This is a genomic window from Marinobacter sp. F4206, from assembly GCF_019392195.1.
Classification (GTDB): Bacteria; Pseudomonadota; Gammaproteobacteria; order Pseudomonadales; family Oleiphilaceae; genus Marinobacter.
The window spans coordinates 2,063,581-2,119,946 of the sequence record NZ_JAHXKI010000002.1; the positions used below are offsets into that span (position 1 = coordinate 2,063,581).

Annotated in this window: 53 protein-coding genes (2 of these 53 only partly in view); 20 read left to right on the top strand and 33 right to left on the bottom strand. The window is 59.8% G+C overall.

Annotated features, from left to right (window positions below; genetic code table 11):
- The 8 genes from KZO34_RS11755 to KZO34_RS11790 all read right to left on the bottom strand — a co-directional run.
- A protein-coding gene (locus KZO34_RS11755) for a circularly permuted type 2 ATP-grasp protein (protein WP_219476613.1) crosses the window boundary here: on the bottom strand, positions 1–297 show its 5' end (the start). It extends 1,137 nt beyond the left edge of the window; only the first 297 of its 1,434 coding nucleotides appear in the window; the start codon lies at positions 295–297; the stop codon falls past the left edge of the window.
- 206 nt (positions 298–503) lie between these two features.
- On the bottom strand, positions 504–1,712 hold the full coding sequence (locus KZO34_RS11760; protein ID WP_219476615.1) for an ammonium transporter: 1,209 nt from the start codon (positions 1,710–1,712) through the stop codon (positions 504–506).
- A 219-nt stretch (positions 1,713–1,931) separates the two neighbouring features.
- Positions 1,932–2,879 carry a flagellar motor protein MotB gene (locus KZO34_RS11765; protein ID WP_219476618.1) on the bottom strand — a complete coding sequence of 316 codons (948 nt, stop codon included), beginning with the start codon at positions 2,877–2,879 and terminating at the stop codon, positions 1,932–1,934.
- Between the two features lie 3 nt (positions 2,880–2,882).
- Complete coding sequence (pomA, locus tag KZO34_RS11770) at positions 2,883–3,659, bottom strand: flagellar motor protein PomA (RefSeq protein WP_219476619.1); 777 nt, start codon at positions 3,657–3,659, stop codon at positions 2,883–2,885.
- Positions 3,660–3,726: 67 nt separating this feature from the next.
- Positions 3,727–4,146 carry a YkvA family protein gene (locus KZO34_RS11775; RefSeq protein ID WP_219476621.1) on the bottom strand — a complete coding sequence of 140 codons (420 nt, stop codon included), beginning with the start codon at positions 4,144–4,146 and terminating at the stop codon, positions 3,727–3,729.
- 73 nt (positions 4,147–4,219) lie between these two features.
- Complete coding sequence (locus tag KZO34_RS11780) at positions 4,220–4,858, bottom strand: tRNA-uridine aminocarboxypropyltransferase (RefSeq protein ID WP_308318810.1); 639 nt, start codon at positions 4,856–4,858, stop codon at positions 4,220–4,222.
- Positions 4,837–5,316, bottom strand: coding sequence for a DUF6231 family protein (locus KZO34_RS11785; RefSeq protein WP_219476627.1), 480 nt, complete (start codon positions 5,314–5,316; stop codon positions 4,837–4,839). Before KZO34_RS11785 ends, KZO34_RS11780 begins: the two co-directional genes overlap by 22 nt.
- Positions 5,313–6,638: a DASH family cryptochrome gene (locus tag KZO34_RS11790; RefSeq protein WP_219476629.1), complete on the bottom strand. Its 1,326-nt coding sequence runs from the start codon at positions 6,636–6,638 to the stop codon at positions 5,313–5,315. The genes KZO34_RS11785 and KZO34_RS11790 overlap by 4 nt, the downstream gene beginning before the upstream one ends.
- 178 nt (positions 6,639–6,816) lie before the next feature.
- Between KZO34_RS11790 and KZO34_RS11795 the strand changes: the two genes are divergently transcribed.
- Complete coding sequence (locus KZO34_RS11795; RefSeq protein ID WP_219476631.1) at positions 6,817–7,929, top strand: S-(hydroxymethyl)glutathione dehydrogenase/class III alcohol dehydrogenase; 1,113 nt, start codon at positions 6,817–6,819, stop codon at positions 7,927–7,929.
- Between the two features lie 43 nt (positions 7,930–7,972).
- On the opposite strand, the gene KZO34_RS11800 is transcribed toward KZO34_RS11795, so the two are convergent.
- A complete protein-coding gene (locus KZO34_RS11800) occupies positions 7,973–8,998 on the bottom strand; it encodes a peptidoglycan -binding protein (RefSeq protein ID WP_219476633.1) in 1,026 nt (341 codons plus the stop codon).
- Complete coding sequence (locus KZO34_RS11805; RefSeq protein WP_219476635.1) at positions 8,995–9,723, bottom strand: MotA/TolQ/ExbB proton channel family protein; 729 nt, start codon at positions 9,721–9,723, stop codon at positions 8,995–8,997. The genes KZO34_RS11800 and KZO34_RS11805 overlap by 4 nt, the downstream gene beginning before the upstream one ends.
- Before the next feature lie 93 nt (positions 9,724–9,816).
- Between KZO34_RS11805 and KZO34_RS11810 the strand changes: the two genes are divergently transcribed.
- The gene (locus tag KZO34_RS11810) at positions 9,817–10,278 is read left to right on the top strand and encodes an acyl-CoA thioesterase (protein WP_219476637.1); all 462 of its coding nucleotides are present in this window, start codon (positions 9,817–9,819) and stop codon (positions 10,276–10,278) included.
- Here KZO34_RS11810 and KZO34_RS11815 read toward each other — a convergent pair whose 3' ends face one another.
- Positions 10,279–10,962 (bottom strand): type 1 glutamine amidotransferase domain-containing protein, encoded by a 684-nt coding sequence (locus KZO34_RS11815; protein ID WP_219476639.1) that lies wholly within the window; start codon positions 10,960–10,962, stop codon positions 10,279–10,281. It abuts the gene before it with no gap.
- A 195-nt stretch (positions 10,963–11,157) separates the two neighbouring features.
- Here KZO34_RS11815 and KZO34_RS11820 point away from each other — a divergent pair, with 195 nt between their 5' ends.
- The 3 genes from KZO34_RS11820 (at position 11,158) to KZO34_RS11830 (ending at position 13,814) form a co-directional block, all read left to right on the top strand.
- Complete coding sequence (locus KZO34_RS11820; RefSeq protein WP_219476641.1) at positions 11,158–11,910, top strand: substrate-binding periplasmic protein; 753 nt, start codon at positions 11,158–11,160, stop codon at positions 11,908–11,910.
- Complete coding sequence (locus KZO34_RS11825; protein ID WP_219476643.1) at positions 11,907–13,289, top strand: ribonuclease J; 1,383 nt, start codon at positions 11,907–11,909, stop codon at positions 13,287–13,289. The genes KZO34_RS11820 and KZO34_RS11825 overlap by 4 nt, the downstream gene beginning before the upstream one ends.
- A gap of 93 nt (positions 13,290–13,382) precedes the next feature.
- Positions 13,383–13,814 carry a hotdog fold thioesterase gene (locus tag KZO34_RS11830; RefSeq protein WP_219476644.1) on the top strand — a complete coding sequence of 144 codons (432 nt, stop codon included), beginning with the start codon at positions 13,383–13,385 and terminating at the stop codon, positions 13,812–13,814.
- Here KZO34_RS11830 and KZO34_RS11835 read toward each other — a convergent pair.
- A complete protein-coding gene (locus KZO34_RS11835; RefSeq protein WP_219476646.1) occupies positions 13,811–15,169 on the bottom strand; it encodes an HD-GYP domain-containing protein in 1,359 nt (452 codons plus the stop codon). The genes KZO34_RS11830 and KZO34_RS11835 overlap by 4 nt on opposite strands.
- A 176-nt stretch (positions 15,170–15,345) precedes the next feature.
- Between KZO34_RS11835 and KZO34_RS11840 the strand changes: the two genes are divergently transcribed.
- Positions 15,346–16,023 (top strand): hypothetical protein, encoded by a 678-nt coding sequence (locus tag KZO34_RS11840; protein ID WP_219476648.1) that lies wholly within the window; start codon positions 15,346–15,348, stop codon positions 16,021–16,023.
- A 3-nt stretch (positions 16,024–16,026) separates the two neighbouring features.
- Here KZO34_RS11840 and KZO34_RS11845 read toward each other — a convergent pair whose 3' ends face one another.
- Positions 16,027–16,758 (bottom strand): sulfite exporter TauE/SafE family protein, encoded by a 732-nt coding sequence (locus KZO34_RS11845; protein ID WP_219476650.1) that lies wholly within the window; start codon positions 16,756–16,758, stop codon positions 16,027–16,029.
- A gap of 112 nt (positions 16,759–16,870) precedes the next feature.
- On the opposite strand from KZO34_RS11845, the gene KZO34_RS11850 reads away from it, so the two are divergent.
- From KZO34_RS11850 to KZO34_RS11860, 3 genes are read left to right on the top strand one after another with little or no spacing between them, the layout of a single operon-like run.
- Entirely contained in the window at positions 16,871–17,344 is a 474-nt protein-coding gene (locus KZO34_RS11850; RefSeq protein WP_219476652.1) for a YchJ family protein, read from the top strand.
- Positions 17,345–17,352: 8 nt separating this feature from the next.
- Positions 17,353–17,562, top strand: coding sequence for a DUF3565 domain-containing protein (locus tag KZO34_RS11855; RefSeq protein WP_219476654.1), 210 nt, complete (start codon positions 17,353–17,355; stop codon positions 17,560–17,562).
- Positions 17,563–17,611: 49 nt separating this feature from the next.
- Positions 17,612–18,625 carry a DUF2235 domain-containing protein gene (locus KZO34_RS11860; protein ID WP_219476655.1) on the top strand — a complete coding sequence of 338 codons (1,014 nt, stop codon included), beginning with the start codon at positions 17,612–17,614 and terminating at the stop codon, positions 18,623–18,625.
- On the opposite strand, the gene KZO34_RS11865 is transcribed toward KZO34_RS11860, so the two are convergent.
- Together KZO34_RS11865 and KZO34_RS11870 are read right to left on the bottom strand one after the other, a co-directional pair.
- Complete coding sequence (locus KZO34_RS11865) at positions 18,616–18,999, bottom strand: thiol-disulfide oxidoreductase DCC family protein (protein ID WP_219476658.1); 384 nt, start codon at positions 18,997–18,999, stop codon at positions 18,616–18,618. The genes KZO34_RS11860 and KZO34_RS11865 overlap by 10 nt on opposite strands.
- Positions 18,983–20,335 carry a CHAD domain-containing protein gene (locus KZO34_RS11870; RefSeq protein ID WP_219476661.1) on the bottom strand — a complete coding sequence of 451 codons (1,353 nt, stop codon included), beginning with the start codon at positions 20,333–20,335 and terminating at the stop codon, positions 18,983–18,985. Before KZO34_RS11870 ends, KZO34_RS11865 begins: the two co-directional genes overlap by 17 nt.
- Before the next feature lie 223 nt (positions 20,336–20,558).
- Between KZO34_RS11870 and KZO34_RS11875 the strand changes: the two genes are divergently transcribed.
- From KZO34_RS11875 to KZO34_RS11885, 3 genes are all read left to right on the top strand, one after another.
- A complete protein-coding gene (locus tag KZO34_RS11875; RefSeq protein ID WP_219476662.1) occupies positions 20,559–22,235 on the top strand; it encodes a methyl-accepting chemotaxis protein in 1,677 nt (558 codons plus the stop codon).
- Positions 22,236–22,350: 115 nt separating this feature from the next.
- Positions 22,351–23,415 carry a TRAP transporter substrate-binding protein gene (locus tag KZO34_RS11880; protein ID WP_219477297.1) on the top strand — a complete coding sequence of 355 codons (1,065 nt, stop codon included), beginning with the start codon at positions 22,351–22,353 and terminating at the stop codon, positions 23,413–23,415.
- 378 nt (positions 23,416–23,793) lie between these two features.
- Positions 23,794–26,064, top strand: coding sequence for a GGDEF domain-containing protein (locus KZO34_RS11885; protein ID WP_219476663.1), 2,271 nt, complete (start codon positions 23,794–23,796; stop codon positions 26,062–26,064).
- Positions 26,065–26,066: 2 nt separating this feature from the next.
- Here KZO34_RS11885 and KZO34_RS11890 read toward each other — a convergent pair whose 3' ends face one another.
- The 5 genes from KZO34_RS11890 to KZO34_RS11910 form a co-directional block, all read right to left on the bottom strand.
- Positions 26,067–26,507, bottom strand: coding sequence for a universal stress protein (locus tag KZO34_RS11890; RefSeq protein ID WP_219476665.1), 441 nt, complete (start codon positions 26,505–26,507; stop codon positions 26,067–26,069).
- A gap of 34 nt (positions 26,508–26,541) precedes the next feature.
- A complete protein-coding gene (locus tag KZO34_RS11895; protein WP_219476666.1) occupies positions 26,542–27,828 on the bottom strand; it encodes a TRAP transporter large permease in 1,287 nt (428 codons plus the stop codon).
- Between the two features lie 35 nt (positions 27,829–27,863).
- Positions 27,864–28,457, bottom strand: a complete 594-nt coding sequence (locus tag KZO34_RS11900) for a TRAP transporter small permease (RefSeq protein WP_219476668.1) — start codon at positions 28,455–28,457, stop codon at positions 27,864–27,866.
- Positions 28,458–28,564: 107 nt separating this feature from the next.
- Positions 28,565–29,593 carry a TRAP transporter substrate-binding protein gene (locus tag KZO34_RS11905; RefSeq protein ID WP_219476671.1) on the bottom strand — a complete coding sequence of 343 codons (1,029 nt, stop codon included), beginning with the start codon at positions 29,591–29,593 and terminating at the stop codon, positions 28,565–28,567.
- Between the two features lie 128 nt (positions 29,594–29,721).
- Positions 29,722–30,261: a YqiA/YcfP family alpha/beta fold hydrolase gene (locus KZO34_RS11910; protein WP_219476674.1), complete on the bottom strand. Its 540-nt coding sequence runs from the start codon at positions 30,259–30,261 to the stop codon at positions 29,722–29,724.
- A 157-nt stretch (positions 30,262–30,418) separates the two neighbouring features.
- Between KZO34_RS11910 and KZO34_RS11915 the strand changes: the two genes are divergently transcribed.
- Positions 30,419–30,964 (top strand): glutathione peroxidase, encoded by a 546-nt coding sequence (locus tag KZO34_RS11915; protein ID WP_219476675.1) that lies wholly within the window; start codon positions 30,419–30,421, stop codon positions 30,962–30,964.
- Here the strand turns inward: KZO34_RS11915 and KZO34_RS11920 are convergent.
- Positions 30,961–31,953 carry an LLM class flavin-dependent oxidoreductase gene (locus KZO34_RS11920; protein WP_219476677.1) on the bottom strand — a complete coding sequence of 331 codons (993 nt, stop codon included), beginning with the start codon at positions 31,951–31,953 and terminating at the stop codon, positions 30,961–30,963. The two genes, KZO34_RS11915 and KZO34_RS11920, sit on opposite strands and share 4 nt — an antisense overlap.
- Positions 31,954–31,985: 32 nt before the next feature.
- Positions 31,986–32,615: a metallophosphatase domain-containing protein gene (locus KZO34_RS11925; RefSeq protein ID WP_219476678.1), complete on the bottom strand. Its 630-nt coding sequence runs from the start codon at positions 32,613–32,615 to the stop codon at positions 31,986–31,988.
- Positions 32,616–32,720: 105 nt separating this feature from the next.
- On the opposite strand from KZO34_RS11925, the gene KZO34_RS11930 reads away from it, so the two are divergent.
- A complete protein-coding gene (locus KZO34_RS11930) occupies positions 32,721–33,593 on the top strand; it encodes an Nmad3 family putative nucleotide modification protein (protein ID WP_219476680.1) in 873 nt (290 codons plus the stop codon).
- Here the strand turns inward: KZO34_RS11930 and KZO34_RS11935 are convergent.
- On the bottom strand, positions 33,559–34,335 hold the full coding sequence (locus tag KZO34_RS11935) for a crotonase/enoyl-CoA hydratase family protein (RefSeq protein ID WP_219476682.1): 777 nt from the start codon (positions 34,333–34,335) through the stop codon (positions 33,559–33,561). The two genes, KZO34_RS11930 and KZO34_RS11935, sit on opposite strands and share 35 nt — an antisense overlap.
- A gap of 77 nt (positions 34,336–34,412) precedes the next feature.
- Between KZO34_RS11935 and KZO34_RS11940 the strand changes: the two genes are divergently transcribed.
- Positions 34,413–35,210: a putative 4-mercaptohistidine N1-methyltransferase gene (locus KZO34_RS11940; RefSeq protein ID WP_308318811.1), complete on the top strand. Its 798-nt coding sequence runs from the start codon at positions 34,413–34,415 to the stop codon at positions 35,208–35,210.
- Positions 35,211–35,226: 16 nt separating this feature from the next.
- Here the strand turns inward: KZO34_RS11940 and nfsA are convergent, their stop codons facing one another.
- The gene (gene nfsA / locus KZO34_RS11945; protein ID WP_219476685.1) at positions 35,227–35,964 is read right to left on the bottom strand and encodes an oxygen-insensitive NADPH nitroreductase; all 738 of its coding nucleotides are present in this window, start codon (positions 35,962–35,964) and stop codon (positions 35,227–35,229) included.
- A 224-nt stretch (positions 35,965–36,188) separates the two neighbouring features.
- On the opposite strand from nfsA, the gene KZO34_RS11950 reads away from it, so the two are divergent.
- Together KZO34_RS11950 and eutC are read left to right on the top strand one after the other, a co-directional pair.
- Positions 36,189–37,598, top strand: coding sequence for an ethanolamine ammonia-lyase subunit EutB (locus KZO34_RS11950; RefSeq protein ID WP_219476689.1), 1,410 nt, complete (start codon positions 36,189–36,191; stop codon positions 37,596–37,598).
- On the top strand, positions 37,595–38,419 hold the full coding sequence (gene eutC / locus KZO34_RS11955) for an ethanolamine ammonia-lyase subunit EutC (protein WP_219476692.1): 825 nt from the start codon (positions 37,595–37,597) through the stop codon (positions 38,417–38,419). Before KZO34_RS11950 ends, eutC begins: the two co-directional genes overlap by 4 nt.
- A 22-nt stretch (positions 38,420–38,441) precedes the next feature.
- On the opposite strand, the gene KZO34_RS11960 is transcribed toward eutC, so the two are convergent.
- Positions 38,442–38,759 carry a hypothetical protein gene (locus KZO34_RS11960; RefSeq protein ID WP_219476695.1) on the bottom strand — a complete coding sequence of 106 codons (318 nt, stop codon included), beginning with the start codon at positions 38,757–38,759 and terminating at the stop codon, positions 38,442–38,444.
- 106 nt (positions 38,760–38,865) lie between these two features.
- The gene (locus KZO34_RS11965) at positions 38,866–39,816 is read right to left on the bottom strand and encodes a hypothetical protein (protein WP_219476697.1); all 951 of its coding nucleotides are present in this window, start codon (positions 39,814–39,816) and stop codon (positions 38,866–38,868) included.
- A gap of 349 nt (positions 39,817–40,165) precedes the next feature.
- Here KZO34_RS11965 and katG point away from each other — a divergent pair, with 349 nt between their 5' ends.
- Positions 40,166–42,394: a catalase/peroxidase HPI gene (gene katG, locus KZO34_RS11970; protein ID WP_219476699.1), complete on the top strand. Its 2,229-nt coding sequence runs from the start codon at positions 40,166–40,168 to the stop codon at positions 42,392–42,394.
- Positions 42,395–42,460: 66 nt separating this feature from the next.
- Here katG and KZO34_RS11975 read toward each other — a convergent pair whose 3' ends face one another.
- The 5 genes from KZO34_RS11975 to KZO34_RS11995 all read right to left on the bottom strand — a co-directional run bounded on the left by KZO34_RS11975 (position 42,461) and on the right by KZO34_RS11995 (position 50,227).
- Positions 42,461–43,750: an SO2930 family diheme c-type cytochrome gene (locus KZO34_RS11975; protein WP_219476702.1), complete on the bottom strand. Its 1,290-nt coding sequence runs from the start codon at positions 43,748–43,750 to the stop codon at positions 42,461–42,463.
- A gap of 74 nt (positions 43,751–43,824) precedes the next feature.
- On the bottom strand, positions 43,825–45,393 hold the full coding sequence (locus KZO34_RS11980; RefSeq protein WP_219476704.1) for a parallel beta-helix domain-containing protein: 1,569 nt from the start codon (positions 45,391–45,393) through the stop codon (positions 43,825–43,827).
- A 302-nt stretch (positions 45,394–45,695) separates the two neighbouring features.
- Positions 45,696–47,300 carry an arylsulfatase gene (locus KZO34_RS11985; RefSeq protein ID WP_257900268.1) on the bottom strand — a complete coding sequence of 535 codons (1,605 nt, stop codon included), beginning with the start codon at positions 47,298–47,300 and terminating at the stop codon, positions 45,696–45,698.
- A gap of 155 nt (positions 47,301–47,455) precedes the next feature.
- Complete coding sequence (locus KZO34_RS11990; protein WP_219476707.1) at positions 47,456–49,078, bottom strand: AMP-binding protein; 1,623 nt, start codon at positions 49,076–49,078, stop codon at positions 47,456–47,458.
- 114 nt (positions 49,079–49,192) lie between these two features.
- Positions 49,193–50,227 carry an AraC family transcriptional regulator gene (locus KZO34_RS11995; protein ID WP_219476708.1) on the bottom strand — a complete coding sequence of 345 codons (1,035 nt, stop codon included), beginning with the start codon at positions 50,225–50,227 and terminating at the stop codon, positions 49,193–49,195.
- Positions 50,228–50,378: 151 nt separating this feature from the next.
- Here KZO34_RS11995 and KZO34_RS12000 point away from each other — a divergent pair, with 151 nt between their 5' ends.
- On the top strand, positions 50,379–52,676 hold the full coding sequence (locus KZO34_RS12000) for a tetratricopeptide repeat protein (RefSeq protein WP_219476711.1): 2,298 nt from the start codon (positions 50,379–50,381) through the stop codon (positions 52,674–52,676).
- Positions 52,677–52,771: 95 nt separating this feature from the next.
- Here KZO34_RS12000 and KZO34_RS12005 read toward each other — a convergent pair whose 3' ends face one another.
- A complete protein-coding gene (locus KZO34_RS12005; protein ID WP_219476713.1) occupies positions 52,772–53,761 on the bottom strand; it encodes an NADP-dependent oxidoreductase in 990 nt (329 codons plus the stop codon).
- A gap of 34 nt (positions 53,762–53,795) precedes the next feature.
- The gene (budC, locus tag KZO34_RS12010) at positions 53,796–54,578 is read right to left on the bottom strand and encodes a meso-2,3-butanediol dehydrogenase (protein ID WP_219476716.1); all 783 of its coding nucleotides are present in this window, start codon (positions 54,576–54,578) and stop codon (positions 53,796–53,798) included.
- Positions 54,579–54,862: 284 nt separating this feature from the next.
- Between budC and KZO34_RS12015 the strand changes: the two genes are divergently transcribed.
- Positions 54,863–56,366: the 5' portion of a virginiamycin B lyase family protein gene (locus KZO34_RS12015; RefSeq protein ID WP_219476718.1), read on the top strand. Its footprint extends 197 nt past the window's final position; the window shows 1,504 of its 1,701 coding nt (coding positions 1–1,504); it begins with the start codon at positions 54,863–54,865; its stop codon lies beyond the right edge, outside the window.

Genomic DNA, 56,366 nt, shown 5'->3' on the forward strand with positions numbered 1-56,366 from the left:
GAGGGCATGCACCCGCTGGCGCAGGCCAGTCTGAAGCTTGTGCCAGTCACTGGCGGAGATGACCCGTGGAATGAGGTCGAACGGGATCAGCCGGTCGGCGCCCTGATCTTCGCCGTAGACGTTGAAGGTGATCCCCAGGCGCTGGAACAGCACATCGGCTTCCCGTCGCTTTTCGGTGATCAGGGTTTCGTCGGAATTGATCAACCACTGCTCGAGCATTCGGCAGTGGGGCCTTACCTTGTTGTTCTGATCGAACAGTTCGTCAAACAGGCCTTGCTCGGGTGTCTGAATCAGCATGGGTGCGCTCATCTCCTTCAACGGCGCCGGTGGCGTTGGCGCCTGGTAAGGTAAAAGGCAGCAAAAGGTGGGCCAGTCGTTGTGGTTATTCTTAAGTGCCTGTTTTAAGGAAAGGAGAGGGGGGCGGTTCTGTCAATTCGGGCGATCAAACGCAAGCAGGCGACCGGATGGTCGCCTGCTGCGAAACGCTTCACAAACGGGTCGGGTTATTCGACCGCAGTGGCACCAATGCGGTGGATGCTGACGTCAGCGCCGTTGAACTCTTCTTCCTCGGTCAGGCGCAGGCCGGAGATCGCGTTGATCACGCCGTACACCACCAGGCCGCCAATGAACGCGATGGCAACGCCGGCCACGGATCCGATGATCTGGGACATCAGGCTGACGCCGCCCAGACCACCCAGGCTTTCCTGGCCGAAAATGCCACAGGCGATGGCGCCCCAGACCCCACAGACACCGTGCAGGGGCCAGACACCCAGAACGTCATCCAACCGCTCGATTTTGTCCTGAGCCCATTCGAACAGGTAAACGAAGATGGCGCCGGCAACGCCGCCGGTGATCAGCGCACCAACCGGGTGCATCAGGTCGGAACCTGCACAGACAGCTACCAGGCCGGCCAGTGGCCCGTTGTGGATGAAGCCCGGGTCCTTCCGGCCCAGGAACATGGACACCAGAATGCCGCCGACCATGGCCATCAGGCTGTTGACGGCCACCAGACCGCTGATGCCATCAAGGGTTTGCGCAGACATGACGTTGAAGCCGAACCAGCCCACGGTGAGGATCCAGGCGCCCAGCGCCAGGAAGGGGATATTGGACGGGGCAAACGCCACCACCCGACCGTTGCGGTAGCGACCGTTACGGGCGCCCAGCAGCAGGACCGCGGCCAGGGCAATCCAGCCACCCACGGCGTGCACTACAACGGAACCGGCGAAGTCGTGGAACGATGCACCAAACTGGTTCTCCAGCCAGCCCTGGAAGCCGTAGTTGCCGTTCCAGATCAGGCCCTCGAAGAAGGGGTAGACGAAGGCGACGATCAGCCCCGAAGCGACCAGCATGGGGTAGAACTTGGCCCGTTCGGCGATACCGCCCGAGACGATGGCCGGAATGGCGGCGGCGAAGGTCATCAGGAAGAAAAACTTGACCAGTTCATAGCCATTACCGGCGGTCAGCTCGGCGGCGCCGGTCATGAAGTGGCTGCCGTAGGCAACGTAATAACCGATGAAAAAGTACATGACGGCGGAGACGCCGAAATCGGTCATGATCTTGACCAGGGCGTTGACCTGGTTCTTGTGCCGCACGGTGCCCACTTCAAGAAAGGCAAAGCCGGCGTGCATGGCCAGTACCATGATGGCACCGATGAGAATAAACAGCGTGTTGGCGCTTTCGGTCAGGGTATGTACTGCACTCGTGATGTCCACGGGTTTTCGCTCCTGATTGTGTGTTGTCAGCCTCTGTCGGGCCTTGTATGCATTGACGAGGTGCATTTAAGCAAGAGGTGTTCCAAAACAATGCAAAATCAGTTGCGATAATCGGTTGGGGAGGCTTTGAGCGCGTCACCGCCCTCGCTTAGCGACTAAATAGCACCAATACAGTGCAAAAACGAATAATATGCACCGTATTGGCCGGTTTCGACCGGATTACCAGGTGATGCCGTCGCTGGCGGCTGGCGCGGGCGTGTTGTTGCGGGGCGATCCGGTGGCTGACTCGAAATCAATCACCGAGTCCGAACTGACGGATTCCGATTCAATCAGCTCCCTCAGTTCGATTTCCTGCTCCTGGAGAGGACCGGAGAGATCAATGATGATCTCTACGCGGCGGTTCCTGGCGCGGTTGTCCGTCGACGAGTTCGGAACCCGGGGTTCGGTGTCGGCCAGCCCCTTGACGGCCAGCCGGGTCGGGTCAACCTCTTCGGTCGCCAGCAGCGCATTCGCCACCGCGGCAGCCCTTGCCGCAGACAGATCCCAGTTGCTGTAGAAGCGGGAGGTGCGGATGGGCACGTTGTCGGTGTGGCCCTCCACGGTCAGTTCCCCCGGAATGTCGGCGAGTACGTCTGCCATCTCCAGCAGGAGTCCTTCGAACTCCCAGGTCAGGTCCGCCGAACCGGACGGGAAGGAACCTTTCTCCTCCACCCGGATAACAATTCGACGCTGGTCCTGATCGACGTTGATGCGGCCATCACGGATCGCCGTGTCGAGTACCGACATGATCCGGTCGGTGCTCTCATCCAGCTCTTCCTGCATGGCGGCCTCAATGGCCTGCTCCATGGGGCTGGTCAGGGTCTGCAGTTCCGGTTGTTCATCGGTGGTGGTCTGCCGGACCTCGTTGACCACCGTGGGTTCCGGCGGCGCCGGCGAGAACTTGTCGAAAATCGGGCTGGTGCCCTGGGGGATTTCCAGGGCTGGCACGTCACGCTGGACGCCAAAGGCCTTGGATAGTTCGCCCGCGATCTGCTTGAACTTCTGGGCGTCGATTTCGGAAAACGACAGCAGCAGCACGAAAAAACACATCAGCAGCGACATCAGGTCGGCAAATGTCACGACCCAGGCGGGAATACCCGGCTTTTCCTCTTCCGGTAACTCGTCCATGGCCTACCCGTTCGCGGTTTCCGGTTCGCCGACCTTGCTGCGTTCTTTCGGCGGCAGGTAACTGGACAGCAGTTGTTCGATCACCCGGGGGTTGGTGCCCTCCTGAATGGCGACCAGGGCGTCAATGTACAGGGACTGCATGCGCGCTTCCTCAGTCATTCTCAGGGACAGCTTGTCGGCGATCGGTGAGGCGACCATGGTGGCGAGCATGGCGCCATACAGGGTAGTGAGCAGAGCGACGGCCATGGCCGGGCCGATGGATTTCGGGTCTTCCATGTTGGAAAGCATCTGCACCAGGCCAATGAGCGTGCCGATCATACCCATGGCGGGGCCGACATCCGCCAGCGCGGTAAAGACCTTGGCGCCGGAGCGGTTGTGTTCCAGGGTCATCAGTCGCTCCTTGTTGAGCAACTGTTTGATGGTGTCGCCGTTCTGGCCATCCACCAGCATCTGGATGCCCTGGGCCAGGAAGGGAGAACCCACTTCCCGGTCTTCCAGGCCCAGTACCCCTTCCTTGCGAGCGACCTGTGCCACGTCCACGAGTTCATCAATGGCCGAGCGGGTTTCCGGCAGTTTGAATTTGAAGGCCCGGGCAGCGGCACTGAAGGCGCCCAGGAACTGGGCGAAACTGAACTTGGCCAGTACCACGAGGAAGCTGCCACCCAGAACGATCAACAGCGAAGGGCCGTTGACGAAGACGTCGGGAGAGACGCCAAGAATAACAGCGGAAGCAATCAGTACGATGGCGCCAACGAGGCCAATGAGGGTGGCGAAATCCACGTTTTCTCCAGCGGCAATTACGGGATGGGTGATCGGAGCGAGAGACTACCGTCGGATTGTTTTTTAATCAATTTGATTGTGTAAACTTGGGATCGGTTTCCTGCTGTTCTTTCCACGCCGCATAGCGGTGCAGGTCCGATTCGACCAGTTTCAGGCACAGGGCCACCACGCCCGCGTCATCAAGAAAGCCAAAGCCGAAGATCAGGTCTGGAATCACATCCAGTGGGTTGAGCACGTACAGCAGGGCGCCGGCAACCGCGGCAATGGTCTTCCAGGGTACGCTGCGGTAGTTGCCGTACCAGTAGTCCCGGATCATCGAAAACATCAGTTTGATGTCGGCACTGAAACGCTCGAGCCGGCCACTGCCCTTTACCTTTTCCTCAATCACGCGCTGGCGTTCAAGAACCGTCTCCAGATCGGCACGGTTCACCTTCTCGGATTCGGCATTCAGTTGTTCTTCGGCGTTTTTCTGGCTGAAAAGGGCCATGAACTCTTGTCCTTTGCGCGGGCGATGTGGTCTGGGCGTATGATCGCCCAAGCCCGGGGCTATTTCCAGTGAGTCAGGCACGCCCCGGGGTCGAGTACCGATCTCTCAGGTGCGGCGGAATCTGTGCCAGCTGTTTCTCAACGAACGCGGCCATGGCCTCGTTGATGGGGGCTGTGTCGAGGCCGGGTTCGACAATACCGAGCAGGTGAGCCACTGCTTCGGCGGTTGACAGGTGGTGTTCTCCCGGTGCTTTGCGGACGATGTACCGGGATGGTGGCGGGTTGGCGAAGTGAAACCGTGGCAGTCCGCCGATACCCGGGTTCAGGTGCAGGAGTTTTGCGGCCTTGCGCCAGGTGCCATCCAGCACGATCCAGTGCTCGATGCCGTGCAGGTCGGCCTGCTCCAGAGCCTCGCTACCCGGGCCGGGAAACAGGAGGGCGGTCCCTGGGCGCCATGCGCCGGGGCTGAATCCGGCCTGGCGAAACTGGTTGGGAGTTTCTCCGACGAAAACATGGAGCCGGTCGAGACACCGTTCGAGGATGGGCAGCGTGCCCTTGCTTCGGTCGACCTCCGAGGGATGTTGTAACACGGTTACCGGGGTCCGGTTCGGTACCACGGCGCAGTCGTCACAGACACAGATGTTGCGGTGACGATGGCAGCGACGGCAAAGGGGTCTGGGCCCGGCTTCATTTACCACCAGGCTTTGCCCCACATCTCCGGATTGGCCCAGTTATCCGGGTTGTTCCAGGCCCGTTTGTGGTTGTAGGTGTCGAGGTTGTACGTGTACAGCGTAAAGCTGCCGCCGTCACCCTGCAGTTCGGCATGGCGCCGGAAACCCAGGCCAATGAAATCGGTAAACGCCCAGTCCGGGGTCTCGCCAACCAGCACGGCAATCTGGTGCGTGCCGTAATTGCGCAGCTGGCCGAGGAGCAGGGCGCCCTCATCGTGCGGCAGGTGCTCCAGCGTATCCGAAATCAGAGCCAGATCCTGCACCGTGTCCAGCGGTAACGAAGCATTCGGGTCGGTGGTGTCGAGACTCCGGATGCGGGCCTCGCCCCTATGCTGCTGCCAGATCTGTGCCACGTCGTGAGCGACCGTTCCGCAACACAGGAGTGTTTCCGGTTGGGTCGAGTCGATGATGCGCGCGAGTATTTCCCGGGGTGTCGTCATGAAATGGGCCAGTCTGCTGCGTCCACTGTGTGTAATCCCACGGGCTGGTCGGCGTGGCCACCCCACCGGTCGACAAAGGTGCCCAGGGGGTCGTACTGTTTCGCCTGTTTGTCCAGGTTGAACTGTCTCAGTCCGCGGGGATCGGCGCCCACGCCAGCCAGGTATTGCCAGTTGCCGTAGTTGCTCGCTACATCATAGTCGATCAGCTGCTGCTCGAACCATGCCGCGCCATAGCGCCAGTCCAGTTCCAGTTCGTTGACGAAGCAGCTCGCCACCAGTTGCCGGGCCCGGTTGCTCATATAGCCCGTTTCCCGCAACTGGTTCATGGCGGCATTGACCAGGGGGTATTCGGTATTGCCCTGGCACCAGGCCATGAACCGGTGGCCATAAAACGTGACCGGCCGGCGCTTGCGCTGAACGCCGTCGCGACGGAACAGGTTGGCGCCGTGTTTCAGGGCATACCAGTAGAAATATTCCCGCCAGAGCAGTTCGAACCAGAGCCAGTAGGTGGATTCGTTCCGGGTGTCGCTCTTTTCATAGTCGGCGACGGTTTCCGCCACCTCCCGGACCGACAGCGAGCCATTGGCAAGCCATGGAGAGAACTTGGAGGACGCGTCCCAGGTATCGAGGGCATTGCGGGTCTCCTTGTAGTCGTCAATGGCATGCCGGACGAACAGGAATTGCCGCAGCTGCTCCAGTCCCGCTTCTTCGCCCCCGGTGAAGGACAGCGGGTGTTGTGGCTCGGCGATGGGCGGGCACTCACCCCGGTTATCATCGGGGAACCCGGGAGCGGGCGGCAGGGCTGTCAGGGTCCGTATACGCAAGCGTTCCGAGCAGCGCTCTCCCGTTTTCTCAACCTGTTTTCGGAACTGTGAAAAGGTATCGGGAAGGTCCGCCAGAGCCATGGGCAGGGAACCCTCGGTGAACAGGCTCAGGGTCTCGAATTGCTGGAACAGGGTGTCGGGCAACCGGTCCTTGATCGTCTGCCACTGGCCCGCTTCCTGGGTGCCCGGCTGGCGCGAACGAACCACCCGGGCTATGCGGTGGGCTCTTACCAGTTCCGGAACCACGTCCTCGGGTTGGCCGAAGGCGATGTGCAGGCGTTGGCCCAGGGGTCTCAGGTTGCGCTCCAGCGCCATCAGGCTCTGCCAGAGAAAACGCCAGCGATGATCGCCCATAGCCTGGCTCTGCAGTGGCCCGGGGGCGAACCAGCGCGGATCCACGAGGTAGACGCACAGCAGCATGTCGGATTTTGAGGCCGCGAGCAGAGCGGCGTTGTCGTGCAACCGGAGATCCCGGGTAAACCAGTAGAGAGTGTGCAAGGTCCTGCCTTCCTTTCCTGTCCAGTCGGCGAATACTGAAAGTACGTCTCCTACTCTACATAAGATTATTTCAGTCGGGCACGATAAAAGCCTTCTGGCCAATCAACCCGGCACCTGCTTGAATGGTGTGATAACCCGTGTCGTTCCCGGTCCTGGTTTCTGTCAGAGGAGTTTTCAGGTGATCAAATCCCGCGCTGCGGTGGCCTTTGAGGCCAACAAACCGCTAGAAATCGTTGAAGTCGACGTCGCCCCGCCGCAGGCGGGTGAAGTCCTCGTGCGCATCGTTGCGACGGGCGTCTGCCATACCGACGCCTACACGCTCTCAGGTGCCGATCCAGAGGGCCTGTTTCCGACCATCCTCGGGCATGAGGGCGGTGGAATTGTCGAGGCCGTGGGCGAGGGTGTCACCAGCCTAAACGTGGGGGACCACGTGATCCCGCTGTACACCGCCGAGTGCGGCAAGTGTAAATTCTGCACCTCCGGCAAGACCAATCTGTGTGGTGCGGTACGGGCAACCCAGGGTAAGGGCGTCATGCCGGATGGCACCTCCCGCTTCTCCTACAAGGGTGAGCCGCTGTATCACTACATGGGGTGCTCGACTTTTTCTGAATACACGGTCCTGCCGGAAGTGTCCCTTGCCAAGATCCCCAAGGAGGCTCCGCTGGACAAGGTCTGTCTGCTGGGCTGCGGCGTCACCACCGGCATCGGCGCCGTGCTCAACACCGCGAAGGTGGAGGAAGGGGCAACCGTAGCCATCTTCGGGCTCGGTGGTATTGGCCTGGCCGCCATTATCGGTGCCACCATGGCCAAGGCTGGCCGGATCATTGCCATCGACATTAACCCGGGCAAGTTCGATATCGCCAGACAGCTGGGTGCCACGGACGTGGTGAACCCGAAAGACTACGATAAGCCGATTCAGGAGGTCATCGTGGAGATGACCGACGGCGGTGTGGACTATTCCTTCGAGTGCGTCGGCAATGTCCAGCTCATGCGTTCGGCACTTGAGTGCTGTCACAAGGGCTGGGGTGAATCCATCATCATCGGCGTCGCCGGTGCCGGTGAGGAAATCAGCACCCGCCCGTTCCAGCTGGTGACCGGTCGGGTCTGGAAAGGCTCGGCGTTTGGTGGCGTGAAAGGCCGTACCGAGCTGCCGGGGTACGTGGAGAAAGCCGAGAAGGGCGAGATTCCGCTGGACGTGTTCATCACCCATGAAATGCCGCTGGAAGACATCAACAAGGCCTTTGACCTGATGCACGAAGGCAAGAGCATCCGCTCGGTCATTCATTTCTGACCGGACCCTGGCCGGGGTGGCAAACGTTCCGCCCCGGCCGCGCTTACCGGTCCGTCAGCTTGAGTTCGATGCGCCGGTTTTTCTGGAGCGCTTCCGGCGATGTGCCAGAGGCCACCGGGAAAAACTCCCCGAAGCCGGCAGCGACCATCCGGTCCTCCGGCACGCCCTGATCGGCCAGGTAGCGGACCACAGCCACAGCGCGGGCGGTGGACAGCTCCCAGTTGGATGGAAACTGGGGGGTGTTGATGGGAATCAGGTCGGTGTGACCGTCAATTCGAAGAATCCAGTCGATGTCGTCCGGAATGGAGCCCACCACATCGAGTAGCACCTGGGCAAGCTTGTCGAGTTCCCGCTTACCGTCCTGGCCGAGCTCCGCCGAACCCGAGGCAAACAGCAGTTCAGAGGGCAGCAGGAAGCGATCGCCCACAATACGAATGTTTTCATTGTCGGCCAGAATGTCCCGCAGCCTGGAGAAGAACTCCGACTGATACTGTTCGAGCTGGTTGACGCGTTCGGCCAGCAACGTATTCAGGCGGCGACTGACCTCCTCCAGCTCACCCTCTTTTTCCGCCGTTTCCTGCTCCTGAAGCTTCAGGGCGGCGGTGATCTGCTGAAGTTGGGCCTGCAGTGACGCGATCTGGTTCGACAGCCGCATGATCATGGCCTGCTGGCTGGCCGACAGTTCGTCCTTCTCCGAGACCTCGTCACTCAGGTTTGCCAGTCGCTCGGACTGGGCCTCGGCCGTGGCGGTCTGCTGCATCAACTGGTTACGGGTCATGTCCAGACGTTGCTGCAAGTCTTCGCTGCGTTCCTGGCTCGCGCTGATCTGTTGCTCCAGGGCTTCGGACCTGCTCCGTTCAAGGCCCAGCAGTTGGGAGATTTCGTTCAGGCGCTGGTTCAGCCGGGCCAGTTCGGTGTTGCGGTCGGACAGGGTCTGGGACAGGTACAGCTGACTGACCACATAGATCAGCAGCATGAAGATGACCAGCATCAGCAGGGCCGACAAAGCGTCCACGTAGCCCGGCCACACATTGGTGGTGCTGCGGGCCCGGCGCTTGGATCCGATCATGATTGCAGGTCGTCTTCGTCAGCGATGTCCACCAGGTTGGTGACACCGGTGAGCCACTCCTCCAGACCGTCATAGAACCGGTTCTGGGCGTGGCCGGCCTGAATGTCCAGAAAACCCAGAATCAGGGAGCCGCCCAGACCCAGCAGGGACGAGCTGAAGGCCGTACCCATGCCTTGCAGTGGCGTCAGCAAGCCGGACTGGAGGTCGGCGAAGACCGTGCCGAAATCGCCCTGGCCCATGTCGAGGTTGGCGATGACATCCCCCACCGCGTTAATCGTGCCGAGCAGGCCCCAGAAGGTCCCCAGCAGGCCGAGAAAGACCAGAAGACTGATGAAATAGCGGGTGATTTCCCGCTGTTCGTCCATTCGAGAGTGAATGCCGTCGAGCACCGTGCGCAGGGACAGGGTAGAGAGCTTGAACCGGTCACGTTTGGACTCCTCGCCGAGTTGGCGGGCCAGGGGCTTGAGCAGTCGCGGCTCCTGCAGCACCGACAGCCCGGAGTGCCCGGTCCGGAACTGGGAGATCCAGCGCAGCTCCGGGAACAGTATGAAGACCTGCCGATAGGTCAGCCCGATACCGACGATCAGCACCCCGACTATTAACAGGTTGAAGACCCAGTTCGCCATGAACGCGGTCGCCAGGGGTTTGTGAATCAATGCGCCGACGACCACAACAACGGCCAGAAAAAGCGTCATCCAGAAAAGAGTGTGCTTGGGGTTGCTCATCGAAGTGGCTAGCCTTTTGAGATGTTCCTGAAAACCGTAGCACAGAATATGAGATGCTGTGGCTGACATTGCCGGGTATTAACAGAGGTTTCTATGCACACCGATCCGCCATTCCGCTTCCGTTTTCGCGTCCGTTACGGCGAATGCGACGCTCAGGGCGTTGTCTTCAATGCCCGCTATGCGGATTTCGTGGATATCGCCGTCAACGAATACATTCGCACGTTATTTGGCGATTATCAGCGCCTGCTGGATCAGGATCTGGATATTCAGGTGGTCAGCCTGACGGTAAACTGGAAAGCGCCGGCGACGTTCGATGACGTGCTGGAGGCGCGCATTCGGGCCGGGCGCATTGGCAACACCTCATTCACGTTGCATCTTGAGTTCTATCGTTTCGGCGATGACCGGTTGATTGCCGATGCCGACATCACCTATGTGATGATCCAGCCATCGCAGATGGCCAAGGTGGCGGTACCGCAGAACATCAGAGGGCTGCTTGAGGCAGGAGCCCCCGGCGTGCTGATCAGTCACGCCGGGGAACAGGTTCAGGAGCGCTGATCAGCTTCCCTGCAGGGCCTGGATCACGGCCTTGGCGGTGCCTTCCGAGGAAGGCGGGTTCTGTCCGGTGATCAGTTTCCCGTCCACGACAATGTGGGGCGTGAAATCGTCACCGCAGGAGTAAGTACCGGTCTTTTCCTTGAGCATGTCCTCAAGCAGGAACGGCACCACGTTGGTCAGGCCCACGGTCTCTTCCTCGCTGTTGCTGAAGCCGGTGACATTGCGACCGCCAACCAGGTTCTGGCCGGGCTTTATTTCCACGTCCCGGAACACGGCGGGGGCGTGGCAGACGGCGCCGATGACCTTATCCTGCTCGTACGCGGTCTTGATCAGTTCGACGGATTTCTGGTCGTTGACCAGGTCCCACAGCGGGCCATGGCCGCCTGGATAGAAGATGGCGTCGTAGTCGTTCATGTCCACGTCGCTCAATTTCTTGGTGCTGGCGAGCGACTCCTTGGCATGGGCATCCTGTTGGAACCGACGGGTGGTCTCGGTCAGGGCGTCCTCGGTTTCACTGTTGGGGTCGATCGGTGGCTGACCACCTTTCGGCGACGCCAGGGTAAGTTCGGCGCCGGCGTCCCGGAAGACGTAGTAGGGGGCAGTGAACTCTTCCAGCCAGAAGCCGGTTTTGTGGCCTGTGTCGCCCATCTGATCATGGGAAGTCAGAACCATCAGAATCTTCATAGTTAGTCCGTCCTTTGCATTGACGAATGAATGGCAAATATCAACTGCGCCTGTGAACCAAGGTTGTGCCGGGTCAGGCAAATTCAACCGTTCAGTACGCCGATCGCGCCACGACAGATCTGCCGGGGGCTATACTGGGTATTGTCTGATAACCTCAGGCAGTACGTGCGAGACATTCATGGAAGGACAACAAGCATGCGAGCATTGATACTGATGATGCTTGCGCTCATCGCTATGCCGGTATGGGCGCAGCAGGGCACGGAAACCATCGAGCCGTTGACGGTCACGGTGGGAGTGAATCACGCGCCACCTTATCGAATCATCAAGAACGGCGAGCGTACCGGTCTTTACGTAGAGATATTCGAGGGGATTGCGACCCGGCTGGGGTGGAATGTGCGCTATCGGGAGGCGCCCTTTCGACGGGTGCTGCGCCTGGCGGAAGAGGGCCAGGTGGACATCGTGCTGGGGCCATTGCAAACCGAGGAGCGGGAGCGTTTTCTGGAGTTCGTTGCTCCGGCCTTTCCACCCGAGCGTCGTCTGTTTTTCTACCAGACCGACACCCACCGGATTGAAGGATATTCCGATCTGTACGGCCGGGTGATCGGCGTCCTGGACGGTTCCAGCTATTTTCCCCGTTTCGACGAAGACGAAAAGCTGATGAAAGAGCGGGCCCCGCGATACGAAAATCTGATCCTGATGATGGAAAAGGGGCGGGTGGACGTGGTGATCGTGCCGGAATTGGTGGGGAAGTATATTGTGGATCGACTGGATGTGACGGCCAGAATCTCGCCCTTCTTCGTCCCGGGCGAGCGCTCGTACATTGCGGTATCGAAAAAATCGAAAGCCCTGGCCTACGCCGATGACATCCGGGCCGCCTTCAAGCTCATGGAAATGGAAGGAACCTACGAGGACCTTGTTCTGAAATACCTGGAAACCGAGTCACCATGACCCCGGACCACAACGATCTCTGGTTCCTGCCCCTTGGCGGTACCGGCGAAATTGGCATGAACCTGAATCTCTATGGCCACGATGGCCAATGGCTGATGGTGGATTGCGGCGTGACCTTTCCCAAACCCGGTCGCATTGCAGCCGATGGCACCGTGCACCATCGGGGCGAGCCCCCGGTCCAGATGGCGGATCCGGCGTTTATTGCCGACCGCCGGGACCAGCTGGCGGGGCTGGTCATTACCCACGCCCATGAGGATCACGTGGGCGCGGTGCCCTACCTTTGGCCGCTGTTGCAGTGTCCGATCTACACCAGCCGGTTTACCGCCGAGATACTGCGCCGGAAACTGGCGGAGTTCGATCTCCTGCACCGGGTGCCGATCATCGTCGTGGAGACCGGAGAGAGCCGGCAGATTGGTCCATTCAACGTGCAGTGGCTGGCGCTGACCCATTCCATCCCGGACCCCAACGCCCTGATGATCCGCACCGGTATCGGCAACATCTTTCACAGTGGCGACTGGAAGCTGGATGACCATCCCCTGGTGGGGCACGGCTATTCCCGGCAGACCTTCACCGATCTGGCCGATGAAGGTGTGGCTGCCATGGTCTGCGATTCCACCAACGCCACCGTGGCAGGCCATTCCATTTCCGAGGCCGCGCTGCATGAGGGGCTGCTGCGGGCGGTGCGGTCCGCGGAGGGGCGGGTCGTCGTTACCTGCTTTGGCAGTAACATCGCCCGCCTGCATACCCTCGGTCTGATTGCCCGGGAAACCGGCCGCTACATGGGCCTGCTGGGGCGTTCGCTGATCAACATGAGTGGCGCGGCGCGGGCGGCGGGCGTCTGGGATGCCGCCGATCGCCTGATCAATCCCTCTCACCTGGGGTACCTGCCCCGGGCTGAAGTGCTGGCGGTGGCCACGGGCAGTCAGGGCGAGCCGCGTACCGCCTTGCGCCGGCTGGCGGCCGGTAGTCATCCGGATTTCGAACTGGAAGCGGGGGACACCGTGATCTTCAGTGCCCGGGCAATTCCCGGCAATGAAGAGGCCATCGACGCCCTCATCAGCAAGCTCCGGGGCATGGGCGTCACGGTGATTACCGCGGAGGATTCCGCCGTGCCAATCCACGCCTCCGGCCACCCCGCGCAGGAGGAATTGCAGGCCATGTACCGGTGGGTCCGGCCGAACATTGCCATTCCGGTGCACGGTGAAGCCGAGCACATGGATACCCATGCGGACATTGCCAAAGGCTGTGGCGTGGCCCGAACGCTGGTCGGCCGCAATGGTGACCTGTTCATGATCCGCCCGGTGCCGGGCATGCGCCGGCAAATCGCCGAGACCGGCCGATTAGGCTGGGACAAACAGACGTTGGTCCGGGTCGACTGATCGCAGACCAAATTCCGATAGTCGTTCGCATCCTATCTGGTTAGACTGGGCCTTCATCAGTTACAACATTTGTTTTATGGAGGCCGACGTACCATGGCAATCTGGACCCGCACACCAAATCTGGACTTCCTCAAGGAATCCAGCAAAAACACGGCCGTGGCCCACATGGGGATTGAATACCTGGAGGTTGGCGACGATTACGTGAAAGGGCGGATGCCCGTGGACGAGCGCACTGTGCAGCCGTTCGGGATTCTTCACGGTGGCGCCTCGGTGGTGTTGGCGGAGACGCTGGGCAGCATGGCCGCGAACTGCTGTTTGAAAGATCCGGAAACCGTGGCCGTGGGCCTGGACATTAACGCCAATCACCTGCGCCCGGTCAGCACGGGTTGGGTGTACGGGACCGCAAAGGCCCTCCACCTCGGCAGTGCCACCCAGGTCTGGGAAATCCGCCTGGAAAACGAAGATGGCAAGGCCACCTGTATCTCACGTCTGACCATGGCCGTGACCCGGCGTCCGAAACTCTAGGGGCTCTGCATCTCGTCCGGCTCGTCGGGGACGGGGGCTGAAAGAATCAGGCCGTCGTCGACAAAGTCCTTGAGCACAATACCATGGCTGCCGTCCGGCACCTCCCGCGCGATCTGGTAGGGCTGTCCGTTTTCATCCCGCGGCGCCCGCATCAGGTCCAGGGGTCTGAACGGCGTCATGACGGTCTTGTCCACTTCGCGTACCAGAAGCACTTTCGGCTTCAGCTTGTGCTTGCGATGCGTTTCCACCACGATGGCCACCTCGCCGTTCAGCATTTCCACGATGGAGCCGGGCGGGTAGACGCCAATCATCTGGATAAACGCCTCTGCCAGTTCCCTGTCGAACTGACTGTCGCGGTGTTTGTGGATGATTTCCAGTGCCTGCATGGAGGCCCGGCCCGTATCGTACACCCGGTTGCTGGTAATGGCGTCGTAGGTGTCCACCAGTCCGACGATCTTGGCGAAATAGGGGATTTGCCGGGCTTTCAGGCCCCGGGGGTAACCCTGGCCGTCGACACGTTCATGGTGGCTGTAGGCGACGTCCACGGCGGTATTCAGGGACTGGCTGGTGCCCATCAGGATGGTGCGGCCGTGTGTGGTGTGCCCGCGCATCACCTGGAACTCGGACGGTGTCAGTGCCCCCGGTTTGTTCAGGACCTCGTCAGGAATCTTTACCTTTCCCACATCGTGTAACAGACCACACAACGCCAGGTTGCGGATTTCGCCTTCCAGAAGCCCCAGATGCTTGCCAAATGCCGCCGACAGAATTGAGACGTTGATGCAGTGCTCGGCGGTGTACTCATCCTGATTCTTGATTTTGGTCAGCAGCAACAGGGCGTTTTCGTTGCGAAGTACACTTTCGACGCAGCCGTTGACCACCGTGCGGGCGTTGTTCAGGTCCAGTGTTCGTCCCAGCCGCAAGCCGGACATGATCGACTTGGCCGTTTTCTGGGCATCTTCAAACCGGATCACCGCTGTTTTCATTTCCGTGCCGGTGTCCACCTTGTTGATGTAGGTGACCCGCCGGCGAGGGGGGACTTTCGGGGGCGGCTCTGCCCTGGGAGGCGCCGCTTTTTTGCCGCGTTTGAAGAAACCGAAAAAGCCCCCGGGAGATCGGGTGCGCTCGCTGTCACGGGGTGGTGGGACGGATTCGGGCCGCTCTAAGCGGCCTTCGATGTATACGAACTCACACTCTGAACGCAGTGCCTCGATCTCGGAAGCGTCGCGAATTACAAAGCCCTGCAAAAGAAAGCTTGTTTCCTCCCAGGGCCTGTCAAGGCGCACGACGTGCATGCCCAGTGACAGGTCAGCGACATCAATACAGGTCTCTACGATTTCTTGATGAGGTGTGCCCATAACAAGTTCCAGGTCATCCCTGACTGCATCTTGATTCCATTTTGAAGGGAATCCCTCCGAAACGAACGACTCGGCCTGTAAAATCTGGTGAAATAACATTCATTCAATAGGTTAGTCTGTCGTTGGCCGATACGCTAATCATTGTCTGCTGTCAGGAACGAACAAGGGCTTCCGCCATGACCGACCCCAACAGTGTTCGGCTCTGGTGGCTGGCGCTCGCCGCCGGTCTGATCCCGATGCTGACCATTCACGTGACCTTTTTTGTCTCTGTTCTGGAGGGGCATGTTTCGTTCTGTATTCCGTACTGGGATAGCTGCACCAGCATCAGCCGGACCGGGCGTCATGGCACCGCTTATTTCATATTCAAGGGCGCGATGCTGCCCGCGTCCGTGCTCGGGCTGTTGTTCTGGTGGTTCAATGGCCGATGGCTGAGGCAGCTTGGCGTGCGGTCGGCGGCTATTGTCTGGGTGCCCTGGCTGGGGCTGGTCGCCAGCGCCGCCCTGGCGGCGTACACGGTGGCGCTTGGTCATGAGGGCGAAGGCTTCAACCTCATGCGACGGATCGGCGTTGTACTCTACCTTTCCCTGACCTTTCTCTGCGAACTGCTCATCAGTGCCGCGCTCCGGGAACACCCGGTATGGCGTGGCGACGGCAAGTGGTTACTCGGCCTGTGCCAGCTGACACTCGCCATCGGTATCCTTTCTGTGATCCTCAATGGCGTCGCGCCAGCCCTCTACAGCCGGACAGACGATGCTTTTGAGTGGGTATTCGCCCTGCTGATCAACGTGCATGCCCTTCTGCTGGCGCGGCTGTGGCGCAAGAGCCGGTTCAGGGTAAGGTTCTGGGTGGACTGACCTTTACAGCGAGAGCAGGCCGCGGACCAGGGCAGCCGCCCCGGCTACGGCTGCAATGGCCAGGATCACCGGTCGAAGCCCGTCAAAGGGCATGCGGCTGACCAGGCGTCCGGACAGCCAGAACCCGATCAGGACGCCGGGGAAGGTCAGCCCAAACAGTTGCAGCTCACGGAGGCCAAGATAGCCGGAGAACAGCAGTGCGGCCAGACTCAAGAAACTGGCCATCAGGAAGAATGCGGACATGTTGGCCCGGACCAGGGGGCCCTTTTCATTCTGGTAGATCAGGGCAATGGGTGGTCCGCCCACGGCGGTAATGGTGCCCATATAGGTTGAGGCAGCGCCTGCCATGATGCTATTGGGAGCGTTCAGTGCCGGGCGCAGGCCGGCAATGCTGAGAGCTACGCCGGTCAGGATCAGGACGCCAAAGATCAACTCGAACCCCTTGGGGGACAGAACCAGCAGCGTCAATCCCGCCAGTACCGTGCCGATGGCGCCTCCAACAATGGCAAAACGTACCTGGCGCACCTGCAGAGCACCGCGATTGCGAATCAGCATGAAGATCGTCAGGATCGTGGCGTTCAGAATTAAAGGCCCCGGTAAAAAGAGAGGGCTGACGAGGAACAGCAGCGGTGCAGAGAGCGTTCCAATGCCATAGCCAGCCACGCCCTGGAGGCACGCTCCGGCCAGGATGGCGAGATTGGCAAGCAGTATCTGCAGCAGGCTTAGTTCGTTCAAGTCAGGTCACCGGGCATGGGGGAATCTGCCTTGATAACACAGCAGGTAAGGGGTTGGAACTGGTAGACTGTCATTCCTCATCCGACCTTAGTGGAAAGACGGGCGATCCCTGATGACAGACCAACCTTCTCCCGATCAGACAACCTGTCCTTGTGGCTCTGGCCAGGACTACGGCACCTGCTGTCAGCCCTACCACCTGGGCGAGCCGGCCGCATCCCCGGAAACGCTGATGCGTTCCCGTTACAGTGCCTTTGTGCTGGGCCTGACGGACTATCTGCTGACTAGCTGGCACACCAGTACTCGTCCGGACACCCTCAATCTGCAGCAATCGCCGGACTGGGCGTCGCTGCAAATCCTTGGCAGCTCCCAAAAAGGGCGTGCCGGCATGGTGCACTTCCGGGCGCTCTACCGTGCCGGTAGTGGCTGGGGTTATCTGGAGGAGCATTCGGAATTCGTCCGGGAACAGGACCGGTGGTTCTATGTGGCAGGCGATACCCGCGAAGGCCCGTTGAAGCCCGGGCGCAACGAGCCTTGCCCGTGCGGCAGTGGAAGAAAGTACAAGACCTGTTGCTTGAAGGTTGGATAACAGCTGCCATGAAACAGCCCATAACCGGCTACCACCGGGACCAGGAGAGTCACTGGGTTGCCCAGTTGGCGTGCGGTCACAACCAGCATGTGCGCCATGACCCGCCCTGGGTTAACAGGCCCTGGGTGATGACGCGAGAGGGTCGGCAATCCATGCTGGGTTTCGAGCTGGACTGCAAGAAATGCGACCAGGCTGCGCCGCCGGACCATCAGCCATAAGCTATAATCTGGTCAAACTCTGATCACTCTGGTGGCAAAGGAGTCTGCCATGGTCGAGCGCCTCGTCATCTGTGCTGACGGCACCTGGAATCGTCCCGAAGAAGACCTGCATAAAGACGTTCCCACCAATGTTCTGCGAATGGCCCGGGCCATCAGCCCGCTGACCGCCAGGGGCTGGCCCCAGCATGTGTTTTACGACTGGGGCATTGGCTCCTACTACAACGCCGTGATTGGTGGTGCAACGGGCCGGGGCATTCACAAGAACATCATGGATGCCTACCGCTACATCGTTCAGAACTATGAGCCCGACACCGAACTGTATTTCTTTGGCTTTAGCCGAGGTGCCTACACGGTGCGTTCCCTGTGTGGCCTTATCAATAACTGTGGCATCCTCAAGCGGCCCGATGCGCGGCTTATCCAGAAAGCCTTTGACCACTACAAGAAAACGGGCAAGGAGTATGCGCCGGCCGGTGCGGAGTCCCTGAAATTCCGGGCTGAGCACAGTCATCCGTCCCGCGAGATTCATTTTGTCGGGGTGTGGGACACGGTCGGTGCACTCGGCGTGCCGTTTTCATTGCTGGGATTGTTTGATCGTAAGGACGAGTTTTATGACACCAAACTCGGCAGTAACGTTCGGGTGGCGCGACACGCACTTGCCATTGATGAACGCCGGGAGGATTTCGAACCCACCCTGTGGCGCCCGAGGCCGGGGCTCGATCTGAAACAGGTGTGGTTTGCCGGTTCTCACAGCGACATCGGTGGCGGGTATCCGGCGGACGAGGGCGGTCTGTTTGCCTCGGACATTGCCCTGGACTGGATGGTGCAGGAGGCGAGGGCGGCGGGCCTGGAGATCGAGCCGCACCTGCCGGCTGCGGCCAGGCCGGACGCTCGGGCGAAACTGCACAATTCCCGGCGGCACATTTTCCGGTTTTCCCAACCGCTGATCAGACCCCTGAAAGTCGCCGATGTTGAGACCACGATCCACCCATCGGTGAAGGATCGCTGGCGTCTCGATCCGGGTTATCGCCCACCCAATCTGGAGCAGGTCGGATTTCAGGGTTGATGACCGTGGTCGTTGGCGCCGATGGCACAGGCGTACTTTCGCTCGTACCGGCGGTCCGCCCAGTTCTCGTAAATTCGCGAGGCAATGGGGAAGACCAAAGGCCAGAGCAGGGGCTTGAACAGGAAGCCCACAGTGGTATGTGACCAGGCGCGCACATTGGCGTGCAGACCGGTTACCCAGTCCCCGGACGGGGTCATCAGGTGAAGGCGGCGAAGCAGATCCTCGTGGTCTGGCACCAGCGGGTTGTTGCCATGCTGTTCGTGGATGTCCGCGAAGATCAGGTTGCCATCCTGAAGCTTGCGCAGAGTTCGGATCTCGCGGGCACACAGTGGGCAGCGACCGTCGTAGAACAGGGTGTCATATCGGGGCTCCATCAAGTCCTCCAAGGGCCAGTATCTGCTTTCGGACGTCTGCTTTTTGCTGTTCCAGCCTGGCTTTCAGAGCGCCCAGGGCCGCCGGAAGAATCTCCGGGGCGTCGCCCCGGAACTGTTCCAGCAACTCGATCTGAACGTGCAGATCCTGGAAATGGCCGTAATGTTTCTGGCGCTCTCTCAGAACCTTCAGGGGCTGCTTCCAGCCCGCCCTGTCGAGTTCCATCAGGTAGCGCGTCCGTTTCAACCGTTTGCGCAGTCGATGGAAATCCTCATCGGGCGAGACGCTGGTCAGCATCGCAGTCAGTTTGTTGATTTCATCCATACGTCGCCGGGCGGTCTTTCGGATGTCTTTATGGCTCAGTGATGCGGCAAGTTTTTCCAGTTTTCGGGACTCTATCCGGTCCTGCCAGTCGGTGAGGCTCTTGAGGTAGCGCTTGCCGGTCAGTTTTTTTACCAGCTGTTGGTGTTCGTCATCCGCCTCTCTCTCGAAATAGGTCTGCAATGCGGTGCGCAGTTCATCATTGGCGGAACATAACCATGGCAGCTGTTGCAGGAATACGTGCAGATCCCTGAGTCGACTGGTCGCGTTTGCGTTCCGTTTCAGTTGCTTGATGGCCTTGGCCAGCAGTTTGTTGTTGGTCACTTCCTGAACTGATTCGGCAATGGCGCGGCTGCGGCGAATGGCAATGCGGTACTGGTGCAGAAACTCGTCATCCAGTCCTATGATCACCCCCGGTGTCAGCTGTTGCATGAGCGCCAGCTGGTGTTGGAGTGCTGCAGGAATATCCCTGCCCGGTCGGGCGCCGTCGGTATCCGGTCGCTTTTTCAGTTTGCGGGCGAAATGGGTATAGCTGAACTGGATGGGTGTCAGGAGCGTTTCCAGTTTGCCCTTGCCCCCGGCCAGTTCGTGCCAGTGGCGAACAGGAATGCGAATGTGCACGAAACTGGCCGTTGGAAGTTGCTCGGGCGGGCGTTTTAGCAGCCACTGGGCCAGCTCGAGGAGGGCCGGGTTGTGGCCAATGACCGCAATCGCGCCTTGCCCATCCCGGTCCTGTAACCATTCTGCGAGACGACGGAAATCAAAGGTGTAGAGATCGGGGCAGACGTGTACCCGCTCCGGGGGGAATGCGGCCGGCAGGATGCCCTCAAGTGTCGCCTGCGCCCGCGTTGCTGAACTGGCGTAAACCTGGCCACCGAAACCACCGTGATGAGCAAGGGCCCGGCCCAGGGGTGCCAGCTGGCTTTGCCCCCGGGCATTCAGGGGCCGCGCCCGGTCGCGCAGTGTGTCGTCGGCCCAGCTGGATTTGGCGTGTCGGATCAGGTACAGGTGCTTCATGCTAGAACCCTGGCACTAAGACATTGGTCGAAACCGCGCTCAAGAATTGGACAATACCGTCGATACCCTAATTAGCTGAATATGCGTGGACAGTACCAGTCTAGTGTCAACACGCACGACCTTCACTGTTTCGTGCGTAAACCGGTCTTAACAAACTGGAACAGTGCTCAACGCATCTCTGTGGATAATCCATAACTCTACCCAATCCCCGAGGATCGTTGTAATGAACGTGCTGAACAAACTGCGCATCCGCACCCGATTGTTGCTGGCCGTCCTGGTGCCGGTACTGATCACCGCAGCGACCATCGCCTGGATCACCGTCAGCCAGATCCAGGCCAGTGGTGAAGCAGAACTCAAGCGGCTTGAAACCAGCCTTCTGGAATCCCGGAAAGCCGGACTCAAGAATCTGATCGACGCCGCCCGGGCAGTGGTTCTGGAAGCGAAGAACGACCCCGAATTGTCGGAAGAGGAAGCCAAGGCCGAGGCGGCGTCGCGTCTCAGAACCATCCGTTTCGACAAGACCAATTACGTCTTTGCCTACACCCGGGATGTCTACAACCTGGCCTATGCGCCGGACCCCACCAAGGAAGGGCCAACGAACAATCCGACTCTCAAGAAGCTGGTGGGCGCCCTGTTCGATGCGGCGCAAAGCGATGGCTATTACGGGTATGAATGGATGAATCCGGCCTCGGGCAATGAGGAGCCAAAAGTCTCTTATTCCACCATTATTCCGGGTTGGGACTGGATGATCGGTGCCGGTGTCTACGTAACCAACATCGAGCGCGAAGTCGCCGCCGCCCGGGCTGAAATCGAGGACAACATTGCCTCCACCCTGGGATTCATTCTGGTGGTAACGGTGATCGTTGTGGTCATCTCTCTGGTGATCGGCCTGTTCGTCGGCCGCACGGTGACCCGACCGCTCAAGGGCGTGAGCGACATGATGCAGGAAATCGCTGACGGTGAGGGCGATCTGCGCCATCGTCTGCCCGAGGACGGTACGGACGAACTGTCTGAGCTGGGGCGTCGTTTCAATGCCTTCGTGGTCAAGATTCAGGACACTATCCGCGAGGTGGGGGCGACCACCGACCAGGTCGCCTCGGCCGCCGAGGAACTGAGCCGGGTTGCCAATGAAACCCGCGCCTCGGTTCAGGAACAGGGCTCGGAAACCGACCAGATTGCCTCGGCCATCAACGAAATGGCGGCCACCATCCAGCAGATTTCCGGCAATGCCAACGAGGTTGAAAGTGCGGCGTCGGACGCCGATCGCATGGCCCGGGACGGTGGCGAAACCATCACCAACGCCCAGGGAGCGGTGAACAAACTGTCTGAGGAAATCCAGGAAAGCGCGCGCACCATTGACGCCCTGGCGGAGAAGTCGGATGACATCCAGCAGGTGCTTGATGTGATCCACGCGGTGACGGAACAGACCAACCTGCTGGCCCTGAACGCCGCCATTGAGGCGGCCCGAGCTGGTGAGCACGGCCGAGGTTTCTCGGTGGTTGCCGATGAAGTTCGCCAACTGGCCAAGCGCAGTGCCGAGTCCGCAGACCAGATTCGTGAAATGATTGACGGCTTTGTGTCGGAGTCCCGTTCTGCGGTTGATCTCATGAACAAATCCCGGGATCGCTCGTCGGAGACGGTGGAACGGATCAATCACGCTACCAGCGCCCTGGGCACCATCGAGAAATCGGTTGGGCAGATTCACGACCAGGTGACCCAGATTGCCACCGCCGCGGAGCAGCAGAGCCAGGTCGCGGAGGAAATCAACCAGAATGTGGTCCGCATCGTCGACGCCGCCCAGCGCAGCGATACCGGCGTTACCCAGACCAACGAAGCGAGCCAGGAGTTGGCACGGCTGGGAGAAAGCCTGCGAGATCTGGTCAGCCAGTTCAAGGTTTGAGGTCCGGCGCCAAGGCCTGGATCAGGCCTTGGCGCGCGGTGGCATGCCGAGCTAATATTAGTCCGATTCAATAAAAATACATTACATAATAATAGGATAAAGGTTGCCAACAATGATGACTCGCCTGTTCAGAATGGCCGCGTTTGCGCTGCTGTTCTCTGTCAGTTCGCTCAGCCTGGCTGAGGACACATTTACCCTGCGCCTGGCGCAGACCTGGGGGCCCAACTCCCCGATCCTGGGGGAAACCGTCGAACACATGGCCAAGATGGCCGAGACCATGTCCGATGGTCGTCTGCAGATCCGGATTGACCCCTCCAACAAGCATAAAGCGCCGTTCGGTATCTTTGATCTGGTTCGGAATGGCCAGTACGACATGGGTCACACCGCGTCCTACTACTACAAGGGCACTATCCCCAACGCCATGTTCTTCACCACGGTGCCCTTCGGAATGATTGCCCCGGAGCAATACGCCTGGTTCTACCATGGTGAGGGCATGGAGCTGATGCAGAAGGTGTATGAGCCTTACGGCCTGCTGTCCTTCCCGGGGGGGAACACCGGCAACCAGATGGGTGGCTGGTTTCGGGACGAGATCAACTCCGTCGACGATCTTCAGGGTCTGAAGATGCGGACGCCCGGCTTTGCCGGTGAGGTTATGTCCGAGCTGGGTGTCGCGGTGACCAACATTCCGCCGGGCGAGCTATACAGTGCCCTGGAACGCGGCACGATTGATGCCCTCGAATGGGTCGGCCCGGCACTCGATTTCAACATGGGCTTTCACCAGATTGCCAAGTACTACTATTCCGGCTGGCAGGAGCCAGGCGCCGAAGTCCAGTTCCTGGTCAACCAGAAAACCTGGACCAGTCTGCCTTCGGATCTGCAGGAAATTCTGCGCGTTGCCATGCGCACGGCCGCCTATGACATGTACATCCAGAGCACCCACGAAAGTGGCGTAGCCTGGGACCGGATGAAGGAAGATTATCCGGATGTCACGCACAAGACCTTCCCGCCGGAAGTGATTGAGGCATTGCGCGGTGCCACCAACAAGCTGCTGAAAGAAGCCGCGGAGAAGGATGAGCTTGCGAAGGAGATCATCAACTCCCAGCGTGAGTACCTGCGTCAGGTCCGTCAGTGGACCAACATTTCGGACAAGGCCTATCTGGACAGTGTAGCCGGCGAATAAGCCGGATCGCCTGAACCGGCCGGCCATGGCCGGTCCCAACGGGGCGCAGGGATTTTTACGATCCCCGCGCCCCGTTTTTATTGTCCCTGCATGAAAACGCGCCGATGGGACTGGCCTGGGATCCACTGCTGGCAAGCGTGTTCGGTGTGGAGGCGGGATGAGATCGTCGATTGGCCGGCTGTCCTTGTGGTTGCTGCTGATGGTCGGCTCGGCTTTGCTGGCGCTGGTGGTGATGGGACGATCGGACGCCACGAAGGCGTAGGGAGCTGATCCCGGATTGATTGAATGTTGGGATCAGCAGTGGCCGACTGGCTCAGTTTGTGGTCTATTGGCCTATAATTGCTTCCAGTTCTCATACATTGCGGGCCTGCCCCTTTGATGCATCTGCTCCGTCCCCTGCTGATCATCGGATTGTTGCTGGCGTTTACTCTGCCGGGCGCAGTCCTTGCCGCCTCTCAGCCGGTCACCGATGGCTGGGAATACCGCTGGGGCGATTCCACCTTCAATGCCGACGGTGTGCCGTACTGGACCCTCGAGACAGACACCGACCAGTGGCAAAGCATAGGGTTCCCTTCCAATCCGCCTGCCCGCAACGGCCGGGAAAATGTCTGGTACCGGGTCACGCTTCCGGAAGGTGAGTGGCAGGAGCCGATTCTCTACATCTTCAGCGTCGACATCATCGTTCAGGTCTACCTCGGTGGTGAACTGATCTATCAGTACGGCACCTTCGATTCACAGGGGCGGGGATCCTTTGAGGGGTGGCCCTGGCATGCGATTTCCCTACCCGAGGGGTATCAGAATAAGCCGATCTATTTCAGGGTGTTTTCAGATTACACCGACATCGGATTGTGGGGCGAGGTGTCGATCATGGACCACGCCGATCTGGTGTTGTTCATCGTGGAAAATTCACTGGAGTCTCTGATAATTGCCGGGTTCTCTGCGTTGATCGCCCTGCTCGCATTGGTCTTCGCCATGCTGCAGACTGAACGAAGGACCTTTGCCAGTATTGCCCTGTTTGCCCTGGCTGCCGCGGTGATGCTGGTCGCCGAAAGCCAGGCAAGCCTGTTGATCGCCTATCGACCGCTGCTGTGGGACTATCTTGCTGCCGGTTCCTATTACATGCTGCCAGTGGCCCTGGCGTTGATGCTGGAACAATGGCTGGTGGACCAGCGGCCCCGGCTTATTCGCCTGGTCTGGAAGCTGCATTTGGGATATCTGGTGGGGGCGATTGGGCTGTCCCTCGCCGGCGTGGTCAACCTGTCGTCAACCTTCCCGGTGTTTGACGCTCTGTTCCTGGTGACCATCGCCGCCATTGGCGCGGTGGTGGTGGGTCGGTTCCGCCAGATGTTGCGGGAACAGCAGGTGCTCGTGCTGACCTATGGTATTTTCTGCGCCCTCCTGATCGCCGATATGGCGGTGGCCCACGGCATTCTGCCCTGGAGCCGCGTGCCTGTGAGCTGGGGGCTGCTGATTTTTTCACTCGCAGTGGTCGTGATCTCACTCTGGCATTACGCCAGTACCCAGACTGCGCTGAAGCGGTTGGCCATTTCTCTGGAGCAGAAGGTGGCTGAGCGTACTGCACGGGCTGAATCCCTGGCCCGTCGTGAACAGGCGCGTGTGCGCATGCTGACGTTCGAGAATGAGAAGAATCGGGTCCTGGGTGACATGATTGCGGACCTGCAGGATTGCCTCACGCTCGGGCAGGCCTTTGCCCTGTTGGCCAGAACTGCGCCGGACCTGTGCAGCCCGTTGCCGGGCGTGCTCTACCGACGCACTGCCGGGCGTCGATACGAGCCGGTCGCACGCTGGGGCGACAGCGGCGAGTCAGACTCATTGCCACGCGTGTTGGATGCCGGTAAAAGCCTGCCACGACCCTCGGACGCCCCGGGCAATGCCAGCAAGATGAACCCTGAGTCTGCGGATAGCTCATCAGCCGGTCCCCTGTGCTTCTGGATCAATGTAGAGTCGGCCAACGAGGGAGTGGTGACAGAGGGCGTCCTGCTGTTGGAGAGTGATGGCCTGTTCACGACCGAGGAGAATGACTACGGCCTGGCGCGACTGTTTGCCGGACTGGATCAGGCCATCCAGCGGATTGGTATCACGCTCTCAAGCATTGCCCTGCGCGAGGAATTGCAGAAGTTTTCCTATGAGGATGCGCTCACCGGCCTGAAGAACCGGCGTTACTTTGACCAGCTTTTCGAGCACGAGTGTGCCGTGGCCCAGCGCGGTCATCTTCCCTTGTCCCTGCTGGTTATCGATATCGACCACTTCAAACCGTTCAACGATACCCATGGTCATGAGGCCGGCGACCGGGCATTGCAGTCAGTGGCGCTGATCCTCCAGCGTCAGTTCCGGGAGAGCGACATCGTCTGTCGGTATGGCGGTGAGGAATTCGTGGTCATCATGCCCGGGGCATTGACCGAGGACGCGAAAGAGCGCGCGAATTCTCTGTGCGACTCTGTCAGTGTCGCCTCGATCATGTTCCAGGGTAACGACCTGGGTCATCTCACTGTCTCGGTTGGTGTGGCCTGTTGGCCGGAAACCGGAGAAACGCCCGACCAGCTGATGAGTCTCGCTGATCAGGCGTTGTATCAGGCCAAGGAAGAGGGCCGCAACCGGGTGGGCATTTCGGGAAGCGAGGCCGCCTAGCCTCAGACCACCAGCACCGGGCACTTGGCGTGAGAAGCGACGCGGTGGGACACACTGCCTAGTAAAATGCCGTCCTTGTCGCTGTGGGTACCGCTGGTACCCACGACGATCAGATCTACCTCCTTCTCCTCGGCAAACTTGATGATCACCTTCGATGGCCGGCCGCCTTTCACAAAGGCACGGATCTTGGTGGCCCCGCGTGACTTCGCCTGTTCCTTTGCATGGTCCACCACTTCCTTGGCGTACTCCGATAACACCTTATCGGGAATATCCATGCCCGGGGGGCGTCCGATAGACAGGGATGCCTCGAACAGGCTGTGGTGTTTGTAAACGCAAATCAGATAGATCTCGGCGTCGGTCAGCTTCTGAAGTTCAATCGCCTTGTCCATCGCCTTGAGGGATTTCTTGGAACCGTCAATGGCGACCAGGATCCGTTTGAACATAGCTTTCTCCTTAAGATTCCGGTCCGATTACAGGTCAATCCCTGAAGGCAACGTCACGCAGGAACAGGGCAATGTCCGGGAACGCAATGATCAGTCCGGCGGCGGCCACCAGAATAAAGATAAACGGCGGTGTGCCCCGGATGACTTCCAGGTAGGGCCGTTTGAAGATCGCGATCGCGGTGAATATGTCGCAGCCAAAGGGTGGCGTCGCGGACCCAATGGCGACCTGCAGCGTGATCAGTACCCCCACCAGAACCGGATCCAGTCCGGTGGACTCAATGGCCGGAGCAAAAATGGGCGTCAGCACCAGGATCACTACGATGGGGTCCACGAACATGCAGGCAACGAAAAACGCGATGCAGATGGCAACCAATACGCCCACCGGGCCGGCTTCGTTGACGCCAACGGCGGACAGGATAGCCTGGGGAATCTGGGCAAAGGAGATGATCCAGGAAAAGCCGTTCCCGACTGCGACCAGGATAAAGACCACGGCAGTAATCAGACCTGTAGACTTGGCAATCCGGTAGATATCGGCAAGCTTGAGCGATCGGAAGACTATGAACTCCAGCAAGAACGCGTAAAGAACGCAGACCGCAGCGGCCTCGGTCGGGCTGAAGATGCCGCCATAGATGCCGCCCACGATAATGACCGGGAAGAACAGGGGCCATAGGGCCTCGCGTACCGACACGGCGCGTTGTCCCCAGGTTGCCTTGTCCTCGGTGGGCACATTGTTTTTGTAGGCATAGATCAGGCAGTAGATTGAGAACATGAACAGGATCAGGACACCCGGTCCGATACCGGCAATGAACAGCTCGGCAATTGAGGTTCCGGAGACCACACCATAGATGATCATGCCAATACTGGGCGGGATCAAAAACGCAATGTCACTGGCGTTGATGATCAGTGCCAACGTGAAGGAGTCGGAATAACCGGCTTTCAGCATCTTTGGCCGCAAGGGTGAGCCCACGGCGACCACGGTGGCCTGAGTTGAGCCGGATACTGCGCCAAACAGTGTGCAGGAAGTGGCGGTACTGATGGCCAGGCCGCCTTTCACGTGGCCGATAAAGGCCATGACCATGTTGATCAGACGTTCTGCGGACTGCCCTCGGGTCATGATATCCGCAGCAAGGATAAACATCGGCACCGCAATCAGTGACGCGGGCCGGATGCCCCCCATCATCTGTTGCACAAAGGTGCCCATCTGGCCAAAGCCGTCAAACATCATTACGAAGCCAACCACCGAGCCGGCGATCAGCGGAACCATCATCGGGAAGCCAAGCAGCAGCAACCCGATCATGACCAACATCATTATAGTTGCCATGGTGTTCTTTCCTTATCTCGCGTCAGCTGCTGGGTTCATACTTCCGATTCGGTATCTGAATAGCCGTCAACCACACCCGTGGAGAGGTAGACATCCTTGCTGGTGAGGTTTTTGATCGCGGTGAGCAGGTACTGGATACCGGTTATGGCAAAGCCAATAGGCGCCCAGATATAGATCCACCAAATTTCAAAACCAAGGGCCGGCAGGATTCGGCCGCGACTGTGAAGCGTCTCGATGTAACCAACCGAGTAATAGCAAAGGAAAAACATCGTCAGGGAGGTAAACAGGGCGATAAAGATCATCAGCACCTTGCGGCCTTTCGTTGGTATGGCATCGTAAACCGCAGACATCCGAATGTGGCGACCGTGGCGGGCTGCATAGCCGATGCCGGCAAAGGTAATCAGGATGATCAGAATCCGGTTGATCTCGCCGGAAAAGAAAAGGCCTTCACCAAACACATAGCGTGCGATGACGTTTACGCACGTGTTTATAGCCATCAAAATGACGCCGAGGGCCAGCATCACTGCCTCGACTTTACTGATCCATACGTCAATGGTTCCCAGAAACCCGGGCAAGCCAGACTCGTAGGTGCCAGTATCGTCTTCTAGATCCGGGGAGTTCTCGGACATGGCTTCCGCTCCAGAACTTTCTGCTCCCGACCGGTAGGAGGTCCCCGGCGGGGCGGGGTTAAGGGGTAAGCCCGCCGGCAGGCGCCGGCGGGCACTGACCAATCAGATCAGTCGTTCTGAACTTCTTTGAGGTCTTCCTTGAACTGGTTGAGCAGTTCCTTGCCACTATCGCCAGTCATTTCAATGAACTTCTCCTCAACCTGAGGAGCGCGCTCCTTGAAGGCCTGGATCTGTTCTTCGTTCAGACGGGTAACGGTGACCTCGTCGGATGCTTCCTTGATCTTGCCAAGGGCTTCCTCAGCGAGGCCATCGATGTGGACAATGATTTCCTCGAAGGCAAAGTCAGCGGCGTCCTGAACCAGCTTCTGGTCTTCGTCGGACAGGCCTTCGTAGAAATTCTGGTTAGCCATCATCGCGGTGGTGAACCAGCCATGGCTGGTGAAGACGAGGTTCGGAGACACTTCGTACAGACCACCGGACTCGATCCAGAAAATCGGGTTTTCCTGGCCCTGAATCATGTTGGTCTGGAGTGCACCGTAAACTTCACCCCAGGGTAGCGGGGTCGGGGTAGCACCAAAGGCTGCGTAGGTTTCTGACAGCAGTGGGTTGGTCATGACGCGGATCTTCTTGTTGTTGAAGTCCTCCGGCTTGGTGACCGGCTCGTCAACGGTGACCACCATTTCACCTTCCGGGTACATCTTCAGGAGCTCCAGCCCCTTGTCGGCGTACAACTCCGGGAAGTCCTTGTTGATGGCTTCACTCTCGCGGAAGAACTTGATGACCGTATCCATGTCGGTCGGCATCAGGTAAGGAATGAAGAAGATTTGCGCTTCAGGAATCAGGGCGCCGGTGAAACCGGGAGACTGGTTAACAAAGTTGAGGATGCCGGCCTGGGTCTGTTCCATGATGTCATCGGATTCGCCCAGTTCACCGAAACGAAAAATCTGCAGGGTGTGATCGGAGTTTTCCTCGATGTATTCCTTGAACTTGTATGCGAACACATCCTGTACGTCGCCTTCATACTCCTCGTGTGCGTAACGCCAGTTGGCGGCGTTCACGGAGTTAGCGACAGTCATCGCCGCAAAAGCGAACGCTGAAATTCCGGCCAGTTTCTTGAATTTACTCATGCTACTCATCGGGTTTTCTCCGTTCGTTTTTTTACTGAAATTTATTGTTACATTATTAAAGACTGGCAAAACAACGGGGTTTTCGCAAGAAAATGGCGAAAACAAAAATTTCAGACCGGTCTCGCAAGTTCATGAAATCATGGTTCATTCGGATGCGAGCGACACACCTCAAGGAACCAGCGGAACTCGCGGACCACCCGGTCGACGCTGTTCTCGAGCCGGTGACCATCCGGTAGCACCAGGGTGGGAAGCCCCTGTTCGCGGGCCAGATCGAGAACCGGCATGACCGGCACCACATCGTCCTCCCAGCCGTGGATGACCTGGCTGAACCGGGCCCGGACCCGGGGGCTGGACTGGGGATACTCCGCCATCGCCAGGGCTGGTGCCAGCAAGAAGCAGCCGAGAACCGGTGTTGACTCGCTGGTCTGCGCGCAGACCCAGCCACCCATGCTTGAGCCGGCGAGTACGGTGTGGGCCGGGTCGGCCCCGGCTTCGTCCATGGCCGCGGCCATCTGTGCCAGTCGGATTGCCGGATCCCTGGTGCTGCGGTGGTCGATAGCAACAGCGATGACTTCTGGAAAGGTTTCGGCGGCGTTTTTCATGGCCTGGATCTTGGTACTCCCCGGACCACTTTCGAGGCCATGGGAAAGAAATACAAAGAGCTTGGTTGTTGGCATAGCATGAACTCTGTGACGGGTTCGATGTGGAGATTTCCGAGTCTTCGGAAATCATGGTGGGTCGGAGCTGGCCTGTCCAGCCGGCTGGGGTGGAGCCGGTGAAACCATTCCCTGGTCCTCGGCGTAAACACCAGTATCAGTACAGGAGCTACAAACCATGGTCAGACTTATCTTTGCCGCCCTTATCACGCTGTCGGTTGGTTCGGTCCACGCCGCTGAACCGGCGTCGTCCTGCCTGGCCTTCCTCGACCACGAACTGCGCAAGCTTCACTCCCGGGACAACGTCAATCTGTGTGATGCGGCTGCGGGCAAGCCCATGCTGGTCGTGAATACCGCCAGTCGCTGCGGTTACACCGGCCAGTTCGAGGGCCTGGAAGCCTTGCACCGGAAGTATCAGGACCGGGGGCTGGTGGTTGTGGGTTTTGCCAGTGATGATTTTCGTCAGGAGGCGGACACCGAGGCCGAGGCCGCCAACGTCTGCTACAAGAACTTCGGGGTGACCTTCACCATGATTGCCCCGGGGCCGGTGACGGGTAGCGATGCCAACCCGGTGTTCCGGCACGTCAACGGTCAGAGTCAGGCGCCGCGGTGGAACTTTTTCAAATACGTGCTGGATCGTGATGGTCAGGTGGTCGAGGCATTTTCCAGCCGGGTAACACCGGACGACCCGGCGCTGATCCGGGCCGTTGAATCGGTGCTTTAAGAACCGCGGGTTTGCGCCAGGATGTCGAGCGCGTGACGGCGCTTGGCGGGGTCGTAAATGTCGACGGTGAACATCAGTTCGTCGACCTCCACGGAGGCAAGCAACTCATCAAGCTGTCGGTTAAGGGCATCGGCGTCGCCCAACAGCTGCAGTGCGAGGAAATCCTGGACACTCGCCTTTTCGCCGGCATTCCAGAGTCCGTCCATCGACTTCACCGGAGGGCGCATCCACAGTGGCTGCCCCCGGAACAGGGCCAGAATTCGCTGGTAACTCGTGGTGGCGAGCAGCCTGGCTTCCTCAACCGAGTCGGCGGGAATCGCCGGAACCGCCAGCATGGCGTAGGGCTCGGCCAGTTGCTCGGAAGGCCGGAAGTTGTCCCGGTATACCCGCAGGGCTTCCCTGTAGAGTCGAGGGGCGAAATGGCCGGCAAAGGCGTAGGGCAGGCCGCGCAAGGCGGCAAGCTGGGCGCTGTACAGGCTTGAACCCAGGAGCCAGATCGGGACCCGGGTGCCGGCGCCGGGTATGGCCTTCACCGGCTGGCCGGGTTGCAGTGGTCCAAGTAACTGCTGGAGCCGGGCAACGTCCTCGGGAAATTGCTCCGCGCCCAGGCCATCCCGCCGCAGAGCCCGAGCCGTGACCGGGTCGGTTCCGGGGGCGCGGCCCAGGCCCAGATCAATGCGGCCGGGGTACAGGCTTGCCAGCGTTCCGAACTGTTCGGCAATCACCAGCGGCGGGTGGTTCGGCAGCATCACACCGCCGGACCCCACCCGCAGGGTGTCGGTTTTGCCGGCGATGTGTCCGATCAGTACCGAGGTCGCGGAGCTGCTGATCCCTTCCATGTTGTGATGCTCCGCCAGCCAGAAACGGCTAAAGCCCAGGCGCTCGGCGTGTTGGGCGTAGGCCACACTGTTGGCCAGCGTGACGCTGACAGAATCGCCCTCACGGACGGAAGCGAGTTCTAACAGTGAATAGTCGGGTCGGTTGGGCATGGGGCTCCGGATTGGTTGGCGTGGTCGGTGAGTCAGAGATCCACGACGACCGGCGGGTTCAATGGTTTGAAACTGCCGGTACAGGTGCTGGCGTTAACATACAGGCAATCGCCGATCTGTTGCTGTCCGTGGTCTTCGTGAATGTGACCAAAAACATGGAGCCGGAGGGAGAGGGTTTCAACCTTTTGGGCGAGGTCGTCGCAGCCGGGGCGCACTGTGCCGGTGGGTGAAATGATCCGATCGAGTATTCCGGCCGGTGGGCCGTGGGTAATCAGCACGTCGGTATCCTCGGGAATCCGGGCCCATCGCTCGGCAATCGCCGGGCCTCGTTCAAGGTTAAACGCCCAGTTGAAGAACACCGGCGTCCAGGGGCTGCCCCAGAACTTCAGTCCCTCCAGCTCAAGCGGGCTGTCCTGGAGGTAGTGGGCGTGCCGGACCAGTGCCCGTGCGTCGGCGGGTTCGTCCTGGAAACACCAGTCATGGTTGCCGGCAATCAGAATCTTGTGACGGTGGGGTTGCTCCGAGAACCATCGATCCAGGTCCTCCAGTTCGTCCAGGGTGCCAACCCCGAGACAGTCTCCGGCGTGGATCAGCAGATCCCCTTCAGGCACTTCAATCTGTCGGTGCATGCCGTGGGTGTCGGAAATACAGACAATTCTCATGGTTCGGTGCGTCCTGACTGACAATGGCGATTCGGTCGGGCAATCCAAGGTATTCTAAGATAGCATCTGCCGCCCCAGACCCGTCCATGCATTTATGGTGACCCGATGCGCCTGATCCTGAGTCGTAAAGGTTTTGATTCCTCCGCCGGGGGCTGTCCCAGCCCGGTACTTCCGGACGATTCGCTGTGTGTGCTGCCGATTCCGGATGACCAGTCGCGGATCCGTTATGACCAAGTCCGTTTCGGCGGGCGCCGGTTGGGCAAGCTGGCCCGGGATCTCAGCGGCGGTCGCGTGCGTGGCGGTGACGGCGCCCACCTGGATCCGGACCTTCTTGCCGGAGCCTATCCCCGGGAAGCAGGGTGGCGACCGGTGCTGGGACAGACGGGGTCGGCCCAGGGCCACTTGCGCAATCAGGGCGTTACCGCCGGTGATCTGTTCCTGTTTTTCGGCGTCTTTCGCCGTGCCGAGCTCAGACAGCGACGCTGGCGGTTTGTGCCGGGGTCACGGCCGTTCCATGTGCTCTGGGGCTGGCTACACATTGCCGAGGTGGTGGCGATTGACGAGCTGGCCGACGGGGCGTTGTCCTGGGCCCGTTATCATCCGCATTTCCATGGCCAGCCTGATGCGGGCAATACCCTGTACCTGGCCAGCGATGGATTCCGGTTGCCCGATCAGCGGTCGGTGTTTCCCGGCAGTGGGGTGTTTACCCGGTTTGATGAGCAACTGATGCTGAGCGATCCGGAGGGTCGCCTGCCAACCCAGTGGCGCCTGCCAGCCGGTTTCTACCCGGGCGAGGACCGGACGCCGCTGAGTTACCACGCCAGAGCCGATCGCTGGCGCCTGGCTCCGCCGTGGTCCTACCTGAAGGGCGCAGCCCGGGGGCAAGAGTTTGTGCTGGACCTGACAGCGTATCCCGAGCTGGAACCCTGGCTGGACACGCTGCTCAGAACTGGCCGTGGCGACCGGCCCCGTCCTTGAATTTTCGGGCACCGGCAATGGCTTCCTCGAAAACCACGGGGTAACCCGCCGCGCCCTCTGTGGCAAATGCGTCGCGGGTGCTCAGGTCCCACTGTCGGATGGCTGAGGCGCGATCGGCCCGCAGGCAGCGTTGTGGGAAACCAGCGATGGTTCTGGCCAGTTCCAGCGCTGCTTCCAGGGCGGTGCCGTCCGGGACCAGCCGGTTGGCCAGACCCATGGTGAGGGCTTCATCGGCATGGACCGGCCGGCCGGTGAGTATCATGTCCATGGCATGGCCATGCCCGACGATCCGGGGCAGGCGGACAGTGCCGCCATCAATCAGAGGCACGCCCCAACGTCGGCAGAACACGCCAAAGACGGCAGAGCTTTCCGTTACGCGCATGTCACACATCAGAGCCAGTTCCAGGCCACCGGCCACCGCATAGCCGGAGACAGCGGCGATGACCGGCTTAGAGAGCTGCATCCGGGTGGGGCCCATGGGGCCGTGACCGGTGCCATGGGGGTCAATCTCGTTACGTCGGTCCGGGTCGTCGAGGGCCGTCAGGTCCGCGCCGGCGCAGAAGTTCCCGCCGGCTCCAGTCAGGATGGCGACTTTCACGGCCTCATTTTCCTCACATTCCGTAAAGGCGCGACGCAGCGCGTTGGCGGTTGGCCGATCCACCGCATTACGTTGATTCGGGCGATTCAGGGTGATGGTCAGGATACCGTCGGTCAGTGACGTGAGAACGGGCTGCTCGGTCATGGTGAGTGTCCTGTGCGTCTTTTGCAGGGAAGCGACGTATTCATTGTATGATGGGTGAATCGGACTCACCCAGTATCGTGAGCATAACCCATTTAGCGGACATCGTCGGAGGCCGGGAAATGCAGCCCAGCGGGTTTTACGAGAACGACACCACGCTTGCCCAATACTCGGAGTTTCATTTCGGTGAGCGGTGGCACGGTGAGCCCAGTTTTCCAAAGGAGCTGGCCGACGTTGCCATCGATGCCATGGATGGTCGCACTTTCGGGCGGGCGCTGGATATCGGCTGCGCCTGTGGCCGAACCAGTTTTGAACTGGCTCGGCGGTTTGATCACGTTGATGGCATCGATTTCTCGTCCACCTTCATTGCCAGGTGCGTTGAAATGGCCGAACACAAACGGATTCGCTACGCCCGTCCAGAGGAAGGCGAGCTGGTGAGCTACCACGAGCGTACGCTGTCGGAACTGGACCTCGAACAGACGGCGGACAAGGTGGCGTTCCACCAGGGCGATGCCTGTAACCTGGAGCCGAGGTTTACCGGCTATGACCTGATCCTGGCGGGCAACCTGATCGACCGGCTGTACCAGCCGTCAAAATTCCTCACCACAATTCATGAACGCATCAATGACGATGGCCTGCTGGTCATTGCCTCACCCTACACCTGGCTCGAAGAATACACCCCCAGGGAAGCCTGGGTGGGCGGTTTCATGAAGAATGGCGAGGAGTACACCACCCTGGACGGCCTGAGGGACATGTTGGCCCCCCACTTCCGCCAGCTGGGTGAGCCGCGGAGCCTGCCGTTCGTGATCCGGGAGACCCGCAACAAATTCCAGCACAGTTTTTCCGAACTCACAGTCTGGCAGAAAACCGCAACCTGAGTGCCGTGAACGCTGGCTATTTCCTGCCGAAGCCCTTGCCCTTCAGGAAGTCTTTCATGTGCGGGCGCAGCTTGGTGGTGAACAACGGCTTGAGCTGCTCGGACCAGGTGGTGTCCTTGTTGCCGCCGGTGCGTTCCCGGTAGTAGTCGTTCATGGTGGTGTCGAACGACTCGACCTGCTGTTGGTCCTGCCCGTCCTGGTAGTAGTCCTCCTTGAGGATGGTTTCTACCGGCAGCCGGGGTTTGACCTCGGGGTCCTGATCCGGATAGCCCAGGCACAGGCCGAACACCGGGTAAACATGGTCTGGCAGTCGCAGGATGCTGCTGATCTCGGCCGGGTTGTTGCGAATGCCGCCGATATAACACAGCCCCAGCCCTTCCGATTCCGCTGCAATGGCCACGTTCTGGGCCATCAGCGCGGTGTCCACGCTGGCGACCACCAATTGCTCGGTGGTACCACGGACGACGTCGGCGCCGGCCCGCTCTGCGGCTTCCGTCGAGCGCTTCATGTCGGCACAGAACACCAGGAAGTCAGAACAGTCCGCAATGTAGGCCTGGCCACCGGCCAGTTCTGCAATCTTCGTGCGGTTTTCGGGATTGACCACGTGAATCACCGAGTAAGCCTGCACATGGTTGGACGTGGCCGCACTCTGCCCGGCCCGGATCAACTCGAGCAACAGCTCGCGGGGAATTTTCCGGTCGGTGAACTTGCGGATGGAGCGGTGGGATTTCAGGAGGTCAATCGTGGCGTTCATGGGGTCTCGCTGTCGGTGGCTCTCGTTTAGCATACGAACGATACTGGAATCAGAGCCTTCGTGTCTTGGTGTGTGGGCAAACGTGATGACAACAATACTACCAAGGACTGCGAATCAGAGAAGTCCGGGCGTGGGCAAAGCTGATATGGTGAAACGCGAGGGGATCTGCTCCCGGTTGCGGTTGGTCCCGATGGGAACAGGATAACGCTTGATGGAGGAAGGCGATGCGGCACCAGTACTCGTTTATGCTCGGGGACCGGACATGGCAGTTCCGGAACCTGGCGGACCTGATGGCCAAGGCCACCCCGGCCCGCTCCGGCGATCGCCTGGCGGGCGTTATTGCCGGGTCTGACGAAGAGCGTGTCGTGGCCCAGATGAAGCTGGCGGAGCTTCCGCTGAAGGTTTTCCTGTCGGAGGCCCTGGTGCCTTACGAGGCCGACGAAGTCACCCGGCTGATCCTGGATGAGCACGATGCCGGCGCGTTCAGTGTGATCTCCCATCTCACCGTAGGCGACTTCAGGAACTGGCTGCTTGGTGATCACGCCACGCCCGAGGCCCTGGCGGCACTGAGGCCGGGCCTGACCCCGGAAATGGTCGCGGCGGTGAGCAAACTGATGCGCAACCAGGACCTGATTCTGGTGGCCCGAAAGTGCCGGGTCGAGACCGCGTTTCGCAACACCATCGGCTTGGTCGGACGGCTCTCCACGCGTCTGCAGCCCAACCACCCCACCGACGATATCACCGGGATTGCCGCCAGCATCCTCGATGGCCTGCTCTATGGCAGTGGCGACGCGGTGATTGGCATCAACCCGGCTACCGATAATGTTGCCCAGGCCACCCGACTGATGCAGCTGGTGGACGAGGTGATTGGCAAATACGAGATTCCCACCCAGTCCTGCGTCCTGACCCACGTGACCAATACCCTAGAAGCCATGGACCGGGGCGCGCCGGTCGATCTGGTTTTCCAGTCGATCGGGGGCACCGAGGCGACCAACCGAAGTTTCGGGTTCAGCCTGGCGACCCTGAACGAGGCCCGCGATGCGGCCCTTGCCCTGAAACGGGGTACGGTCGGGCAGAACGTCATGTACTTTGAAACCGGGCAGGGTAGTGCCCTGTCGGCGGATGCCCACCACGGACTGGACCAGCAAACCTGCGAGGCCCGGGCCTATGCCGTTGCCCGGAAATTTGACCCGCTGTTGGTGAATACCGTGGTCGGGTTCATCGGGCCCGAATACCTGTTTGATGGCAAGGAGATTATCCGCGCCGGGTTGGAAGATCACTTTTGTGGCAAGCTTCTGGGGCTGCCCATGGGCTGCGACATCTGCTACACCAATCACGCCGAGGCGGACCAGAATGACATGGATAACCTGCTGACGCTGCTTGGGGTGGCAGGCTGCAGCTTCATCATGGGCATTCCCGGTTCCGATGACATCATGCTCAACTATCAGACCACCTCCTTTCACGATGCGCTCTACGCCCGTCGGGTGCTGGACCTGAAACCGGCGCCGGAATTCGAGGCCTGGCTGGAACGCATGAACATCTTCGCGGATACCTCTCGGTACGAGCCCAGCGTCGTGTTTCCCGAGGTCTTCCGGGACAGCCTGAAGCGTTTGCCCGAAGGAGGTGGGGAATGACTGATTCGCGGAACGACCTGGTGATCGATAATGCCTGGCGGCGCCTGCGGCACTTCACCGATGCCCGGATTGGGCTTGGGCGGGCGGGTATCAGCCTGCCTACCTCGGAATTGCTGCAGTTCCAGTTGGCCCATGCCCGGGCGCGGGATGCGGTGCACCTGCCTCTGGATGTTCCCCGGCTGCTTGCAGACCTGGACAAGTCGGATCTTGGCGCAGTGGCAGCCACGCCGTTGGTGGTGCACAGCGAGGCGGAGGATCGTGTCACCTATCTGCAGCGGCCGGATCTGGGCCGGCGATTATCGAAGGCCGGGCGCGCGAGCGTGCGGGCGGGGAAGAGCACCGAACCCTACGACCTGGCGTTGGTGATTGTCGATGGCCTGTCCTCCTTCGGTGTGCAGAACAATGCGGTGGCCCTGGTGAAGCAGTTGCTCACTGATCTGAACCGGGATGATCGTGCTTGGCAGCTGGCGCCGCTGACGGTGGTGCAGCAGGGGCGCGTTGCCATCGGCGATGAGGTTGGCGCGTTGCTGAATGCCCGCATGGTCGCGGTGCTGATTGGTGAACGCCCCGGTCTCAGTTCGCCGGACAGCCTGGGCGTGTACCTGACCTTTGGGCCCGAGGCAGGTTTGACAGATGCCCGCCGGAACTGCATTTCCAACATCAGGCCCGCCGGCCTGGGTATTGGCGAAGCCAGCCAGCGACTGTTCTATCTGATCCGTGAAGCCGACCGGCTGAAGCTCTCCGGCGTTGGCCTGAAGGACCGGACGGAGGATGCAACGATTGAGGGCCTGGGAAGCGGCCACAACTTTCTGGCTAACTGATACGGGAGCCGGCGGTGTTGCCCTAGAAACGCAGTCCTTCCACTTGGCGGCGTTGCCGATAATGGGTGAGCGCGACGTTGGTGGCGGCCAGAACAACGAATAGCGCGATGCCCTTGGGTACCATGGCGTGAATGTCGGGATTGGGCGCGGTGACGGCAGTGACCAGGATCAGTCCGAGGGAGTTACGGGCCAGCCGAACCGCCAGCATGGCACAGAGGAAGCCTGACTGGACAGCAGACTCGGCCGAGCGCAGGCAGCGTCCGAAGGCGGGCATCAGGTGGACGGTGTTCAAGAGAAGCAGGGTAAAAATAACGATTTGGGCGATACTGAATAACGTCATGACGAGTAAATACCGATAACAATAATTGCTGGAAAAACGAGCGGCATTATCCCCGATTGGTTACTTTTAATCCAGTTTGCGTTGGGCGTCCCTGCCCGCGCCTTATTCAATAGCTGTGGCTCAGCAAGTAGTGGTAGTCGGTCTTGTAACGCTGCCAGGTCAGGGCCTGGTTGCGGTGATCGACCAATCCGGCGGCGTTGAACGCCTCAACGAATGCCCAGGTTTCGCCGGTGTCGGTATGGCCCTCGAAACCGTCCTCCCAGTCGATCAGCTGAATCAGGTCCAGCAGTATGGTCATGGCCAGCGCGCCGTTGGCGTCTTCCAGGTACCGGTAGGCAAGCGCGTAGTGCTCGAACCGGTAATCGGCAGGCCCGGCATCAAGCAGGGTGGCATCGTCGAGGGGATCGTAATCATAGTGTTGGTAGGGCGATGCCATGGGCTCGCCGGCAACGACCGCGGCCTGGCCTTCGGCAAACCAGTACGGCAGAAGGGGGTGCCGGGCGTCGTACCGGCTCAGGTTCTCCTGGACAAAGTGGGACAGCTGATGGCTGATGATCTGTCCCGTTTTGTAGGGCCACTGGCGATGGTGGGGACTGATGCTGACGGCGGACACCGAGGCTTCGGCAAAGTCATCGGGCAAAACCGACTCGGTCAGGCAGCCGAGAATCTGGTGCGGATAGGGCACGGCTGCGCTCCGGTCTTCCACGAACTCCTGCCAACGCAGCTGGTAGTGACCCAGTACGCCATCAATGTGACGTTCCAGTTCCGTCGCGGCGGCCCGGAAATCGGTTTCGCTGTAGGCCGGCGAGCCATAGACGCGGACCCGGCCGCTGTCGCTTTCAAAGTACAGGGGTTCGTCGATGCACGCCTCGGCATGGGTGTCCAGATCCCAGTCCGAATCCGGGAAGTGGTCGCCGGTATCCCGGGCGTCGAAGAAAAATCCCGGGGTGGAATGCGAGTAGTCATCCGAATGATCGTGACCTGACGATACGCTGACTTTGCACCCGGCCAAGATAACCGGAATCAACGCCAGCAGCGCGCCTTTGCATGCCCTCATAAGCCACCTCTCATGTGTTGTTGTTAGTGTTTATGGTTGCAAAGCTCGCTGCAAAACACTGTCAACACGATGTAAAGGTCAGGTAAATCCGGTTTCAGGTGCCCCGTCCATAATGGTTGGGCGGCCCCTATCAAGAGTTGCCGGACCGAAAACCAAAAACTATTGCTTCGGTTAGAAAAAGCAAATAGTGGCCACCGGGAACTGCTGCTACAACTGATTATACATAGTCGGGCAAAGCCCCTGTGTTTGGATGCTCCCAACCACAAAAAAGGTGAGTTGGCCTTCTGGATCGTGAACTTGGTCTATCTTGGATAGAGCCTTAAACAACACTGCACAACCGGAGAGAGTTATGAGCTCAACAACGAATCAACCGGGCGCTGGTAAATGCCCGGTCATGCACGGCGCCATGACGAAGATGGACAGCGCCGGCACGTCCGTTCGGGACTGGTGGCCAAATCAGCTGAACCTGAACATCCTTCACCAGCACTCGCCCAGGTCCAACCCGCTGGGCGAAGATTTCAATTACGCTGAAGAATTCAAAAAGCTGGATCTGGCCGCGGTGAAGAAAGACCTGGCCGATCTGATGACCGATTCCAAGGACTGGTGGCCGGCCGACTACGGCCACTACGGCGCCTTTTTCATCCGGATGACCTGGCACAGCGCCGGCACCTACCGGATGGGAGATGGCCGGGGCGGTGCCGCGACCGGCAACCAGCGTTTTGCCCCGATCAACAGCTGGCCGGATAACGGCAACCTGGATAAGGCCCGGCGCCTGCTCTGGCCGATCAAACAGAAGTACGGCAACAAGCTCTCCTGGGCCGACCTGTTTATCCTGACCGGTAACGTCGCCATGGAAACCATGGGCTTCAAGACCTTTGGCTTCGGTGGTGGCCGCGAAGACATCTACCAGCCGGAAGAAGACATCTACTGGGGCGCGGAGGAAGAATGGCTCGCCACCAGTGACAAGCCCCACAGCCGTTACTCCGGTGACCGGGACCTGGAAAACCCGCTGGCAGCTGTCCAGATGGGTCTGATCTACGTGAACCCGGAAGGCCCGGATGGCAACCCGGATCCATTGGCGTCGGCCAAGGATATCCGTGAAACCTTCGCGCGCATGGCAATGGACGACTATGAGACGGTTGCCCTGACCGCCGGGGGCCACACCTTCGGCAAGACCCACGGTGCCGGCGATCCGGACAACGTGGGGCCGGAACCGGAAGCTGCGCCGATTGAAGAGATGGGTCTCGGCTGGAGAAACAGCCATGGTAGTGGCAAGGGTCGTGACGCCATCACCAGTGGTCTGGAAGGAGCCTGGACCGCCAACCCGACCACCTGGGACATGGGCTACTTTGATGTCCTGTTCAAGTACGACTGGGAGCTGACCAAGAGCCCGGCCGGTGCCAACCAGTGGAAACCCGTTGGCCTGACCGAGAGCGACATGGCGCCGGATCCCGAGGATCCGTCCAAGAAAGTACCGATCATGATGTCCACTGCGGACATGGCGATGAAGATGGATCCGGATTACCGCAAGATCTCGGAGCATTTCCACAAGAATCCGGAAGAGTTTGCCGATGCCTTTGCCCGTGCCTGGTTCAAACTGACCCACCGGGACATGGGCCCGAAAGTGCGGTATCTCGGCCCGGAAGTGCCGGCAGAGGATCTGATCTGGCAGGACCCGGTGCCTGAGGTGGATCATGAGCTGATCAATGCTCAGGACATCGCTGACCTTAAAGGCAAGCTCCTGGATTCCGGTCTGTCCACCTCCGAGCTGGTCTACACCGCCTGGTCTTCCGCATCGACCTATCGCGGTTCCGACATGCGTGGCGGCGCGAACGGCGCACGCATTCGCCTGGCCCCGCAGAAGGACTGGGAAGCCAACCAGCCACAGCAGCTGGCCAAGGTCTTGCAGACCCTGGAAGGCATCCAGAAAGACTTCAACGCTGCGCAGTCCGGCAACAAGAAAGTGTCGTTGGCGGACCTGATTGTCCTCGGTGGTAATGCGGCGGTCGAAAAGGCGGCAAAAGACGCTGGCCACAGTGTGCTGGTCGACTTCGCACCGGGCAGAACCGACGCCACCGACGATCAGACCGATGCCGAGTCGTTCGAGCCGCTGAAGCCGGAAGCGGATGGTTTCCGCAACTACCGTCGCGCACGCTTCACCGTGTCCGACGAGGAAATGCTGGTGGACCGGGCCCAACTACTTGGCCTGAGCGCACCGGAGATGACCGTTCTGGTGGGAGGTTTGCGGGTGTTGGACGCCAACTACCAGCAGAGCAAACACGGTGTCTTCACCAAGACCCCGGGCAAGCTCACGAACGATTTTTTCGTGAACCTGACTGATCTGGACACCGAGTGGAAGCCAACGTCGGATGACGCTGACGTCTTCGAAGGCAAGGATCGGAAGACCGGTGATGTGAAGTGGACCGGAACCCGGGTCGACCTGATCTTCGGCTCCAACTCGCAGTTGCGTGCCATTGCCGAGGTGTATGCCCAGGACGACGCCAAAGAGAAGTTCGTGAAGGACTTTATCGCCGCCTGGAACAAGGTGATGAACGCGGATCGGTTCGACCTGAGCTGATCTTCCGCGAAACGAAAGCCCGGCAGGGAGTGATCCCTCGCCGGGCTTTTTTCGCACTGACGGACGTCAGGCGGGTGGCGAACAGCTCGCCGCTGGCAGGAAATTTATCCAGCTCTTGATCAGTTCAACCCCTTCCTGATGCACCACGGACCGCCCAAGCTCCGGCATCCGGTGTCTGTTGTCATTGGTTGAGACCCGGAACAGCAGATAGGAATCGTCGGCGTCCTGGGGGACTACATCCGCGGAATAATCCGGATGCCCACCCGCTACCGGCGTTTTGCAGGTACCGAACTTTCCGGGATCGTCGGCGTACGCGCGGTTGTATTCCACCTGTAACCCGCTTCCGCCGGCCGCCCCGGCATAGTTTTCCGGCAGCGTCAGACCGGATCTATGACAATGGGCACAGTTAATATCCAGGTAGGCCTTCGCCGTATCCATCAACTGTTCGTCATTGAGCGCGCTGACCGTGGTCAGATCGTTGAACACCGGCGCCTTGGTCACGGACTGCATGTCAGCGGGCAGTCCCGTCAGGATGCCGCCCTCGGCCCAGTAGGCGAGCTGGTTGTAGACCGTGCCGGCGTAATCATAGTCGTGGTTGAGGTACCTGGCCTTGGGACCAATGGGCAGGAAAATGGGTTCCCGTTTGTCATTGGCGTCCTGGAGAACGGGCACAACCGAGTGACACGACGTGCAGTCGGACGCGGTGGGTACCGAGTAAGTGAAGGCGATCTCCGCGCCGTTGTGATTGGTGGTCATATCCGGTATCGATTTCCCGCTGATGGCCAGGGTTGCGTCCTCGCTGCTTGACCAGTAATAGGGAATGGCCACCCAGCCGCTGTCACGGTGGATCAGCAGGCGGGTTTCGATCACCGTCTCGGCACCGTCCCGGAAGGCGGTGTTCTCCGGCAGCGCGAAGGTTTTGGTGATCACCGTACCCACGGGAAAGTCCAGAACTTCGTTCTCGGTATAGGAGGCTGTTTTGCCCTCCGGAATGAACACAAACCGGTACTTGGAGGTGTAATCGGTGAACAGGGCCGTCGACAGATCGTAGGGAACGCCACCGGTTGAAGGGTTGGCGGTTGGATCGGTCGGGTCCTGGAATAATCGGTAGTCGGACAGGTTTCGGCAGGTTTGGGTCATCAGGGCATCCCAGTTAACGCCCTGGGTATCCGCAGTGCAGTCCCCCTGTGTCCCGGATGGTGCGCCTGCCCCAGCATTCAGGGCCGAGCCTGAAGGGCCTGTTCCGGCATTGGTGGCGTTATCGGACCCACCACCGCCACCGCCGCAGGCCGATAAGGTCAGGGCGGCGGTCACACCAGTGAGCCAGTATTTGAAGGTGTTCTTGTTGGTTGTCATCGCACAGACTCTCGAACAGTGGCTTGCGTGAGGGCCGAACGGGGCGGCCCTCACGTCATCGGATGGATTGCTGGTCAGAGCGAACAGGCGTGCTCGGCGAGGTCATCGCCGGCGCAGCCGTAGATATTGTTCTTGAAGTTGACCGAGGCGGGTGGGAGCCGGTTCTGGACGCAGGCCAGGTAGGTGTTGTTGACCATTTGATCGATCAGCAGCTCGGGTAAGGCATTTCCGTCAGCATCGTAGTTAATTGCTCCTGCGTCGGGATCAAAGACCACGCCGGTATTCACTTCTTCATAGGCCGGCGCTGGGTTGCCGTTCACGTTGCTGTTCGCGCAGATCAGATCACCACTGGCGTAGGCGTCGTAGTCGACCCCGTCGGCCGCCGCTTCCGGGCCGACAAGGCCATCGAAACCAGCGATTATGCCTAAGTTGGAAAGACGCTCACCGAGTCCTCCATACAGAATCGCTGGCATGGTTTCCCCTAGTGCAAGATAGCCACCAATAATGTTTTGAATGAGTAAACCGCGTGGGTCCGCACCATTCCGGGCAATGGTGTTGTTGTGCATGTACACGTTCTTCACCAGTGGACTCCAGCCCCTGGTCATGGTGGCTCCGTAGTTGGCCGGATAGTTCGCCACATCGTCATCGGCCAGGAAATAGCTCGCGATGGCAATGGCCGTGGTTTCATTGTCGGTGATCTGGTTGTTGTAAATTTCGACGTCGCTGGCGGCATACACCAGGACACCGGTACCGGGAGGTACAATGCCCACGGCACCGCTGCCAACGTTTTCAGCGTTATTCGCGTAGACCGTGTTGTTGAAGATCCGGATGTTGCCGCCGTATGCCTGTTCCAGGCCTGGCAAATCAAATGCGAGAATCCCGCCCGTGTTGCCTGCCGCCAGATTGTTATAAACATCGGCCATGGTGGAGTTTTCAATTTCAATGCCGGCAACGTTGTTGATCGCGCTGTTATCCCGAATCACGATGTTGTTGGACTGCCCCACGTAAATACCCGCGTCCGCCGAGCCATAGGCGTAGTTGTTTTCCAGCAGCACGTTCTGGCTCTGCAGCGGATACAGGCCGTAGGCACCGTTGTCAGAGGCCAATTCGCCCTCCCACACGGTCGCGGTGTAGGTCATGTGAACGCCATTGGCGCTGATCGTCTTGATGCCGTTTTTGCGGGCTTCATACACCCCCAGATCCCGGATGGTGATGTCCGTGCCGCCCTCGAACCGGATGGCGTCGTCCCCGTCGGCGCCGGAGAAATCGAGGATCGTTTCATTGATGCCGTGACCCGTGAGAATCAGGCCACTGGCGCTGTTGATGGTAATCGTTTCTGCAACGGTGAAACGTCCCTTTGGCAACACCACAGTGGCATTATCGGGAACGTCGAACAGGGCAAGCAGAAGCGCCTCGGTAATGTCATCGCCGGGCTGGGCGTCCGGGGCAACAAAGATCGCATCTCCGGGAATCGCGAAGCCGGAGGTGGTTGCGATGGTTTTCTGGGATGAGGTTTCCGAGCTGGCCGATGCCGAAGCGCCGTCTTTGCCATCCTTGCCATCGTCTCCGCACCCTGAGATCAAAAGGCTGCCAGACAACACAGCGACCGAAAGCAGGCCTTTACGGCCAGGCAATGTCCACATAGTTAACTCCCTACGGTTTTTGTTTGTATTTTTTGGGCGCTATTAGCCACCAGCATGACGCTAAACCGGCCTTGGGGATTGAGCCAGAGAATAGGGTGGTCGAATCGTTGAAGGCGTTGTGCAAACCGTGAAATGCCCCGAAAACAGAGGGCTGGAGAAGGATGGCGGGCGTCTGGAGAACGCTGTGCGAATCGTGCAATTGCAGATTTTGATCAGCGCGTTTGGCGATGTCCGTCGGACGTGAGGCGGGTGAGAAGAGCCAAAGAAGAGAAGGCCAGCCGTTTCCAGCTGGCCTGCTGGGGCTACTGCATGCCCTTGCTGATGAAGTCTTCGACCACATTCGACATGTCGAAGGACTTTCCGCCCTGCACCGGCGGATACTCAGCCAGCGTCTTCAGGTGCTGGCCCATCAGTTCGCCCATGGGCTGAATCAGCCAGGAGACCTTCTGCATCAGGTGCCCGTATGCGTCGGGGCTGTCGTAACTTTCGAAGGGGTCCATCCGTATATTGAACACCAGCGGTACTGTGCGAGGAACCAGGTTGGCGTAATAGTCCTCTTTGGTGGAGAAGTGGAATTTCCACGGCCCCATGCGTACGGCGGTCAGCTTGGACTCGTAATAGTGGAAGATGTGATCACGCGCGGAGTTATCGGTGTCACCCTTCCAGTAGGGGAGGTTATTCACTCCGTCGATGTACTGTTCCTTCTCCTCCATCATCCGTTCGGCCACATCATCCACACCTGCGGCAGCCGCAAGACTGGTGAACATGTCCTGATGCCCCTGGATTCCATTCAGCTTCTGACCGGGCTCGATAACGCCGGGCCAGCGAATCATGGAGGGCACTCGGATGCCGCCCTCGTAAGTGGTCATCTTCTCGCCCCGGAAGGGCGTGGTGGCGCCATGAGGCCAGGAGGTATGTTCCGGGCCGTTGTCGGTGGAGTACCAGATGATGGTGTTTTCATCCAGACCGTTCTGTTTCAGGAAGTCGAGGACGAGCCCGATGTCGTGATCATGCTGGAGCATGCCGGAACCGTGATAGTCGGCTTCCGAGGTATACTCTTCAGCGGCGTAGCGCCACTCATCGTTCAGCCGGGTATACAGGTGCATCCGGCTGGTATTCAGCCAGACGAAAAAGGGTTTGCCCTCTTCCTGGGCGGTCTTCATGAAGTTTTCGGCTTTGGGAATCACTTCGCCCGCGTCGAAGTTTTTCATTCGCTCCTGGGTCAGTGGACCGGTGTCCTCAATCTTTTGCTTGCCCACTTTTCCGAAGCGGGGATCCACTGTCTCGTCCAACGTATCCGTTGCAAACGAATGGATCACACCGCGGGTGCCGAATTTCTTTTCGTAGGCTTCCAGGTCGCCTGAATAGGCTTCGCCGAAGCGCTGGTAGTCACGCTGTTCCGCCTCTTCCTGAGTGTTCAGGTGATAGAGATTGCCAAAGAATTCGTCAAACCCGTGGGCCGTCGGCAAGTGTTCGTTTCGGTCTCCCAGGTGATTCTTGCCGAAGTGCCCGGTCGCGTAGCCCTCGGCTTTCAGCACCTCGGCCAGGGAAGGCGATGCCTTCTGAAGCCCCAGTGCATCGCCGGGCTGGCCGACGGTGGTCATGCCGGAGCGAATCGGGTACTGGCCGGTGATGAAGGCCGCGCGGCCCGCCGTGCAGGAGGGCTGGGCGTAGTGATCGGTAAACCGGATCCCTTCCATGCCAATCCGGTCGATATTGGGGGTTCGGTAGCCCATGGTGCTTAAGCCATAGGCGCTGAGGTTCTGCCAGCCTATGTCGTCGCCCCAGATCACCAGGATGTTGGGGCGGTCAGACTGGGCGTGGGCGGCTCCTGCCCAGAGAAGGCTCAACGCCATGGCGACCAGGCAGGTCGCCAGAAGATGCCGAAAACGGGTGGGGTGGTTCATATGAGGCGCTCCATTAAATCCAATTTAACAGACTGATTGCGCGCTGCTCCTCGGTCGCCGGACTCCTTGCGCGGGGGCCTCGCGTCATACACGGTATGACTTTCGATAGATACGAGAATAGCAGCGAGTCGTATTACCGCCACCGAAACGGGTCGCTAGCGCAGATCCTTGCGCAGTATCTTGCCCACGTTGGATTTTGGAATCTCCTCAAGCCGGATGATCTCTTTCGGCACCTTGTAGGCGGCGAGGTTCGCCCGGCAGTGCTCGATGATTTGTCCAAGGTTGAAGTCCCCGGATCCGGACGGAGATACAAACAACCGCACCCGTTCTCCGGTTCTCTCATCCGGCACACCAACACAGGCGGCTTCGCCCACGCTGTCCAGTTCGCAGACCAGGCTTTCGATTTCGTTGGGATAGACGTTGAAACCGGAGACAATCAGCATGTCTTTCTTGCGGTCGACAATTTCAAACTGACCGTCTTCGTGCATCACCGCAACATCGCCGGTGCGAAAGTAGCCATCGTCGGTAAACGCTTCCCGGGTAGCCTCCTCCCGCTCCCAGTAACCTTTCATGATTTGAGGGCCCTTGGCGCAAAGTTCGCCGGCCTCGCCTGGCGGAAGCGGCTGGTCATCCGGGCCCAGTATCCTGACGTCCGTGGACGGGACGGGGTAGCCCACGGTCCCGCTGAACTGCTCGTTGCCAAACGGGTTCAGGGTGAGGATCGGGCTGGTTTCAGACAAGCCGAAGCCTTCCAGAATGTGACTGCCCGCCGCTGCCTTCCAGCGCTCCGAGGTGCTGGCGAAAATCTTGGAGCCGCCGCCAAAGGCGACCTTGCAGGCGGAGAAGTCAATGATCTTGAAATCCGGATGCTGGGTCATGCCGGCATAGAGGGTATTCACACCCCCGATCACGGAAAAGCGTGCATTCCAGATGGTTCGAATGAACGCACCCATATCCCGAGGATTGGGAATGAGGATGGCTTTGGCGCCGATCGCTGCATAGGCCACAAATACCATCAATCCGAAGATGTGGTACATGGGCAGGGCCAGCACCACGCATTCCTCGCCCGGCGCATTGGCATCCGGCACAAATGCCCGGAACTGAAGGGTATTGGCGATCAGGTTACGGTGGGTCAGTGTTGCCCCTTTTGACGGTCCCGTGGTTCCGCCGGTGTATTGCAGAAACAGCACATCCTCGCCCTTGATCTCCACCGGCTCCGGTTGCACGCCCCTGTACTTCGACAACAGGCTTTGCAGTGTGCGGTGTTGCCCCAGGTTCTCTGCAATACCGGGGCTGAGCAAATCGGCGCCCGAGCCATCGCCGGGACTGATGGTGATGGCCGACTCCAACGGTGTCTGGTCCCGGATTTCTGCCAGGGCGGGGGTGGCGCCCTCGAATATAAAGATGTGTCTGGCGCCGGAATCGTTGAGCTGGTGCGCCAGTTCCCGCGGGGTGTAGAGCGGATTTACGTTCACCTGCACGCCGCCGGCTTTCAGGATGCCGAGCATGACGATCGGGTAGGCAAACAGGTTGGGGCTCATCAGGGCGATGCGGTCGCCTTTTCGAACGCCCAGATCCTGCTGCAGGCTGACGGCAACGGCATCCGATAGACTGTCCAGTTCCCGGTAGCTCAATGTCATGCCAAAGCATTCGATGGCCTGATGGTCTGGGAATTGGGTCACCGCCTGCCGAAACAGGTCATTGATGGAGGCGAAAGCGTCGGGGTCAATTGAATGCGGTGTACCCTCTGGGTAATGTTCGAGCCAGGGTTGGGTCATCGTAAAATCCAGTGATTTTTTAATCGGTAATCGGTCGGTAAAACGGAAAATTAGGAAGGCGATCGGTAGCAGGCGATTATGATGGCGTGGCGGAGCGGCTAAAAATTTCGCTTTTCACGACAGATTTTTGTCAAATGAGGTCAGCGACTCACGCCTGGCCTTGGGGGACTGGCCAAACCAGCGCAGGCAGGCGCGGTTGAAAGAGCTTTGCTGGCGGTACCCCAACAGACCCGCCACCTGGCTCATGGCCATGCCGGGTTCGCGCAGGTAGTCGGAGGTCAGCTCTCGCCGGATGTCGTCCACCAGTTCCTCAAAGACCACGCCTTCTCGCTTCAGGGCGCGCTGCAGTGTGCGTTCGTGGAGCGCCAGATGCCGGGCGATCAGCGATATGGTGCAACGCTGTCCCATGGGCAGCAGTGTGATCACGAGCGAGCGCACGTTGGCGTTGAGGGAGGCAGAGGTTTGGGCGAGTGTCTGCCGGACATACTCTTCCATGACCTGACGAAGCGCCGAATCAGACTGGTCAATGGGCCGCTGCAGGTTGTCGGCTGAAAGGCAGAGGGCATTGCCGGGCCTGTTGAAATGCACCGGGCACTGGAAGATCGCACGGTAGCGGGCGGCGGGTGCCTGCATCGCATGGCGGAAACGTATCTGGATCGGGCGGAAGTCCGGGCCGGCGAGCACGCCGATCACCTTTGTCGCCAGTACCAGGCTCAACTCGACGGTCTGGTTTCGAATGGGTGCCTGCGCTACAGCGATATCAAAGTGCAGGGTGGCGGGCTTGCCGGGTTTCCCCGGTTCCAGTGCCAGGTGCACGCCCGGGCTGTGGTAGGCCATGTACTTGATGATGTGTCGGAGAGCCTGTTCGGTGTTTGAGGAGTTCTGGGCGATCACGGCGATAGGCCCCAGCACGCCCATGCCCTGCCGGAGGCCGACTCTGAGGCCAAAGTCCTTGCAGTCGAGTTCCTGCGCGGCCTGCTCCATCAGTTGAATCAGACTGCTGTAGGGCATCATCTGCTTCGGGTCGTTGATCAGATCCTCGCGCAGGTTGAACTGATTCAGCAGCGACTTCGGGTCGCCGCCCAGCTCCCGGATGGTCTCCGGGATGCCAGTCATGGCACTGGCACGGATCAGGGTGGTTCCAGTCATCGGTTTTCGCCTTCGGGGGCTGACAGGCTCATATAACAGGGTAGCGGGAATTTCGGAGGGCGACGTGCCAGGGCCATCTTTATTCCGGCTGGTCGGATTTATCTGTTAGCCTTGGGCTGTGCCTTCAAGGTGTTGAAAAGGACTTCATTGGATGCCCCGTGTTCTCGGTTTGGTTGTTATCTTCCTGGCGCTTTTGATGCCAGGTTTGGCTGTGTCTGAAAACTCGTCGGAACCGTCCATTGAGGACCGGGGCTATGCTGCCGAAGGCACCTGCGCCGGCTGTCACCAGAAAGAGCAGCACGCCTGGTCGGATTCCGACCACGCCTGGGCCATGCGCCCGGCCAGCAGCGCTTCGATCCTTGGCGACTTCGACGACCGGACCTTCAGCGATGGCGCTGTCACCGCCCGATTTTTCGAGCGTGATGGCAATTACTGGGTTGAGACAGAAGGTGAAGACGGCGAGGTCGGGGAGTTTCGGGTCGCCTACACCTTCGGCTATTTGCCCCTGCAACAATACCTGGTGGAATTTCCGGGCGGTCGCCTGCAGGCCTTGACCATCGCCTGGGATACCCGGAGCGTGGACGAAGGCGGGCAGCGCTGGTTTTCCCTGTATCCGGGGGAGCGTTTCGCGCCGGACGATGCCCTGCACTGGACCGGGCGTTACCAGAACTGGAACGCGATGTGCGCGGACTGCCATTCCACCTATCTCACATTGAACTACGACGCGGAAGCCGACCGCTTTGCCACCACCTGGCAGGAGCAGAATGTCGGTTGTCAGGGCTGTCACGGCCCCGGTCAGGACCACGTTGACTGGGCCGAAGGGAAGGATGGCCGGTCCGATGATGGTGAGTACGCCGGGGATAATGGCCTCAAGCTTGATTTCACGACCATGGACGGATCGCAGGTGGTCGAAACCTGTGCGTACTGCCACAGCCGCCGGCAGGGGCTGAAGGATGGACAGCATGCGCACGAGGCCTACCTGGACAAGGCCCTGCCGGCAACGCTTCGGCCCGACCTCTACCACGCCGATGGCCAGATACAGGGTGAGGTCTACGTGTATGGCTCCTTCATCCAGAGCAAGATGGCGGCCGCCGGGGTGGACTGCCTGGACTGTCACGACCCTCACACCACCGAGTTGCTTGTGGAGGGCAATGGTCTGTGCCTTCAGTGTCACAACACCTCGCCCCCCGAGCGTTTCCCCCAGCTGGACGCCGGCGACTACGATTCCCCGAGTCATCACCGGCACCCGGTGGATTCGGCGGGCGCACAATGTGTGAACTGCCATATGCCGGACAAGACCTACATGGTGGTGGATCCTCGCCGTGATCACAGTTTCCGGATTCCCCGTCCGGACCTGACTCTGTCGACGGGCAGCCCCAATGCCTGCAACGACTGCCACGATGACAAGAGTGCTGACTGGGCGGTGGCCGCCATTGACGACTGGTTCGAGTTGCCCCGTCGGCCTCCGCATTTCGCCGGTACCCTGAGCGCCTTCCGGCGGGCCGAAGCGGATGGTTTTCTACGCCTGGCCGCACTGATCCGGGATGGCGAGGCGCCGGCCATTGCCCGGGCCACGGCGGCGGAGCATCTGGGGAGCTTCGGACCGAGGGCGGGCTCCGCGCTTCGCAGTGGCTTGCTGGCGGATGACCCGCTGGTACAAGCCTATGCCGCCAACGGCGTGGCGCAATTGCCAGAGTCTGACCGGGTGAGCTGGCTGCGCAAACAGCTGGCGGAGGAGCAGCCGGTAGCCGTGCGGGATCAGGCGCTGCGGTCGCTGGCCGGTATCGACCTGTCAGCGTTTCCGGAGTCGGACCGGCCGCGGATCAAAGCCCTGAAAGCGGACTATGAGCAGCGGCTGTGGTCCCTGGCGACACTTCCCGGTAACCGGCTTAACCTCGCCTCCTACCTGCAGCGGGAGGGGCGTCCAGCCGAAGCCATGGCGCAGTACCAGCAGGCCCTGGCCATGGATCCCCTGTTTGTGCCGGCCCGGGTCAACCTGGCAACCCTGGCCAGCGAGCAGGGGCGGATGGGGCTGGCTGTTGAGGTGTTGGCGGAAGGGGCGGACCTTGAGGGGCTGCCTGATGCAGACCGGGGGCACATGGCCTACCTGCTGGCGCTTGCGCTGGTCGAAGGGAAGCGGCCAGCCGAAGCCCTCCCCCGGTTTCAGCAAGCCGGTGAGCTTAATCCGGACAACCCCCGGATTGCCTACAATCATGGTCTCGTTCTTGCGCAGATGGGCAAGGTGCCGGAGGCGGAGCAGGTTCTGGGCGAGGCCCTGGCGCGTCATCCTGAGGACCACGGGCTTCTGAACGCCATGATCTATCTGAAACTTCAGCAGGGACGTCTGCCAGAAGCGCTGGCGTACGCGCGTAAACTGAAGGCGGCACACCCGGATGATCAGCAGGTGGACCGGCTGATACGCGATCTCTCGGCTCGCGTTGGAGGCTGAAGGAAGGGCAATCGGAACTCCGGCAGCCAATAAAAAGCCCACCATTGGTGGGCTTTTTGGGAGCTCAGATCGCCGGAGTTATGTCATTGACCACATCAGAGCTCAACAAACAGCTTGCCCTGATTCTGGCCTGAGAACAGGAGCTGGACCCCTTCGACGGCACTGTCGAGCCCCTTGAGGACGTGACTGCGGAACTTGATCTGGCCGTTCTGCAGGTAGCCCGTCATTGCGGTCATGGACTCGTCCACCTTGTCGTAGTGATCGGTAATCACGAAACCTTCGACGCGCAGGGCCTTGAGGTTGATATCTACCCAGCTTGGTCCCGGATTCGGCAATTCGTTGGTGTACTCGGCGATGTTGCCGCACACCACGATCTTGCCCAGCCGGTTCATTCGGTTAAACACCAGGTGCTGGATCGGACCGCCGGTGTTCTCGAAGTACAGGTCGACACCATTGGGCGTGGCCGCGGCCAGTTGTTCCTCAAGGTCGGCATCCTTGTAGTTGATGGCCTTGTCGAAACCGAGCTCCTCTTCCAGCCAGCGGCATTTCTCGTCGCTGCCGGCCACACCGATGACCGTCAGGCCCTCGGCCTTACCCATCTGACCGACGAGGGAACCGACCGAACCGGCGGCGCCACTGACCACCATGGTTTCGCCCCTGACCGGGCGGCCGATCTTCATCAGGCCGACATAGGCGGTGAAACCCGGGACGTAAAGCACCGACAGGAGCGCCTGTACGTCGACGGACTTGTCGACCACCTGCATGTCCTCGCCGCCCAGGGTGTACTCAGCCCAGCCGGTGATGCCAACAACCCGGGCGCCAACCGGATAGTCCGGGTTCCTGGATTCAACCACCTCACCCACGCCGTAAGAGCGCATGATGTCGCCCGGCCGGACCGGCTCGATGTAGCTGTCCTCGTTGTCCTGCACCCAGGTACGCATGGCGGGATCCAGCGACATGTGGGTCTGCTTGACCAGGAAGTCACCGTCGTTGAGAGTTGGTTTCTCAAGCTCAATCGCCTGGAAACAGTCGTCGGTGAACTCGCCGGTCGGGCGCTTCGCCAGTTTATACGCTTTGAAAGTCATATTTGAAAGTCTCCTGAAATCGATGGTGTGGGCGTTAGGGGATGGTGACGTCACCGAAAATCTCGGTGAAGCGCGGTTGGCCGTTCCAGGCGGAGGCCCCCCCGTCGACGCAAAGATTCTGCCCGGTCAGGTAGCTGGCCAGGTCCGAGGCCAGGAACAGCATGACCTTGGCGATTTCCTGGGGCTCGCCCGCGCGGCTCATGGGAATGTTGTGCATGTATTCCCGATACGCATCCGGCTGGCCGGTCAGCGGGCCGGTCAGCGGCGTTTTGATCAGGCCGGGGCTGATGCTGTTGACCCGGATGTTGTCGGTTGCGTAGTCCAGCGCCAGGTTGCGGGTGTAATTGATCACGCCGCCTTTGGCTGCGGCATAGGCGTTGAAGCCGTAATCGGCACGGGTGCCCGAGACGGAGGCGGTGTTGATGATGCTACCGCCGTTCTTCATCAGGTGGGGAATGGCGTGCCGGCAAGTATGGAACAGGGCGTTCAGGTTGACTTCCATCACCTTGTACCAGGTTTCCGGCGCAATGATGTGGGTGCGGCCGTAGGTGCCAAAACCGGCGTTGTTGATCAGGATGTCCAGGCCACCCAGGGTTTCAACCGCCGAGGCGATCATCTGCTCGATCTCTTCCGGAATACTCAGGTCGACCTTGATGAAGGACACGCCTTCGCCCAGTTCGTTGGCCAAGGCGGTACCGTTGTCTTCATTCATGTCGGCGATGACCACCTTCGCGCCGTTCTTTTGGAACAGGCGAACCGCCTGTTCACCGATCCCGGAGGCGCCACCGGTAATAATGACTTTCTTGTTCTGAAGCATGTCTGTTTACCCATGTGTTGTTGGAATATTTGCTATCCGACGTTTCCCCGAATCAGAACGGGTGAGAGGGACAGGGGAGTGGACGTTTTACAACGGGGGAAACAAAGAGAAGCAGTAAAAGGCGCCTAAAATTTGATAATAAATGCCAAGCCAATTATTGGCGTGAAAAGCCAAAAGTTGTTCGCGTTGGGTTAAATGTTTGTTTGAGCTTCGATCTAGGATGAGGCGATCTGGGCTGCCATGCTTCCGGTAGCCCGGTTCAAGATCCAATGACGGAGTGCGCTATGACTACAAGAAACAAAAAGACCGTCGCGGGCGCGGTCACCATGTCGGCCTTGCTGTTTGCCGCTTTCCCGGCGTCTGCTGGGGTCGTGTCTGGCAAGCTGGCCAGTGCTGACGGCGACGCGATCGCCGGTGCCATCATCCGACTGACGAATGTGCAAGAGGGCATCTCCGAGTCTGTTTACAGTGATGCCAATGGCGAATATGTATTGGAAACGGACCTGCAAGGCGAACTCCGCCTGAGATTTCGCGCGCATTATTTCGCCGATCATGAGGAGCAGATCGTCCTCTCTGATGCCTCAGCAACCCTTGAAAAAGATGTCCGTATGACCGCGCTCGATGCGGAGCGTGAAATCTCGGAGAGTCTGGCTGCGTCTTATCATTTCAATGAGTTGCCGTTCGATACCAGCGAAGATGAGCCCTTTACCCGGGATAAGTTCCAGCTTGAGTGCCTGTCCTGTCACCAGTTGGGCAATCCCTTCACCCGTACCGTTCGCCCGGCGGAGTCCTGGCAACAAACGGTGCAGCGCATGCACGCCTACATGGGCGCCATGGACATTACCGAGAAGGACCGGCGCCGGGCCGAGATTTTCGCGGAAGGGTTTGATGGCAAGCCCACGGAAATGCGACCGGACTTCCCATATGACAAGGCCCTGGCGCACACGAAAGTCTATGAATACCAATTGCCCAGTTCCGGTGTGCCGCACGACGCCTACGTGCACTCGGAAAACGGTTTGGTCTACACCGTGGATCAGTTCGCCGACGGCATGTACGTGACGGACCTTGAGAAGGGCGAGACGGAGTTTGTGCCGCATCCGGAACAGGGCATGCCGTTGGGTGGCATCTTCACGGTGCTGGGTGTTCCTCCGGCGATGAATAAGGTCAACGTGCGCCACGGTCCGCATTCATTGGCCGAAGGCCACGATGGCAAGCTGTACGTGACCAATTCCTACTCCGCCTCTATCGGTGTGTTCAACCCCGAAACCAATGCGTGGGAACAGAAGATCGCGCTGCCGGGCAACGCGCCCTACCCGCATACCATTCGCGTGGATAGCAAAGGTATCCTCTGGTTCAGTGTGGTTGGAACCGAGCAGATCGGGCGGCTGGATCCGAAAAGCCAGGAAGTCACCCTGATCGATCTGCCGGAGCCGCGTCCGGTGGCCATCACGCCGGCCGTTCTGACCTATGGTGTGGCCGTCAGCACGCTCGATGGTTCGATCTGGTACAGCCGGCTCTGGGGTAATCGCATCGGTCGTATCGACCCGGACACCCTGGAAGTGACCGAAATTGAATCCCCGGTGTTTGGCCCGCGCCGTTTGCGTTTTGCCGAGGATGGCATCCTCTGGCAGACCGGTTACGGTCACGGCGAGATCGCGCGTATCGATACCAGGACCATGGACACGAAGGTCTATGAAATGCCGGAGTTTGCGCCGGGCGCCCGTCCGGGCCCCTACTCCCTGAACATCGCGCCTAGCACCGGCGATGTGTGGGTCAATGAGACCATGA

Excerpts from the sequence above, each read along its gene's own strand:
- KZO34_RS11765 (WP_219476618.1), bottom strand. The coding sequence starts at position 2,879 with ATGGACGAGTTACCGGAAGAGGAAAAGCCGGGTATTCCCGCCTGGGTC.
- KZO34_RS11775 (WP_219476621.1), bottom strand. The coding sequence starts at position 4,146 with ATGGCCCTTTTCAGCCAGAAAAACGCCGAAGAACAACTGAATGCCGAA.
- KZO34_RS11785 (WP_219476627.1), bottom strand. The coding sequence starts at position 5,316 with ATGACGACACCCCGGGAAATACTCGCGCGCATCATCGACTCGACCCAA.
- KZO34_RS11800 (WP_219476633.1), bottom strand. The coding sequence starts at position 8,998 with ATGATCGGATCCAAGCGCCGGGCCCGCAGCACCACCAATGTGTGGCCG.
- KZO34_RS11805 (WP_219476635.1), bottom strand. The coding sequence starts at position 9,723 with ATGAGCAACCCCAAGCACACTCTTTTCTGGATGACGCTTTTTCTGGCC.
- KZO34_RS11810 (WP_219476637.1), top strand. The coding sequence starts at position 9,817 with ATGCACACCGATCCGCCATTCCGCTTCCGTTTTCGCGTCCGTTACGGC.
- KZO34_RS11815 (WP_219476639.1), bottom strand. The coding sequence starts at position 10,962 with ATGAAGATTCTGATGGTTCTGACTTCCCATGATCAGATGGGCGACACA.
- KZO34_RS11820 (WP_219476641.1), top strand. The coding sequence starts at position 11,158 with ATGCGAGCATTGATACTGATGATGCTTGCGCTCATCGCTATGCCGGTA.
- KZO34_RS11825 (WP_219476643.1), top strand. The coding sequence starts at position 11,907 with ATGACCCCGGACCACAACGATCTCTGGTTCCTGCCCCTTGGCGGTACC.
- KZO34_RS11830 (WP_219476644.1), top strand. The coding sequence starts at position 13,383 with ATGGCAATCTGGACCCGCACACCAAATCTGGACTTCCTCAAGGAATCC.
- KZO34_RS11835 (WP_219476646.1), bottom strand. The coding sequence starts at position 15,169 with ATGGGCACACCTCATCAAGAAATCGTAGAGACCTGTATTGATGTCGCT.
- KZO34_RS11840 (WP_219476648.1), top strand. The coding sequence starts at position 15,346 with ATGACCGACCCCAACAGTGTTCGGCTCTGGTGGCTGGCGCTCGCCGCC.
- KZO34_RS11850 (WP_219476652.1), top strand. The coding sequence starts at position 16,871 with ATGACAGACCAACCTTCTCCCGATCAGACAACCTGTCCTTGTGGCTCT.
- KZO34_RS11855 (WP_219476654.1), top strand. The coding sequence starts at position 17,353 with ATGAAACAGCCCATAACCGGCTACCACCGGGACCAGGAGAGTCACTGG.
- KZO34_RS11860 (WP_219476655.1), top strand. The coding sequence starts at position 17,612 with ATGGTCGAGCGCCTCGTCATCTGTGCTGACGGCACCTGGAATCGTCCC.
- KZO34_RS11865 (WP_219476658.1), bottom strand. The coding sequence starts at position 18,999 with ATGGAGCCCCGATATGACACCCTGTTCTACGACGGTCGCTGCCCACTG.
- KZO34_RS11870 (WP_219476661.1), bottom strand. The coding sequence starts at position 20,335 with ATGAAGCACCTGTACCTGATCCGACACGCCAAATCCAGCTGGGCCGAC.
- KZO34_RS11875 (WP_219476662.1), top strand. The coding sequence starts at position 20,559 with ATGAACGTGCTGAACAAACTGCGCATCCGCACCCGATTGTTGCTGGCC.
- KZO34_RS11880 (WP_219477297.1), top strand. The coding sequence starts at position 22,351 with ATGACTCGCCTGTTCAGAATGGCCGCGTTTGCGCTGCTGTTCTCTGTC.
- KZO34_RS11885 (WP_219476663.1), top strand. The coding sequence starts at position 23,794 with ATGCATCTGCTCCGTCCCCTGCTGATCATCGGATTGTTGCTGGCGTTT.
- KZO34_RS11890 (WP_219476665.1), bottom strand. The coding sequence starts at position 26,507 with ATGTTCAAACGGATCCTGGTCGCCATTGACGGTTCCAAGAAATCCCTC.
- KZO34_RS11895 (WP_219476666.1), bottom strand. The coding sequence starts at position 27,828 with ATGGCAACTATAATGATGTTGGTCATGATCGGGTTGCTGCTGCTTGGC.
- KZO34_RS11900 (WP_219476668.1), bottom strand. The coding sequence starts at position 28,457 with ATGTCCGAGAACTCCCCGGATCTAGAAGACGATACTGGCACCTACGAG.
- KZO34_RS11905 (WP_219476671.1), bottom strand. The coding sequence starts at position 29,593 with ATGAGTAGCATGAGTAAATTCAAGAAACTGGCCGGAATTTCAGCGTTC.
- KZO34_RS11910 (WP_219476674.1), bottom strand. The coding sequence starts at position 30,261 with ATGCCAACAACCAAGCTCTTTGTATTTCTTTCCCATGGCCTCGAAAGT.
- KZO34_RS11915 (WP_219476675.1), top strand. The coding sequence starts at position 30,419 with ATGGTCAGACTTATCTTTGCCGCCCTTATCACGCTGTCGGTTGGTTCG.
- KZO34_RS11920 (WP_219476677.1), bottom strand. The coding sequence starts at position 31,953 with ATGCCCAACCGACCCGACTATTCACTGTTAGAACTCGCTTCCGTCCGT.
- KZO34_RS11925 (WP_219476678.1), bottom strand. The coding sequence starts at position 32,615 with ATGAGAATTGTCTGTATTTCCGACACCCACGGCATGCACCGACAGATT.
- KZO34_RS11930 (WP_219476680.1), top strand. The coding sequence starts at position 32,721 with ATGCGCCTGATCCTGAGTCGTAAAGGTTTTGATTCCTCCGCCGGGGGC.
- KZO34_RS11935 (WP_219476682.1), bottom strand. The coding sequence starts at position 34,335 with ATGACCGAGCAGCCCGTTCTCACGTCACTGACCGACGGTATCCTGACC.
- nfsA (WP_219476685.1), bottom strand. The coding sequence starts at position 35,964 with ATGAACGCCACGATTGACCTCCTGAAATCCCACCGCTCCATCCGCAAG.
- KZO34_RS11950 (WP_219476689.1), top strand. The coding sequence starts at position 36,189 with ATGCGGCACCAGTACTCGTTTATGCTCGGGGACCGGACATGGCAGTTC.
- eutC (WP_219476692.1), top strand. The coding sequence starts at position 37,595 with ATGACTGATTCGCGGAACGACCTGGTGATCGATAATGCCTGGCGGCGC.
- KZO34_RS11960 (WP_219476695.1), bottom strand. The coding sequence starts at position 38,759 with ATGACGTTATTCAGTATCGCCCAAATCGTTATTTTTACCCTGCTTCTC.
- KZO34_RS11965 (WP_219476697.1), bottom strand. The coding sequence starts at position 39,816 with ATGAGGGCATGCAAAGGCGCGCTGCTGGCGTTGATTCCGGTTATCTTG.
- katG (WP_219476699.1), top strand. The coding sequence starts at position 40,166 with ATGAGCTCAACAACGAATCAACCGGGCGCTGGTAAATGCCCGGTCATG.
- KZO34_RS11975 (WP_219476702.1), bottom strand. The coding sequence starts at position 43,750 with ATGACAACCAACAAGAACACCTTCAAATACTGGCTCACTGGTGTGACC.
- KZO34_RS11980 (WP_219476704.1), bottom strand. The coding sequence starts at position 45,393 with ATGTGGACATTGCCTGGCCGTAAAGGCCTGCTTTCGGTCGCTGTGTTG.
- KZO34_RS11985 (WP_257900268.1), bottom strand. The coding sequence starts at position 47,300 with ATGAACCACCCCACCCGTTTTCGGCATCTTCTGGCGACCTGCCTGGTC.
- KZO34_RS11990 (WP_219476707.1), bottom strand. The coding sequence starts at position 49,078 with ATGACCCAACCCTGGCTCGAACATTACCCAGAGGGTACACCGCATTCA.
- KZO34_RS11995 (WP_219476708.1), bottom strand. The coding sequence starts at position 50,227 with ATGACTGGAACCACCCTGATCCGTGCCAGTGCCATGACTGGCATCCCG.
- KZO34_RS12000 (WP_219476711.1), top strand. The coding sequence starts at position 50,379 with ATGCCCCGTGTTCTCGGTTTGGTTGTTATCTTCCTGGCGCTTTTGATG.
- KZO34_RS12005 (WP_219476713.1), bottom strand. The coding sequence starts at position 53,761 with ATGACTTTCAAAGCGTATAAACTGGCGAAGCGCCCGACCGGCGAGTTC.
- budC (WP_219476716.1), bottom strand. The coding sequence starts at position 54,578 with ATGCTTCAGAACAAGAAAGTCATTATTACCGGTGGCGCCTCCGGGATC.